This window comes from Olsenella phocaeensis, assembly GCF_900120385.1.
GTDB classification, from domain to species: Bacteria; Actinomycetota; Coriobacteriia; order Coriobacteriales; family Atopobiaceae; genus Olsenella_I; species Olsenella_I phocaeensis.
In genome coordinates this window covers 1287902-1333561 of sequence record NZ_LT635494.1, presented here as the reverse complement: position 1 = coordinate 1333561, position 45660 = coordinate 1287902, and the positions used below count along the sequence as shown (strand labels likewise).

Annotated in this window: 44 protein-coding genes and 3 tRNA genes; 32 read left to right on the top strand and 15 right to left on the bottom strand. The window is 67.1% G+C overall.

The window, feature by feature from the left end; translation table 11 throughout:
- From BQ7388_RS06425 to BQ7388_RS06410, 3 genes are all read left to right on the top strand, one after another.
- The coding region (locus tag BQ7388_RS06425) for a hypothetical protein (RefSeq protein WP_407668482.1) at nt 1–305 on the top strand (305 nt) is incomplete at its 5' end.
- 116 nt (nt 306–421) lie between these two features.
- Complete coding sequence (locus BQ7388_RS06420) at nt 422–1333, top strand: CPBP family intramembrane glutamic endopeptidase (RefSeq protein WP_083558296.1); 912 nt, start codon at nt 422–424, stop codon at nt 1331–1333.
- Between the two features lie 274 nt (nt 1334–1607).
- Nucleotides 1608–2120, top strand: a complete 513-nt coding sequence (locus BQ7388_RS06410) for a hypothetical protein (RefSeq protein WP_200781442.1) — start codon at nt 1608–1610, stop codon at nt 2118–2120.
- Here the strand turns inward: BQ7388_RS06410 and BQ7388_RS06405 are convergent.
- The 4 genes from BQ7388_RS06405 to BQ7388_RS06390 form a co-directional block, all read right to left on the bottom strand.
- Entirely contained in the window at nt 2104–2634 is a 531-nt protein-coding gene (locus BQ7388_RS06405; RefSeq protein ID WP_456319930.1) for an amino acid ABC transporter ATP-binding protein, read from the bottom strand. The two genes, BQ7388_RS06410 and BQ7388_RS06405, sit on opposite strands and share 17 nt — an antisense overlap.
- A gap of 52 nt (nt 2635–2686) precedes the next feature.
- A complete protein-coding gene (locus tag BQ7388_RS06400; protein WP_009278922.1) occupies nt 2687–3325 on the bottom strand; it encodes an amino acid ABC transporter permease in 639 nt (212 codons plus the stop codon).
- A gap of 68 nt (nt 3326–3393) precedes the next feature.
- Nucleotides 3394–4281 (bottom strand): transporter substrate-binding domain-containing protein, encoded by an 888-nt coding sequence (locus tag BQ7388_RS06395; RefSeq protein ID WP_129583173.1) that lies wholly within the window; start codon nt 4279–4281, stop codon nt 3394–3396.
- Between the two features lie 117 nt (nt 4282–4398).
- Complete coding sequence (locus tag BQ7388_RS06390; protein WP_159430803.1) at nt 4399–5244, bottom strand: class B sortase; 846 nt, start codon at nt 5242–5244, stop codon at nt 4399–4401.
- A 103-nt stretch (nt 5245–5347) separates the two neighbouring features.
- Between BQ7388_RS06390 and BQ7388_RS06385 the strand changes: the two genes are divergently transcribed.
- Both BQ7388_RS06385 and BQ7388_RS06380 read left to right on the top strand, forming a co-directional pair.
- A tRNA-His gene (locus BQ7388_RS06385) sits at nt 5348–5423 on the top strand.
- Between the two features lie 15 nt (nt 5424–5438).
- Nucleotides 5439–5514 (top strand) — tRNA-Lys (locus tag BQ7388_RS06380).
- A gap of 456 nt (nt 5515–5970) precedes the next feature.
- Here BQ7388_RS06380 and BQ7388_RS06370 read toward each other — a convergent pair.
- Nucleotides 5971–7944 (bottom strand): InlB B-repeat-containing protein, encoded by a 1974-nt coding sequence (locus BQ7388_RS06370; protein WP_129583171.1) that lies wholly within the window; start codon nt 7942–7944, stop codon nt 5971–5973.
- A gap of 305 nt (nt 7945–8249) precedes the next feature.
- Between BQ7388_RS06370 and BQ7388_RS06365 the strand changes: the two genes are divergently transcribed.
- Nucleotides 8250–8792 carry a glutathione peroxidase gene (locus BQ7388_RS06365; RefSeq protein ID WP_072500045.1) on the top strand — a complete coding sequence of 181 codons (543 nt, stop codon included), beginning with the start codon at nt 8250–8252 and terminating at the stop codon, nt 8790–8792.
- Nucleotides 8793–9408: 616 nt separating this feature from the next.
- Here the strand turns inward: BQ7388_RS06365 and BQ7388_RS06355 are convergent.
- Entirely contained in the window at nt 9409–9999 is a 591-nt protein-coding gene (locus BQ7388_RS06355) for a hypothetical protein (protein WP_072500043.1), read from the bottom strand.
- 973 nt (nt 10000–10972) lie between these two features.
- On the bottom strand, nt 10973–13018 hold the full coding sequence (locus tag BQ7388_RS06345) for a DEAD/DEAH box helicase (protein ID WP_456319929.1): 2046 nt from the start codon (nt 13016–13018) through the stop codon (nt 10973–10975).
- Nucleotides 13019–13280: 262 nt separating this feature from the next.
- Here BQ7388_RS06345 and BQ7388_RS06340 point away from each other — a divergent pair, with 262 nt between their 5' ends.
- From BQ7388_RS06340 to ptsP, 5 genes are all read left to right on the top strand, one after another.
- Entirely contained in the window at nt 13281–13928 is a 648-nt protein-coding gene (locus tag BQ7388_RS06340) for an NUDIX hydrolase (RefSeq protein WP_009278930.1), read from the top strand.
- 39 nt (nt 13929–13967) lie between these two features.
- Nucleotides 13968–14939, top strand: coding sequence for a type I phosphomannose isomerase catalytic subunit (locus tag BQ7388_RS06335; RefSeq protein ID WP_062530869.1), 972 nt, complete (start codon nt 13968–13970; stop codon nt 14937–14939).
- A gap of 75 nt (nt 14940–15014) precedes the next feature.
- Nucleotides 15015–15091, top strand: a tRNA-Arg gene (locus tag BQ7388_RS06330).
- 179 nt (nt 15092–15270) lie between these two features.
- A complete protein-coding gene (gene pfkB / locus BQ7388_RS06325) occupies nt 15271–16197 on the top strand; it encodes a 1-phosphofructokinase (RefSeq protein WP_062530871.1) in 927 nt (308 codons plus the stop codon).
- An 82-nt stretch (nt 16198–16279) separates the two neighbouring features.
- Complete coding sequence (gene ptsP, locus BQ7388_RS06320; protein ID WP_072500041.1) at nt 16280–17983, top strand: phosphoenolpyruvate--protein phosphotransferase; 1704 nt, start codon at nt 16280–16282, stop codon at nt 17981–17983.
- Nucleotides 17984–18132: 149 nt separating this feature from the next.
- On the opposite strand, the gene BQ7388_RS06315 is transcribed toward ptsP, so the two are convergent.
- A complete protein-coding gene (locus tag BQ7388_RS06315) occupies nt 18133–18858 on the bottom strand; it encodes a Crp/Fnr family transcriptional regulator (RefSeq protein WP_083558295.1) in 726 nt (241 codons plus the stop codon).
- A 112-nt stretch (nt 18859–18970) separates the two neighbouring features.
- On the opposite strand from BQ7388_RS06315, the gene hcp reads away from it, so the two are divergent.
- Nucleotides 18971–20584: a hydroxylamine reductase gene (gene hcp / locus BQ7388_RS06310; protein ID WP_072500040.1), complete on the top strand. Its 1614-nt coding sequence runs from the start codon at nt 18971–18973 to the stop codon at nt 20582–20584.
- Nucleotides 20585–20722: 138 nt separating this feature from the next.
- On the opposite strand, the gene BQ7388_RS06305 is transcribed toward hcp, so the two are convergent.
- From BQ7388_RS06305 to BQ7388_RS06275, 7 genes are all read right to left on the bottom strand, one after another.
- Nucleotides 20723–21205 carry an RrF2 family transcriptional regulator gene (locus tag BQ7388_RS06305; RefSeq protein ID WP_369750392.1) on the bottom strand — a complete coding sequence of 161 codons (483 nt, stop codon included), beginning with the start codon at nt 21203–21205 and terminating at the stop codon, nt 20723–20725.
- 116 nt (nt 21206–21321) lie between these two features.
- On the bottom strand, nt 21322–21822 hold the full coding sequence (sufU, locus tag BQ7388_RS06300; protein WP_072500039.1) for a Fe-S cluster assembly sulfur transfer protein SufU: 501 nt from the start codon (nt 21820–21822) through the stop codon (nt 21322–21324).
- Nucleotides 21815–23083, bottom strand: a complete 1269-nt coding sequence (locus BQ7388_RS06295; RefSeq protein WP_072500038.1) for an aminotransferase class V-fold PLP-dependent enzyme — start codon at nt 23081–23083, stop codon at nt 21815–21817. The genes sufU and BQ7388_RS06295 overlap by 8 nt, the downstream gene beginning before the upstream one ends.
- Nucleotides 23080–24201 carry a SufB/SufD family protein gene (locus tag BQ7388_RS06290; RefSeq protein ID WP_072500037.1) on the bottom strand — a complete coding sequence of 374 codons (1122 nt, stop codon included), beginning with the start codon at nt 24199–24201 and terminating at the stop codon, nt 23080–23082. Before BQ7388_RS06290 ends, BQ7388_RS06295 begins: the two co-directional genes overlap by 4 nt.
- The gene (gene sufB / locus BQ7388_RS06285) at nt 24201–25619 is read right to left on the bottom strand and encodes a Fe-S cluster assembly protein SufB (protein WP_072500477.1); all 1419 of its coding nucleotides are present in this window, start codon (nt 25617–25619) and stop codon (nt 24201–24203) included. Before sufB ends, BQ7388_RS06290 begins: the two co-directional genes overlap by 1 nt.
- A 28-nt stretch (nt 25620–25647) precedes the next feature.
- The gene (sufC, locus tag BQ7388_RS06280) at nt 25648–26409 is read right to left on the bottom strand and encodes a Fe-S cluster assembly ATPase SufC (RefSeq protein WP_072500036.1); all 762 of its coding nucleotides are present in this window, start codon (nt 26407–26409) and stop codon (nt 25648–25650) included.
- Nucleotides 26410–26818: 409 nt separating this feature from the next.
- The gene (locus tag BQ7388_RS06275; RefSeq protein ID WP_072500035.1) at nt 26819–27655 is read right to left on the bottom strand and encodes a Cof-type HAD-IIB family hydrolase; all 837 of its coding nucleotides are present in this window, start codon (nt 27653–27655) and stop codon (nt 26819–26821) included.
- A gap of 285 nt (nt 27656–27940) precedes the next feature.
- On the opposite strand from BQ7388_RS06275, the gene BQ7388_RS06270 reads away from it, so the two are divergent.
- The 20 genes from BQ7388_RS06270 to BQ7388_RS06165 all read left to right on the top strand — a co-directional run bounded on the left by BQ7388_RS06270 (nt 27941) and on the right by BQ7388_RS06165 (nt 45521).
- Nucleotides 27941–28372 (top strand): PTS sugar transporter subunit IIA, encoded by a 432-nt coding sequence (locus BQ7388_RS06270; RefSeq protein WP_072500034.1) that lies wholly within the window; start codon nt 27941–27943, stop codon nt 28370–28372.
- 28 nt (nt 28373–28400) lie between these two features.
- Nucleotides 28401–28898, top strand: a complete 498-nt coding sequence (locus BQ7388_RS06265; RefSeq protein ID WP_009278944.1) for a PTS sugar transporter subunit IIB — start codon at nt 28401–28403, stop codon at nt 28896–28898.
- Between the two features lie 38 nt (nt 28899–28936).
- The gene (locus BQ7388_RS06260) at nt 28937–29800 is read left to right on the top strand and encodes a PTS mannose/fructose/sorbose/N-acetylgalactosamine transporter subunit IIC (RefSeq protein ID WP_062530887.1); all 864 of its coding nucleotides are present in this window, start codon (nt 28937–28939) and stop codon (nt 29798–29800) included.
- A gap of 2 nt (nt 29801–29802) precedes the next feature.
- Nucleotides 29803–30654 (top strand): PTS system mannose/fructose/sorbose family transporter subunit IID, encoded by an 852-nt coding sequence (locus BQ7388_RS06255; protein WP_062530889.1) that lies wholly within the window; start codon nt 29803–29805, stop codon nt 30652–30654.
- A 22-nt stretch (nt 30655–30676) separates the two neighbouring features.
- Complete coding sequence (locus BQ7388_RS06250) at nt 30677–31039, top strand: hypothetical protein (protein ID WP_062530890.1); 363 nt, start codon at nt 30677–30679, stop codon at nt 31037–31039.
- A gap of 119 nt (nt 31040–31158) precedes the next feature.
- Nucleotides 31159–32124: a bile acid:sodium symporter family protein gene (locus BQ7388_RS06245; protein ID WP_072500033.1), complete on the top strand. Its 966-nt coding sequence runs from the start codon at nt 31159–31161 to the stop codon at nt 32122–32124.
- A gap of 145 nt (nt 32125–32269) precedes the next feature.
- On the top strand, nt 32270–32791 hold the full coding sequence (locus tag BQ7388_RS06240) for a DUF454 family protein (RefSeq protein WP_159430801.1): 522 nt from the start codon (nt 32270–32272) through the stop codon (nt 32789–32791).
- Between the two features lie 39 nt (nt 32792–32830).
- Entirely contained in the window at nt 32831–33199 is a 369-nt protein-coding gene (locus BQ7388_RS06235) for an arsenate reductase family protein (protein WP_072500032.1), read from the top strand.
- A gap of 148 nt (nt 33200–33347) precedes the next feature.
- Nucleotides 33348–34109 (top strand): alkaline shock response membrane anchor protein AmaP, encoded by a 762-nt coding sequence (amaP, locus tag BQ7388_RS11970; protein ID WP_072500031.1) that lies wholly within the window; start codon nt 33348–33350, stop codon nt 34107–34109.
- A gap of 3 nt (nt 34110–34112) precedes the next feature.
- Nucleotides 34113–34481, top strand: a complete 369-nt coding sequence (locus tag BQ7388_RS12975; RefSeq protein ID WP_009278952.1) for a DUF2273 domain-containing protein — start codon at nt 34113–34115, stop codon at nt 34479–34481.
- A 48-nt stretch (nt 34482–34529) separates the two neighbouring features.
- Nucleotides 34530–35132 carry an Asp23/Gls24 family envelope stress response protein gene (locus tag BQ7388_RS06220; RefSeq protein WP_407668481.1) on the top strand — a complete coding sequence of 201 codons (603 nt, stop codon included), beginning with the start codon at nt 34530–34532 and terminating at the stop codon, nt 35130–35132.
- On the top strand, nt 35132–36484 hold the full coding sequence (locus BQ7388_RS06215; protein ID WP_072500030.1) for a MurT ligase domain-containing protein: 1353 nt from the start codon (nt 35132–35134) through the stop codon (nt 36482–36484). Before BQ7388_RS06220 ends, BQ7388_RS06215 begins: the two co-directional genes overlap by 1 nt.
- A complete protein-coding gene (locus BQ7388_RS06210) occupies nt 36481–37230 on the top strand; it encodes a type 1 glutamine amidotransferase (protein WP_062530903.1) in 750 nt (249 codons plus the stop codon). The genes BQ7388_RS06215 and BQ7388_RS06210 overlap by 4 nt, the downstream gene beginning before the upstream one ends.
- Nucleotides 37231–38345: 1115 nt before the next feature.
- Entirely contained in the window at nt 38346–39884 is a 1539-nt protein-coding gene (locus BQ7388_RS06195; protein WP_062530910.1) for an aldehyde dehydrogenase family protein, read from the top strand.
- Between the two features lie 2 nt (nt 39885–39886).
- Nucleotides 39887–42433 (top strand): choline trimethylamine-lyase, encoded by a 2547-nt coding sequence (gene cutC / locus BQ7388_RS06190; RefSeq protein WP_062530912.1) that lies wholly within the window; start codon nt 39887–39889, stop codon nt 42431–42433.
- Between the two features lie 66 nt (nt 42434–42499).
- A complete protein-coding gene (gene cutD / locus BQ7388_RS06185; RefSeq protein ID WP_072500029.1) occupies nt 42500–43444 on the top strand; it encodes a choline TMA-lyase-activating enzyme in 945 nt (314 codons plus the stop codon).
- A gap of 56 nt (nt 43445–43500) precedes the next feature.
- Nucleotides 43501–44115: a hypothetical protein gene (locus BQ7388_RS06180; RefSeq protein ID WP_072500028.1), complete on the top strand. Its 615-nt coding sequence runs from the start codon at nt 43501–43503 to the stop codon at nt 44113–44115.
- Nucleotides 44116–44118: 3 nt separating this feature from the next.
- Entirely contained in the window at nt 44119–44967 is an 849-nt protein-coding gene (gene eutJ, locus BQ7388_RS06175) for an ethanolamine utilization protein EutJ (RefSeq protein ID WP_072500027.1), read from the top strand.
- Nucleotides 44960–45265 carry a BMC domain-containing protein gene (locus tag BQ7388_RS06170; protein WP_062530919.1) on the top strand — a complete coding sequence of 102 codons (306 nt, stop codon included), beginning with the start codon at nt 44960–44962 and terminating at the stop codon, nt 45263–45265. The genes eutJ and BQ7388_RS06170 overlap by 8 nt, the downstream gene beginning before the upstream one ends.
- Nucleotides 45252–45521: a EutN/CcmL family microcompartment protein gene (locus BQ7388_RS06165; RefSeq protein WP_062530921.1), complete on the top strand. Its 270-nt coding sequence runs from the start codon at nt 45252–45254 to the stop codon at nt 45519–45521. Before BQ7388_RS06170 ends, BQ7388_RS06165 begins: the two co-directional genes overlap by 14 nt.
- The last annotated feature ends 139 nt before the right edge of the window (nt 45522–45660 follow it).

The following is a 45660-nucleotide window of genomic DNA, read 5'->3' as shown; positions in this document are numbered from 1 at the left end:
GCATCTTCTTCCAGAACATGATCGACATCATGGGCAGGCTGGACAAGACCAGCACGAAGCTCTTCCCCGGCCATAGGCTCGTCTCGGTCGAGGACGGTCGGGCGCGCTTCCAGAAGGTCGACGGGAGCGAGGTCGTGGCCGAGTTCGACCGCCTGGTCCTCTCGCTTGGGATCAAGGGCGTGCCAGTGCCGGAGTGGCTCGAGGGCCGCGGCTGCGAGCTGAGGGTGGCGGGTGACGCCCTGGGCATCGGGCGCATACAGGAGGCGGTGCGCACGGGCTACGACGCAGCCCGCTCCATCGCATAGCGTCCAGGGGAGAGTCGCGCCACGATCCCGGGCGGCTGGCCCGGGCCTGTGGTGGGCGATCTTGGGGTCCGTCCGAGCCTCGCGCTCGCGGCGGGCCCCTTGCATGTGGCGCCGTCATGCCTGATTGTTGGTCTCACACGTTGCGGATCGGAGGCGCGATGGGTCAGGCTGGGAGGGTACGGAAGGTGGCGAGCGGGCGGAGGGCGGCCCTCGCGCTCTTCCTGTTCGTGATGGCCTTCTTCGTCGAGGCGGCGCTTGGGGAGTCGCTCTCCGACGCGCTGGGCATCGACTACGACCTTGCCTACGTCGCGGCGGGCTCCATTGCCGCGACGGGCTTCGTCGCGCTCCTCGGGGGCTGGGAGATGCTCAGGCCCGACGTGGCGAGCATCAGGCGCATGCTGAGGCTGGGCTGGTGGCTCCTCCTGGTCGGCGCGGCGATGGGCGTCCTGGACCTCCACGACTTCGTCTCCTCGGGGATGGCGCCCGAGCCCGGGTGGGTGGGGCGCCTCGCGGGCGTGGCCCTGCTCTGCCTCCTCATCGGCATAGAGGAGGAGGCGATGTTCCGCGGTCTGCTGCTGCACGGCCTCCTCGCGCGAAGCGGACGCACGCGCACGGGCGTCGTCCTCGCCTGCGTCGTCTCCTCGCTGCTCTTCGGCTTGGCTCACGTGTCCGAACTCGACGCGTCGGACCCCGTCCAGCTGCTCCAGGCGGCCCTCAAGGTCACGCAGACGGGGACCTATGGCTTCGTGCTCGCGGCCGCCACGCTCTCGGGCCGTCCTGACGAGTCGGACAGCCTCTTCGGCCCCGCGCTCTTCCATGGGCTTGACGACTTTCTGGCCATGTTCGTCTCCATCGGCCTGATGGGGGAGTCGAGTGAGGTCAGCTACGTGGCAACGNGGCCGGCGCTGCGCGCGACCTCGTCGAAGCTGCGGTGCTGGAGCGCCGCCACGGAGCGGATCAGGTCGTCGTCGCCGAGCTTGCGCGAGAGCGAGGTGGGCGGAAGGTCGCGCAGGAGCTCGATGCCATAGCTGTCGCAGGTCGTGCGGTTGCGGTCCGCCAGGTTCCTCACGAGGTCGAAGGAGAAGGGCTCCGCCCCCGGCGCGCTCGTCCTCCATGCGTCCATGAGGAGCTGGATGGCCTCCTCGTTCTTCTGGCGCTCGGCGTTGAGCGCCTCAGCATCGGTGAGGAAGCCGGGGAAGACGAAGGCGTTTGCGTGCTCTAGGGCCTGGCTGAGGTTCATGTGCCACCACTTCGCTCGCGATTGGGACTGACCCCCCAGTGTACACTGTGGCGGGCGCACCAATGTGGCGGGCGCACCAAGGTTGCCACCATCGAACAGGAGGAGGACGCATGACAGACGCTGAGGTATCCGGCGAGCTCGTCGACTTCGTCGCGAGCAGCCCGAGCATGTTCCACAGCGCTCGCACCATCGCGAGGTACCTGGACGAGGCGGGGTTCGCCTTCCTGCCCGAGGGTTCGCGCTGGGAGCTCGAGCCGGGAGGGAGCTATTACACGACGCGAAACAACTCCAGCGTCGTGGCGTTTCGCGTGGGGGAGGAGCTCGACGGCTATCACTTTCAGCTGGCCGCGTCGCACTCCGACTCTCCCAGCTTCAAGGTGAAGAGCGTGCCCGAGCTCGAGGGTCCCGGCCCCTACCTCCGCCTCAACGTCGAAGGCTACGGTGGGATGATCGACTACAGCTGGCTCGACCGCCCCCTCTCGCTCGCCGGCCGCGTCATGGTGCAGGAGGGAGACTCCGTGCGCAGCGAGCTCTTCGCGCCGGACCGCGACCTGCTGCTCATCCCCAGCGNATGATCTGGGGGTTCATGCAGAGCGTGCGGGCGATGGCGACGCGCTGCTGCTGGCCGCCCGAGAGCTGGCAGGGGACCTTGTCCGCCTGCTCTGCGATGTCGAGCCTGCCCAGGAGCCTGCGGGCCTGCGCCTCCACCTCGTCGCGCGGCCTGCCCTGCACCACGACGGGCGCGTCGACGACGTTCTGGAGCACCGTGCGGTGGGGGAAGAGGTTGAAGTTCTGGAAGACGATGCCGAAGCGCATGCGTGCCTGGCGCATCGCCTGGCGGTCGTAGGAGCTGCCGGAGCCGCCCTCATCCCCGTCCTTCGCCACGAGCACGTTGCCGTAGGAGAGCTCACCTTGGTCGAAGGTGTCCAGCAGCGTGAGGCACCTGAGGAGCGTGGACTTGCCCGCGCCGGAGGGCCCGATGATTGAGACCACCTCGCCCTTGTTGATGAGCAGGCTGATGCCCCTCAGGACCTCCCTGTCGCCAAAGGACTTCCTTCCTCCGCGCAGGTAGACCGCCGGCAGTCCCATGAAGGTGGCGAAGCTCTGGTCCGGGGTGGGGATTTCCTTGGGATTGCTCGGACTAATCATGATAGTAGGCCAGCTTCTTCTCGACGCGGCGGAGCACGAACTCGATGACCAGGCAGGTCAGCCAGTAGACGAGGGCGGCGATGGCGAAGGGCAGCATGGTGCGCTGCGATGCCACCAGGGCGCGGCCGGTGGTGAACATCTCCGCCACGCCGATGGAGAAGGCGAGGGAGGTGTCCTTCACCAGGGTCACCACCTCGTTGCCCATGGCGGGGAGGATGCGCTTCACGACCTGGGGCAGGATGATGCGCGCGAATGCCTGCGAGCGGGAGTAGCCCAGGACCTCGGCGGCCTCATACTGCCCGCGGGGCATGCTCTGTATGCCCGAGCGGTAGATCTCCGCGAAGTAGGCGGCGTAGTTGACCACGAAGGCGAGCATGACCGCCACGAACATGTAGCCAGGGCCGGTCTGCCGGCCAAAGACGTAGTAGGGGGCAAAGAAGACCGCGAACATCTGCAGCATGAGCGGGGTGCCGCGCATGACGGAGATGAAGAGCTGGCAGAGGAGAGAGAGGGGCTTGAAGCGCGAGAGCCTGCCCAGGGCAACGGGGATGCCCAGGGGTATGGCCCCGACGAGCGTCAGGGCGAAGATCTGCAGCGAGGTCACATAGCCCTGCAGCAGCATTCCTGTCATGGTCGAGACGTCCAACTGCTTCCCATCTCTCTCTTGGTCGGTCCTACGCGGTCGGTGGCTCGTCCCGCCTAGGCCTTGGGGAGGACCCACAGGTCGTACGATACCCCCTGGTCGGCATACTTCTCGCAGAGCTCCTTGACCTTGCCCTCGGCGTCAAGCGCCTGGAGGTCCCTCTGGACCTGGTCCGCAAGTGCCTGGCCGGCGTCGGTCTTTGCGAATCCCACGCCGAAGTGCTCGGAGTTGAGCGCCTCGTCCAGGATCTTGAAGCTGCCCTGCCTGCCCGCGATGTTGAAGCTCGCGACGGGGTAGTCCACCGCGATGGCGTCCACGGCGCCGCTCTCGAGCATCATGAAGGCGGTGTTGTAGTCGCCGATGGTCTGGAGCTGGGCGAAGCTCGCCGCGAGCTCCGCCTGCGCGCCGTCGGCGTTCAGCAGGTCGTAGGCTGCGGAGTCGGACTGGGTGACCACGTTCTTACCGGCGAGGTCGGCGAGGGCGGCGATCTGGGAGTCGGCGCGCGTCACCACGACCTGGCGGTTCTCCATGTAGGGGTCGGTGAAGGCATAGTCGCCCTCGCGACCCTCGATCGTGAAGCCGTTCCAGATGCAGCTGATCTGTCCGCTGTTGAGGAGACCGTCCTTGGCGTCCCAGGCGATGGGGCTGGGCTTGAAGGTCCAGCCCTCCCTCTGGCAGACGGCCTGGGCGAGGTCGAGGTCGAAGCCCGTGTAGGCGCCGTCGTCGCCAACGTATCCGTAGGGCGGGAACTCCTGGTCGAAGCCCACGACGAGGGTGCCGTCGAAGCCTTCGACGCCGCTTCCGGACGCCGGGGCCGCCGCAGGGGAGCCGGCGGAGTCCGCGTTGGAGCATGCTGCGAGCGAGGCCGCCGCCGGCGCTGCCAGAGCCGCCGTCGCCATCTTGAGGAACTGCCTGCGACCCATCGTCACGTCGTGTGCCTTCATGTTCTCCTCCGCCCCGCCTGCCCTATGGTCAGGCATCAAATTGGCTAAGCACTTTAGTAGGGTGGAGTAAGTCTAGGACGCGAGGCGGACGCGTTCAAGCTCGGAAACCAGCTGTACTCATTCTCCCTCCGCTCCACAGACGGGCGAGGGGCGCACTCGGCCTGGCTCGCAATAGACGACCAGGGTTCGCCAGGGTTGCCCAGACCAGAGGGAGCTGCAGGTGACGAGCGTCACGGCCCGCGTCGGCGCCTGGCAGAGGACTGCGGCGTCAGGGCTCTTGGCGGAGGAGGAGCGGCAGATCCCGCACAGGAAGTCGGGGAGTGACGAGTCGTCGCCGAAGTCGAAGCGTTGGACGTCCGGCCAGTCGCTGGGCACGCGCAGGGCGCAGAGGGCCCTGAGCCTTGACTCGCCCCGCCCGTCGGCCCAGATGAGGTCACGGCCCGCCAGCTCCTCGAAGTTTCGTGGGACGTGGGCGTCATGAAGGCAAGAGAACATGAGCGTCGTCCCGGCGAAGTGGTGGCCGTAGACGACGAGATGCTCCGACGTCGGCCCACAGCGCGCATCGACGAAGGGGCAGCCCAGCCGGGCGGGGTGCCCCCAGGGGTCATGGTCGAGGTAGAAGAGCGGGTCCCTCACGTCTGCCTGGGCAACGGGATAGTCGATAGGCGTCCCCTCGATGCGGAGCCATGCGCGCACGCCGTTCGGGAGGTGGCCCTGCGAGCCGCTTTCCGGGTTGCCTTGGTTGGCGGGCGGGCGCAGTCCCTGGGCCAGGACCTGGTAGCGTGCCTGTTCGATCAGGCCGAGGGCCGCTGGGATAAGAAAGGCAAGGAGCAGGGAGCCGCCCACGAGGAGGAGGGACGTGGCGGCGAGCCGGCGTGGCGTGCCACGATGTCCGCGACGCCGGGCCGGGATTCGCACGCAGGCCCTTCCGCCTGCGGCTTTGGGCGGTCTGACCCTTGCCATGTGAAGCCCCCGACACATTCGAGAGAAGTTTTTCAAATTGACCCTTGCATCCTGCAGCGAGTTTGGGCATGATAATCAAGCGCGTTACGAGGTGGGGCAAATGGTGGGTGTAGCTCAGTTGGCAGAGCGACGGACCGTGGCTCCGTAGGTCGAGGGTTCGAGCCCCTCTACCCACCCCATTCACAAACGCATGCGGGTCGTTAGCTCAGTTGGTAGAGCAGGGGACTCTTAATCCCAAGGTCGAGGGTTCGACCCCCTCACGACCCACCACGAGAAGTCGCGGGCCATCAGCTCCAGCAGCTGGTGGCCCGCTTTCTTGTCTCTAGGGCAGCTTCCTCCCAAAGTCATCCGTACGGATGCGTGGGGGACGCCCGCCTGACTTGCTCATTGCACGCTGCCGTCCTCCCTTGAGGAGGGCGTGTCCCCCGGCCGCGAGAAGCGCGCCTCCCACCAACAGGCCGAGGGCCTCGACGCCCACTCCGGTCTGGGGCATCGACCTGGACCCACCTCCGCCGGAAGACGAGTCCTGCCCTTGCGGTGCCTGGCCTTGCTTGGGCTCTTGCAGGGTCACATAGAGCCCGGTCCTCCCCCTCGAGACGATTCCCTCCTGCGCCCAGGCGGCTCGCGCCACGAGCCCCAGGGGCGCCAGGGCGAGCGCGATCGCCAAGACGATCCTTGCCAGCCGGAATGTGCCCGCCGTCCTGGTGCGGCCACGGTCATCATCTCTCATCTCGAACTCACCCCCCTGGTCCTGAGGTCACCCGGGGCGACGGTCCAGTTGATGCCGCCCACCTGCCTCTCCCTCACGAGGAGGGTGGCGTCGCTCACGCGCCCCCGAAGCCCGTTGAGCGCGAGGCTCCGCTCCCTCTCGACGTTCCACTCCAAGGGGTTCTTCGGCGCCGAGGGACGCGCGTAGTCTCCGAGCCTGACGGCGCTTCCCCCCTCGGGGGTCATCTCGAGCTCCACCTCACCATCGCGTGGGTCAGAGGAGACGATCCTCACGCCGCCTCCCGAGTGGACGGAGATCTGGCTCACGTGCACTCCCATGTCGCTCTGGTTCGCGATCGCGACGACGCCGTCTGCGGGCCCATGGACGCTTCCGTCCTGCTTGGCCTCGTAATGGATCGCGACGGGGATCCTGACCTTGACGCGCTTGGGCTTCCACTGGGCGTAGAGCGTGACCTTCTCGCCTTCCTTGGACGATAGGTTGCGCACGCTTTGGCCGAGCTCGTACGACTTGCCCCTCCCGTCGGGTGCGGCGTTCCAGCCGACGAGGTCGAACACCTCGCGCTCGAAGCCGCCGTCGGGGATGCGGACGTCCTCGTCGAATGTCGCCGCGAGGTCCCTCACCGACCCGTCGGCATCCTCGGCGTTGGGGTCGAAATGGATGGAGTAGCGAATCGCCTTCCACTGCGCCCGTACCGTCGCGTCTCCCTCGCCAAAGCGATAGCTCTCCCCGTCGACCCTGCCATCGCCTTCGAGCTTCCACCCCTGGAACTGGTAGCCTTGCCTCTGCGGTCGCTCGAGCGTGGTGCTGCTGCCGTATTCCTGCGTCAGGGTGGTGGGAGAGCCGCTCTTGCGCCAGGTCCCGCCCATGGGGTCCACGGTCAGGCGCTGGGACGACTTCTGCCAGACGGCATGGAGGCGCACCGTGCCCCCGTCCTTCTCGGACAGGTTCTTGACCTGCTGCCCCTCACCGTAGTCTGGCTTGGATGCCTTTGGGTCGCGGGCCCACCCCTTGAACACGTGGCCCGCGCGCTTGAACCCGCTCCTTGGCAGCGTGCTGGGCTCGTCGTAGCTTGCCTGCACGTTGGGCGTCCCACCCGAGGTGGCGCCGTTTCCCTCGAATGCGATGGTGTAGCGGTTCTTCCTGTAGCGGGCAGTCACGGTCACGTCAGCGGTGACGGGCTTGTAGTCGCCGTCCCACCTGAGGAAGGTCCTGCCACGCACCGTGGGCGGCGCGGGCGTGCTCGCGTTGGAGTGGTAGATGACCTTCTTCTTCTGGATGACCTTGCCGTCCTCGCCATTCACGAAGGTCACGGTATTTTCTTGGACGTCCAGGTAGATTACTATGCCGTCTGCGTATATGCCCTTATGCGAGACGTCTCCCTCGCTCACGGTCTTGCTCTGCTCCGCGCTCTCCAGCGGATGCATGCGGTACTTTACGCTGTAGTGCTTCAGCGCCTCCCCCTCGAGCCTTACGGCGAAGCCTATCGCGGAGCGCCCGCCCACGTTGTCCTGACCCGCCGTCTGGCCGTTCTTCGCCCAGGCGGAGTGGGACCCGTCCGAGTAGAGCAGCCTGTAGCTCACGGAACCGGCGGAGTCCGTGCCTCCGACCCATCTGACCTGCAGGCCGCTGAGGACTCCGTGGTCGATCCTCCCTCCCAGGACCCTTCCCGCGTCTGCCGGGACGTCGGTGTGGGAGTTGTCCGTCTTCGCGGTTGACCAGCCCGTCCAGCCGCCCTTGCGGTCGTTGGGGTTGCAGAAGTAGCCCCTGAAGCTGAGCTTGGGGTACACGTACTTGCTGTCTGTGGGCGCATACGCCGAGCTGACCCTCGCCATGCCCGCGACGAGTTCCTGGTAGCTGACGCCGATGGGTGCCAGCCCGTCATCCGAGGGCATCCCAGTCGCCTCGTCTTGGGCGGGGGCGGGGTCCTCCCGGCCGGCTGTGCCCTCAGTGGCCTCTTCCGGCTTTCCCATCNTCGCCCGCGCGGAGGGCGGGCAGACGCCGCCGCCGGTGCCGGACGGGGTGTGCCGGACGCAGCCCACGACATTGCCCGCGGCGTCACCTGTCGAGGGTGTGCCCGTCTTGCCCCAGGACAGTGACACGAACGGGGCGGGAGGGGACGCTCTGGAGGGCCGGCCGTCCAGACCGTGGTAGGACGCCTCGCCGACGTGCGATCGTGACGTCTGTGAGCAACCTCGCGCTCCATGCCTTGCTTTTCCTATATTAATAGCGTACAACTTAATTGTGCTCAATTTAACTACGTCAGGAGGGATCCATCATGGGCTTCTACGACTACAGCGTCACCGACCCGCAGGGCAACGAGGTCAAGATGTCCGACTTCAAGGGAAAGGTCGTGATGGTGGTCAACACCGCCACCGGCTGCGGCTTCACGCCCCACTACGAGCCGATCGAGAAGATGTACGAGGACTATCGTGACCAGGGCTTCGAGGTGCTTGACATCCCCTGCAACCAGTTCAAGGGCCAGACTCCCGGCACCGACGAGGAGATCCACGAGTTCTGCACCCTCAACTACGGCACGCAGTTCCCCCAGATGCACAAGTCCGACGTCAACGGCGAGAACGAGCTGCCCCTCTACACCTGGCTCAAGGGCCAGAGGGGCTTCGAGGGCTTTGGGCATGGCCCCAAGGCGCTGACCATGTCCGCCCTGCTCAAGACCATTGACCCCGACTACAAGAACAACTCCGACATCAAGTGGAACTTCACCAAGTTCATCATCGACCGCGCGGGTAACGTTGTCGCCCGCTTCGAGCCCACGGCAGATATGAGAGCCGTCGAGGAGTGCGTCAAGTCCCAGCTCTAGGGCTTGTTGGCGCGTTACGACGCCCCGCCTCGCGTGGTGCGCACACAAGGAGAGAGAGGCCCCCGGCTTCGTGGCTGGGGGCCTCTCTCCTTGTTGGACATGCCTTGCGCTGTCATGAGGCTAGGGTGCCGGCGGGGCACCAAAGACGCGGGCGGCGGCGTCTGGGAGTTGCCCTGTCCTAGTCCACGGAGCTGGAGAGGAAGTGCCTCGTGCGCTCGTCGCGGGGGTTGCTCATGACCTGCTCGGGAGTGCCCTCCTCCACGATCTGCCCGTCGATGAGGAAGGCCACGCGGTCAGAGACCTCGCGGGCGAAGCCCATCTCGTGCGTCACGATGCCCACGGCCATGCCATCTCCCGCAAGCTCGCGGATGAGCGCGTGCATGTCCTCGGTGAGCCGGGGGTCGAGCGCGGAGGTCGCCTCGTCGAANGGCGCGGCGTCCGCCCGCGCCTCCTCGGCCAGTGCCGCCAGGGGAGAGGAGAGCGCCAGCGCCACCCCCAGCCCGGCCATGACGGCCATCCGCGCGCAGCTCCTGCAAGTGTTGCCCATGTCCCGCATATTCCCGCCTTCCTCCGTAGTCCCTGTTGCCGCATCCGGGCGGACGCCCGCCCTGGTCGCCTATTCCTGGGGACGGCAGATGATGTCCACCTCCGCCGCGCACGACGCCCCGAAGCTGTTGTGTCCGAGCAGCCTGCCCTCGTTCGAGAGGAGCGACACGCCTCGCTCGTAGCCCTGGAACTCGACCACGGCATGATGTGTGCCCGCCTCGAGGGGGTGGCTCAGGTCGACGGTCTGCAGCTGCTCGCCAGGCGAGAGGGCGCCGGACTCGAAGAGCAGGTCGTCGGGCCTCTCCCTCTCGAAGATTCGTATGCGCTGGTCGCAGTGGTTGGTCGAGGGGTTCTCGAGGCGTACCTCCACCGAGGTCTGTCCCTCCTCGAGCTCCATCGCCGCGGCACAGCTTATGTCCATGGAATAGGCGTCCGCCTCCGCCTGCCGGTCGAGGTCCCGCGCCCCGTCGCCCTCCCTTGCCAGGGCGTCGTAGGAGCCCAGGTTGAGCCGTGGGTCCTTCCAGCCGGCCTCGAGCAACCGTGGGGCCTGGAGCGCTGCCGCCGCGAACGCCAGGCCGAGGACGACGAGCGCCAGTACCCTCGTCCCTCGTGGATTCCGGGCCGACATGCCCCTGCGTCCCCGTGCCTTCCGCCTCTTCACCTAGTCCCTCCTCGTCCGTCGCCGAGGGAAGTGCTTCCCTGGCATGGCGGCCGCCCCGAGGGGCGCGTGAGACAATCGTCCGACGGGAGGGCATCGGTGGGCCCGGGCTTTTAGATCGAGCTGGCAGCAAGCTGGCGCATAGCTCGCGCCAGTCTGCGGTGCCGCAGGTGGGAGGACGTGCATGGACGCACGCAGGCGGCCANTCGTGTCGGTGTCGGGGGGTGTCTCTGGCGCCGCGCCGTCCCTCGCGGGCGGTGGGGGCTCGGCCGCCGCTGCGGATGTCTCCCCGTCGCACGTGTCCGCCCCGTCCGCGGGAGGGTCCACGTCCTTCTCTCCGTCCCCTTCCCTCTCCGAGGCCTCGTCGCACCCGTCGGCGCCGCGCCCAAGACCGTCGCGCTCTGGCTCTCTGCCATCTGGCTGTCCCTGCCCTGGCGCCTCCCTTTCCTCGGTGTCGTCGAGCTCCGCCAGCGCCTCCTCGGGCCATTGGGCAAAGAGCGTCACCACGCCGTCCCTGGCATGGGGGAGCAGGTCCTCCAACTCTCCCTCGTCCACCTCGCCGTTGCCGTTCGCATCGTCCCAGAGGCTGGTCCCACGTAGCGGCGTCCCTCGTCTGACGAGCCTCCCCGTGCCCTCCTTGTCCAGGGCCCAGCCCAGCGGCTCATGGGGGCCAAGGCTGATGCCCGACGGGTCGAGCAGGGAGGCCCTCCCCGCGGCAAGGGGCTGGTCGGGGCTGCTTCCCCGTGCGAGCTCGGAGTTCTTGTCAAAGCTGAGCGTCAGTTCGTCCGTCGACTGTCGTCCCAGCGCCCCCGCCGCTGCCGGGATGCTCGCGAGGCCCATCGACGCCGAGATGACGCACGATATGGCGAGCCTCGCCGGACGTCTGCATGACCCGTAGGCCCAATGGGACTTCGTGCACGGTGGTCTTCTCATCTGCCTCTCCTCTCCCTCCATTGGCCCTCCCGCGTCACGCGCCTCACGCCTGTGCCTCGGATGGCTCGGCGTTGGTTCCCGGCCTCACGGTCCAGTGGATCTCTCCGACCTGGGTGTCCTTCGCGGGGTCGATTCCTCCGAAGCCCGAGATGCGGCCGGTCAGGCCGTTGAGGTAGAGCTTGTTGGCGTCGTCTGCGATGCGCTCCTCGCCCGAGGGCTTGGTTGACCTCGCGATGTTCCACTTGCCCGCCCGAAGGTCGCGCTCCCCTTTGTAGTCGCCCAGGTCGATGGAGTCGCCGTTCGAGTTGGTGAGGCTGAGCCAGATCGAGTCGGCCTTGCCCTCGCGCTCCGCCTGCTCCTCCTGCTCCTTCGTGACGATGGCCGCGCCGTTGCCGTCGCTCACGGACGCGCTCGCGACGTGGACGGGCATCGTGGAGTTGTTGGAGAACTTGATGACGTTGTCCTTGGGGCCGCTCAGCGTCCCCGCGGAGTCGGCCACGTAATGGATGGCGACCGGGATGGTCACGCGAATCTGGTCCAACAGCCCGTCGGGGTCGTCCGGGTCCTTGCCCTCGGGAGTCGTCAGGGCGCTGGCGTCTNCGCCCGCCTCGCCACGGTCGGGAGAGAGGTTGAAGCCACTCTCCGCCGCCTTCGCCCTTCGACGGGACTGGGGGCGCGGCCTCTGGGTCGTGGCCGGCTTGGCTCCGCCGTCCTTCCGTGACGGGCGGCCGGACCCCTTGGCGCGGACCTGCCGGGAAGTGGCCTGCCCCGCCTTGTTGGTGCCTGGCCTGGGATGTTCGGTGGCCATGCCTGCCGCGGCCGGGCCTTCCGCCGCGGCCTTCCGCGCCCTGCGGGCGTCCGCCATCTTCTTGCGCGCCTTCTTTCCGGGGAGCTTCTCGTGCGGGTCGCGGCCGGGGTCCATCCTAACCGGGTCCCTGCCTAGGTCGAGTCCCTCGGCGCGCGGGAACGGGGGGATCACCCTGCCCATGAGCCCCTCAGCGTCGCGCAGGTCGAGGTAGTCGTCCTCGGTCACGAAGCTCAGCGCCCAGCCGCTCTCTCCCGCGCGGCCCGTGCGGCCGATGCGGTGGATGTAGTCCTCGGCGTCGCCCGGCACGTCGAAGTTGACCACGTACGAGACGTCGGGAATGTCGATGCCTCGGGCCAGCACGTCGGTCGCGACCAGGACGTCAACCTGCCCGTCACGGAAGTTTGCCAGCGCCCGCTCCCTCTGGTTCTGCGAGCGGTTGCCGTGGATGGGCGCACAGAGCACGCCCGCCTTCCTGAGCTTGCGGCAGATGCCGTCGGCGCGGTGCTTGCCGCGACAGAACACGATCACCCGCCGCGAGCCCTCGCGCCGGAGCAGCTCGGCGAGGACGGCGCTCTTCGCCTCGGGGGACACGGAGAGCACGTACTGGTCGACGGTCTCGGCCGCGGTGCCCTTGCGGGCGACCTCCACGCGGACGGGGTGCCTTACCAGCGACTTGGTGTTGGAGAGGACGTCGTCGTCCAGGGTGGCGGAGAAGAGGAGCGTCTGGCGCTGGCTCGGGGTCGCGGCGACGATGCGGCGCATGTCGGGGAGGAAGCCCATGTCGAGCATGCGGTCGGCCTCGTCCAGGACGAGGACGCGCACGGACGAGAGGTCCGCCTCGCGTTGGTTCATGAGGTCCTGGAGGCGGCCCGGCGTCGCGACGAGCAGGTCGCAGCCCCTCCTCAGGGCCTGCCTCTGGGGCTCGTAGCCGACCCCTCCCACCAGCACGACGGTCCTGTGCCCGGTGTGGCGGCAGATGAGCTCCGCCGCGTCCTCGATCTGCTGTGCCAGCTCCCTGGTTGGGGTCACCACCAGCATGAGGGGTCCCTCCCCCTTGCCCGCGTGCCCCAGCCCGTCGAGGGTCGGCAGCAGGAACGCTGCCGTCTTGCCCGTTCCCGTCTGGGCGGCCGCCATCACGTCCTTGCCGGCGATGACCTGGGGTATCGCCAGACTCTGCACCGGCGTCGGCTCGTCGTAGCCCAGCTCCTCCACGGCCGCGAGGGCCCTCTTCGAGAGCCCAAGCCCCCCGAAGCCGTCCGAGTCCTCCCGGACGGCCGTCATGCCACGGCCGGACCGGCCGCCGTTCCGATTGCTCATGCGCTTCCCATCTGCTTGCTTCCGCGACCCTGCGCGGCGATCTTCCAAGGCGAGGGGGCCAGGCTGCAGGCACGGCACCTACTCGCGACTACATGGTACGCATGGGCGCCGACCTGCGCGTCGCCGACCGCCCCGCTCTTCCAAATAAGCGCAACTCGGTATCATCGGGGTCGAACGGTCGTCTGCGTCGCCCGTCGGCGGGCGCGTCCCAGGGAAGGTGGTGCGCATGGATAAGCCGGAGGCGGCTGGCTTGGCGGGGGCTGGCGCAGGGGCCCGGGCCCGTCCGGACGAGGGTCCCCTCGCCCGCATCCGCAGGCTCCTGGAGCCCGACCCCCGCCTGTGCGAGCGCGTCTGCTCGACGAGCGCGGAGTGGGAGGGGAGGGTCTTCTCCGTGGAGCTGCTCGACGTGGCCCTGCCGGACGGCAGCCACGGCAGGCGCGAGCTGGTGCGTCACCACGGCGGCGCCGGCGTCGGGGCCATCCGCGAGGACGGCTGCATCTGCCTGGTGAGGCAGTTCCGGGTGGCTCTGGGCAGGGTCTCGCTCGAGATACCGGCGGGAAGGCTCGAACCGGGCGAGGACGGCCCCCGCTGCGCCGCGCGCGAGCTCGGCGAGGAGACGGGCCTCGTGGCCGGGAGGCTCGAGCCCGTGGCCCGCTCGCTGGGCTCGCCCGGCTTCACGGACGAGGCGACGCAGGTCTTCCTGGCATACGAGCTGAGCGCCGGCAGCTCCCATCCCGACGAGGGGGAGCTCGTGGACGTCGCCTGGGTCCCCTTGGACGAGGTCCTCGCGGGGATACGGGCGGGTCTCATCGACGACGGGAAGACCATCGTCGCCGCCCAGGCGGCGGCCCTGCGGGCACACGGGCTCGCCTGATACCATCGAGGAAACGCCGCACCATCGAAAGGAAGGCCCATGAGCACAGCCAAGGACCCGTCTTGCTCCCCCGAGCGCGACCTCATCTTCGTCGAGCCCGTCTTCCACGGGAAGATCTGGGGGGGCAGGAGACTCCAGGAGGAGTTTGGCTACCAGATCCCCGACGGCCCGGTGGGGGAGTGCTGGGCGATCTCGGCGCATCCGGCGGGAGACTGTCGCGTCGCGTCGGGCGCCTTCGAGGGCAAGAGGCTCTCGGAACTCTGGGACGGGCATCGCGAGCTCTTCGGTGGCGCCACGGGTGATCGCTTCCCCCTCCTGGTCAAGATCCTTGACGCGGAGGGCGACCTCTCCATCCAGGTCCATCCGGACGACGCCTACGCTGCGGAGCACGAGGGCGGCTCCCTGGGCAAGTGCGAGTGCTGGTACGTGCTGCACGCGGACCCCGGTGCGACCATCGTGGTGGGGCAGCGGGCGAGGAGCCGCGAGGAGTTCGCCCGCAAGGTGGAGGAGGGCGACTGGGACGGGCTCCTCAACGAGGTCCCCGTCCACACGGGGGACTTCTTCCAGATTGACCCGGGCACCGTGCATGCCATCAAGGCGGGGACCATGGTGCTCGAGACCCAGCAGTCGAGCGACGTCACCTACCGCGTGTGGGACTACGACCGCCTGCAGGCGGACGGCAGCAAGAGGGAGCTGCACCTCGCCCAGAGTCTGGACGTCATCGACTACGACGCCGAGCCCATCTCATCCGGCCACGTCGACGCGAGGGAGGCCGACGGGGTGACGGAGCTCGTGAGCTGCGAGCGCTATGCCGTGGAGCGGGTCAGGGTCGCGGGTGAGAGGACCCTCCCTCCCTTCCGGGACTTCGCCTGCGCGAGCGTGGTGGACGGAACGGGCAGCGCGGGCGGGCATGCGGTGGGGAAGGGCGACCACTTCGTCGTCCCGAGCGGCCACGGCGGGCTCGCCCTTGCGGGGAGGATGGAGCTAGTCGTTTCGTACGTGCCCAGGTAGGCCGCCTCGGGTCCTCGCCTCCGGCTCGCGGGACCGAGCCGCCCCTCCGTGGTACCATGGTCGTGCCCTTTGCGTGCGCCCTTAGCTCAGCTGGACAGAGCATCGGTCTTCTAAACCGCGGGTCAGGCGTTCGAATCGCCTAGGGCGCACCACGATCCAGACGCGCGGGCCCACCCGGCAAGTTCCGGGCGGGCCCGCGACCTTTCCCAAGACGTGTCGCACGCTGCGAGCCCGACCCCGAATTGGAGCACGTTGGACGGTATTTCTCCTCCAGACACGGCCAATTAAGGCATAATGACCTTACATGATCAGTGGCCGAGAGGAGCACACGTTGATTTATACCGTCACGCTGAATCCGGCGATCGATTACGTAATGCACCCCCTTACGCTCGACATGGGCTTCACCAACCGCTCGTCGAGCGAGGAGCTCTACTGCGGGGGAAACGGAATCAACATCTCCACCATGCTCAACGAGCTCAAGGTCCCCAACGTCGCGCTGGGAATCGCTGCGGGCTTCACGGGCGACTACCTCATCAAGGAGCTGCAGAAGGGTGGCATCTCGTCCAACTTCGTAAGGCTCGAGCACGGCTTCACCCGTATCAACGTGAAGCTCAAGGGCATCGTCATGACCATCGTCAACGGCATGGGCCCCAAGATCTCGGAGAAGAAGGTGGACGAGCTCCTCGAGCGCATCGACTACATCGGCTCGGGGGACACGGTCGTGCTGACGGGCTCCATCCCCAAGTCGCTCCCCGAGGACATGTACGACGTCATCATGAAGCGCCTCGAGGGCCGTGGCATCCGCTTCGTCGTCGACGCGCCCGGGACCCTGCTGCTCGAGGCCCTCAACGCCAAGCCCTTCCTCATCAAGCCCAACAACCACGAGGTGGGTCGCATCTTCGACGCCCGCCCCGAGACCCCGGAGGAGTGCATCCCCTTCGCCAAGGAGCTCCACGAGCGCGGCGCCCAGAACGTCATCGTCTCGTGCGGCGGCCACGGTTCCCTGCTCTATGACGAGAACGACGAGGTCCACACGGTTCCCACCGCCAAGATCCGCCTGGTCAACGCCACTGGTGCCGGCGACTCGATGGTGGCGGGCTTCGTTGCGCAGGTCCAGGGCGGCGCCGACTATGAGACTGCCCTGCGCTTCGCATCCGCCTGCGGCACGGCCACCGCGGCGAGCAAGGCCATCGCGAAGCGTGCCACCGTCGACCGCGTCTACGAGCAGCTGAACAAGATCATCGCCGCACAGGCCTAGGGCCGGTGCCGTTCCATAGAACCACCTTCCTGGCAGCCAACGCGAAACCACATTATTGGGATCGAATCGTTTGGAGGACCCTATGTTCGAAGGCGTCAACGCATCAGACGGCTATGGAATCGGCGTGGCACAGGTCGCGGTTGCCCCAGACCTCAGCTTCACACCCAAGGTGCCCGAGGACGCGGGCGAGGAGAAGGCGCGCTACGACGCCGCGCTCGAGAAGTTCGTCGCGCAGACCAACGCCCAGATCGAGCGCATGAGGAAGAGCGTCGGCGACGAGGCGGCCCTCATCATGGGTGCCCACATCGAGTTCGCCGAGGACGAGGGCATCAAGGAGAAGGTCAACGGCTCCATCGACTCCGGCATGTGCGCGGAGCAGGCCGTGAGCGAGGCTTACGACATGTACTACAACATGTTCTCGAACATGGAGGACGAGCTCTTCCGCGAGCGTGCGGCTGACGTCGCCGACGTCAAGACCGGCCTCTTGGCCGACCTCCTGGGCAAGGAGGTCGTCGACCTCTCCACCCTGCCCGAGCATTCCATCGTCGTCGTCCACGAGCTCACCCCCTCGATGACGGCCGACATCGACAAGGAGAACGTCGCCGGCATCGTGACCGAGACCGGAGGTCGTACCTCTCACTCCGCCATCATCGCCCGCGCGCTCGAGATTCCCGCGGTGCTCTCCGTCGTAGGCGCCACCACCAACATCAAGACGGGTGACATGGTCGTCGTGGACGGCAGCAAGGGCAGGGTCGTCGCCCAGCCCACGGCAGGCGAGCTCGAGAAGTACCGCGCCAAGGCCAAGGCGTATGCGGACGAGAAGGCCGCGCTCGAGGCCTATCGCGGCAAGGACACCGTGACCGGCGACGGTGACAAGGTCCTGCTCGTCGCCAACATCGGCAATCCCGAGGACGCCAACAACGCCGCCGAGCACGACTGCGAGGGCATCGGCCTCTTCCGCTCGGAGTTCCTCTTCATGGACGCCTCCGAGCTGCCCAGCGAGGACGAGCAGTTCGCTGCCTACCAGAAGGTCGCCCTGCGCATGAAGGACCAACCGGTCATCATCCGCACCCTCGACGTGGGCGGCGACAAGGAGATCCCCTACCTGAACCTCCAGAAGGAGGAGAACCCCTTCATGGGCTTCAGGGCCATCCGCTACTGCCTCAACAACCCCGAGCAGTACAAGGTCCAGCTCCTCGCCCTCCTGCGCGCCTCCGCCTTCGGCGACATCAAGATCATGCTGCCGCTGGTGACCTCCCTCGAGGAGATTCGCCAGGCCAAGGCCCTCATTGAGGAGTGCAAGAGGGAGCTCGACGCCCGCGGCGTCGCCTACAACAAGGACATCGAGGTCGGCACGATGATCGAGACCCCCGCGGCCTCCCTCGTCGCCGACGACCTCGCCGCCGAGTGCGACTTCTTCTCCATCGGCACCAACGACCTCATCGGCTACACCATGTGCGCCGACCGCGGCAACGACCGCGTCGCCTACCTCTATGAGGTCTATCAGCCTGCGGTGCTCCGCTCGCTCAAGCGCATCATCACCGAGGGCAACAAGGCGGGCATCATGGTGGGCATGTGCGGCGAGGCCGCGGCAGACCCGCTGCTCATCCCCGTGCTCATCTCCTTCGGCCTGGGTGAGTACTCCGTCTCCGCCCCCTCGATCCTGCGCACCCGCCGCATCATCAGCGAGTGGACCAAGGAGGAGGCGGACGCCCTTGCGGAGAAGGTCCTGAGCCTCAAGACCGCGGCCGAGGTCAAGGCCGTCCTGCAGGCGGCCGCCAAGTAGCCCTTGGCACGTCATGGGTCTCGAAGGGGGAGGGTCGCTGCCTTGGCGCCCTCCCCCTCCCTTTTGTGAAGCCTCGCCCGTCTTGGCAGGGCCGACCGGCGCCAGGCCTGCTGGAACCCGGGCCATGGTGCCCTCGTGCTGGCTTCCGCCTACAGGAGCGTGAACTGGTTCCTTTCGCTTTGCAGGACGCCCTCGTCGCGGAGGCGCGAGATCTCGCTCGAGAGGGCGCTCCGGTTGACCGAGAGGTAGTCCGCGAGCTGCTGGCGGGTGTAGGGGATGGCGAAGCTGGGACTGCCCTGGCGTGCCGACTCGTCGGAGAGGAAGGCAAGGAGCTTGTCGCGCGTGCTGCGCTGGCTGAGGTAGCGGAGCTTGCTTCCCAGCATGAGGTTCTTGGAGGCCATCTGCCCTACCAGGTTGGAGAGGAGGCGCAGATGGAAGGGGCAGGCGGACGAGCAGGTCCGCAGCATGCGGCGGACGTCCAGCCTGAGGAGCCGGACGTCCCTCACCACCACGACGGATACCGGGAGCTTGGCGTCCGGGGAGCAGGCATAGGCCTCGCCGAAGGACTCTCCCGGTCCGAAGCTGCCCTGGATGTTGCGATTGCCGAGCCAGTCCTCGCGGATCACGTGCACCTCGCCCGACTCGACCACCCACACGTGGGCGTCCCGCTCTCCCACGCGCAGGACGTACTCGCCCTCCTCGAACGAGACCGTCCTCGCCCCGAGGCAGGGGAGCATGCGGGCGACCTCGAGCGCGTCCATGCCGGAGAAGAGCTGGGTCCTGCGTGCGGCCTCGACCTGGGGGAGAAGCTCCTTGGGCACGAGCGAGAGGCCCGTCGGGACCTTGGCCGTCTCCTTCTCTCTCGATTTTGTCATATTTCTTCCCTTTATGTTGTAAAAGCAACGGAAACGTTTGAATCATAGCAATACCCTTCTTCTCGAAGGACGGGGACGGCAGCCAAAGGGCCGTCAGGCAAGGAGGAGAAGAATGGTTCAAACCACGCTTACGCCCGAGAAGGTACAGGAGATGTTCTGCTTCCAGTGCGAGCAGACCGCGCGTGGGGTCGCCTGCAGCTCCAGGCAGGGCGTCTGCGGCAAGTCGGCGGAGGTCGCCCGACTCGAGGACGAGCTCACGGGCGCCATGGTGGCCCTCTCCCAGGCGGTGATGTCTGGCGCCACGCCCAACGCGCTCACGGACGATGTCGTCGTGCAGGGGCTCTTCACGACCATCACCAACGTCAACTTCGACGCTGACTCCGTTCGTGCCATGATCGCGCGCGTCCATGCCGCGAAGGACGGCATCGCGCCCGGCGATGACACGCCTGACTACGACCTGAACCTCGTGTGGCACGCCGAGGACGTCGACCTGCGCTCCCTGAAGTCGCTCGTACTCTTTGGCATCCGTGGCATCGCGGCGTATGCCTACCATGCCGCCGCTCTCGGCCGCCGCAGCCAGGCGGTGAGCGCCTTCTTCTACAAGGCCCTGGCGGGAATCGCCGGTCTGGATGACGCGGACGCCCTGCTGGCGCTGGTCGACGAGGCCGGCGCCGTCAACCTGGAGTGCATGGCGCTCCTGGACGAGGCCAACACCTCGAGCTACGGGGCCCCGGTTCCCACCGAGGTTCCGCTGACCGTCGAGCCCGGCCCCTTCGTCGTCGTGACGGGCCACGACCTCTACGACCTCAAGGAGCTCCTCGAACAGACCGAGGGCACGGGCGTCAACGTGTACACCCACGGCGAGATGCTCCCCGCTCACGCATATCCCGAGCTCAAGCGCTATCCCCAGCTCAAGGGCAACTTTGGCACCGCCTGGCAGAACCAGCAGAGGGAGTTCGACGCCATTCCCGCTCCCGTGCTCTGGACCACGAACTGCCTGATGCCCCCTCGCGGCTCCTATGGCGACCGGGTGTGGACCACGGGGGTCGTGGAGTATCCCGGCTGCGCCCACGTGGAGGCTGACGAGAGGGGCCACAAGGACTTCTCGGCACTCATCGCACAGGCAAAGGAGCTGGGCGGCTATGCCGAACCCCAGGAGCTCACGGGCATCAACGGCGGCCATCGCGTGACCGTGGGCTTTGGCCACGCCAGCGTGCTGGGCGTCGCCGACAAGGTGGTCGACGCCGTCAAGGCTGGTCAGATCAGCCACTTCTTCCTGGTGGGCGGTTGCGATGGCGCCAAGCCCGGCCGCAACTACTACACCGACTTCGTCAAGGCGACGCCCGAGGACTCCGTGGTCCTGACCCTGGCCTGTGGCAAGTTCCGCTTCAACGACCTCGACCTGGGCACCGTGGCCGGCCTTCCGCGCATCCTGGACATGGGCCAGTGCAACGACGCGTACTCAGCGATCCAGGTCGCGGTGGCGCTCGCGAAGGCCTTCGACTGCGGGGTCAACGAGCTGCCCCTCTCCTTCGTGCTCTCCTGGTATGAGCAGAAGGCGGTCTGCATCCTCCTGACGCTGCTGCACCTGGGCATCAAGGACATCCTGCTGGGGCCCTCCCTGCCCGCCTTCATCTCGCCCAACGTACTGGACGTCCTGGTGAGGAACTACGGGATCGCCCCCACCACCAACGTCGAGGACGACCTGGCGAAGTGCCTGGCCTAGGGCTCGGGACGGAGCCATGCCAAAGGGACGCCCGCACCCCCCCGAGGGGATGCGGGCGTCATTCTGCCGGGAAGGTCGAGCCGTCCGGAGCCGGCTGTCGCGACAACGCCAGGGGGTGCGCTCCCTGGCTCAGGGTGACTAGTCGCAGCTCACGCGTCCCTGACTCTGTTGTGGTCCTCGGCTCTCGCGCGGGTTCCAGTCAGTGAGGCCTGCGATCTCCTGCCTGTCGCGGACGATGTCCGCCAGGGTCTTGCTGTCCAGGTACTCGGCGGTGACCTTCCCGAGGTCCCGCCACACGGTGACGGTGGGACAGGTGTCGATGATGGGGCAGATCTCGCCGTTCGTGCAGTCGAGGCAGGCCACAGGCGCGAGCGAGCCCTCTGCCGCACGAAGGATCTGGCCGAGGGTGTACTCCTCGGGTCGCTTGCTCAGGCGGTATCCACCGCCCTTGCCGCGAAGGCTCTGCACGTAGCCCACCTTGTGCATGCGTGACACCACCTGCTCGAGGTACTTGCGCGAGATGTTCTGCCTGCGGGAGACGTCGCCCAGCGACACCCACCCGTCGTGCATGGCAAGGTCCGCCATGGCTCGCAGGGCGTACTTGCCCCTGGTGGAGAACATGCCAGCCATCCGTGCCTACCCCCTCTCGCCCCTGCCGCCTACCGTGGTCGTCCTATGTGCATGTGGGTGCGCGGGATGGGGACGTGGTGGTCCTCTCCCCAGGCGCCTGCCCTCGTCTAGTCGTTCGCCCCGTCGTGCTCGTGCGTGTGGAAGGGAACGTCCACGCTGGCCTCCTCGCTCCCGGCCTCGAGCATCTCCTCGAGCGTGCGCCAGGCGAGCTCGGCGCACTTGACGCGTGCGGGCATGTGCGAGATGTCCCTGAGCGAGGCGGCCTCGTCCAGCTGCGCGAGCGTGTCGGCGTCGGTCTCCTCGCCGCGCACCATGCGACCGAACAGCTTGCAGAGCCCGATGGCCTCCTGGGGGGTCTTGTCCACCACGAGGTCGCTCATCATGTCCGCGGAGGCCTGGCTGATGGCGCAGCCGTGGCCCTGGTAGGCCGCCTCCTCTATCGTGCCGTCGTCCCCCAGGCGGACGTAGAAGGTGAGCTCGTCGCCGCAGGAGGGGTTCACGCCCTCGTGGGTGAGGGTGGCGTCCTCCAGCGGGTACTTGTAGTCGGGATGGGACACGTGGTCCATGAACTGCGCGTTGTAGAGGGACGCGACGTTCGCGTTAGCCATTGAAGACCTGCCAAACCGTCTTGAGGCCGTCGACCAGGCGGTCGATGTCCTGCTTGTCGTTATAGAACGCCACGCTCGCGCGGCAGGTGCTGCCCATGGCCACGTCGAGGTAGGAGAGGAGGGGCTGGGCGCAGTGGTGCCCGGCCCTGATGCAGACGCCCGACCCGTCCAGGATGGAGGCCACGTCGTGTGGGTGGACGCCACGTACGTTGAATGCGACGGCACCGACGTGGCGGAAGCCGTCCTCGGGGCCTATGACGTCGACGAAGTCGAGGGCTGCCAGGCTCTCGGTCAGGTAGGCGGAGAGGAGCCTCTCTCGCGCCTCCAGGGCGGCGAAGCCCTTGGACTCGAGGTAGCCCAGGCCCGCGTCGAAGGCGTAGCTGCCCGCCGCGTCCTGCGTGCCCGCCTCGAACTTCTGTGGGACGGGCGCCCAGACCGCGTCCGTCTCGCTCACGGAGTCGATCATCTCGCCTCCCGTGAGGAAGGGGGGCATCTGGTCGAGGAGGGCGGCCTTGCCCCAGAGGACCCCGATGCCCATGGGGCCACCCATCTTGTGGGCGCTGAAGGCCAGGAGGTCGCAACCCAGCTCGCGGACGTCCACCTTGAGGTGCGGGACGCTCTGCGCCCCGTCGACCACCATGTGGGCGCCCATCTGGTGGGCGCGCGCGGAGATGGCGGGAATGTCGTTCTGCACGCCCAGTACGTTGGAGACCTGCGTCACCGAGACGATCTTCGCCTTGGGGCCGACCTTCGCCTCGAGCTCCTCCTGAGTGATGCGGAAGTCGTCGTCGAGCCTCAGGTAGACGAGGCGGGCGCCCGTCTGGGCGCAGACCTGCTGCCAGGGGATGATGTTGGAGTGGTGCTCCATGATCGAGACGACGACCTCGTCGCCCTCGTGCAGGACGCTCCTGCCCAGGGTCTGGGCGACGAGGTTGAGCGACTCCGAGGCGTTGCGGGTGAAGACCACCTCGCTGCCCTGGGGCCTTCCCTCGTCGTCCACCGCGCCGATGAAGCGGGCTATGTGGTCGCGCGCGCCCTCGATGGCCTGGGTCGCCTCGACCGACAGGCCGTAGAGCCCGCGCAGCGGGTTGGCGTTCATCTCCTCGTAGAAGCGCCTCTGTGCGTCGAGCACGGCTGCCGGCCGCTGGGAGGTGGCGGCGCTGTCGAGGAAGCAGATCTCGGGATGCTTGGCGAGCAGGGGGAAGTCATCCTTGTAGGGGTTCTCCGCGATGCTCGCGAGCTGGGATGCGTCGAGGCTCATGCGGACACCTCCCTGGCGTCGGTGGTGGCAGGCGAGAGGCCCAGGCCCTCGGCCACGTCGCGGGCGGCCTCGGGCCCGAGCAGCTGTTCCGCACGGGCGAGTGCGGCCTCGCGGGAGCTCGCCTCGGGCGCGTGGATGGCGGCGTCGTCGAAGATGGCGCGCACGAAGAGGTCGTTGACCTCCTCCTCGCTGAGGCCGCGGTCGGTGAGGTAGCCGAGCTGCTCGGCGCTGACGGAGCCGATGGAGGCGCCGTGGTTGCCCTGGACGTCGTCCTCGTCGCAGAGGATGACGGGAAGGGTCTTGTTCACGACCTCGTCGCCGCCCATGAGGACGGTCTCGGTCTCGTTGCCGCGGGCGCCCTTGGCGCCGTGCGTGAGGTCGATGGTCTCGCGCATGGCCTTGTGGGCCCTCTCGCCCAGGAAGCCCGAGGTGACGATGTCACTGCGGCTGTTGCGGCCGAGCTGGCGCACGACGTGGTTCACGTCGAGCTCGTCGGCGTCGCGCACGACGTAGCGGCAGTCGAGCTGCAGGCGCGACGACGTGCCCCCGAGCTTGGTGGCAAAGCCCATGGCCAGGCTCTTGCCCCCCAGCGCGTACTGGCGCGCCTCGATGCGGGCGCCCTCGGCGGCCTCGATGCCCACCCCCTCGAGGTGGGTGCTCCCACTGCCGGGAGCGACGACCTCAACGAGGTGGAGCCTGGAGCCCGCCTCGGCGATGACGCGGAGGAGGGAGGCGGAGTGGCCGCCCTGGCCGCGGACCGAGACCACGACGGTGGCCTCGGAGCCCTCGCGCAGCATCACGCCGGTGTCCTCGACGGCAAAACCGCTGGCGTCGACGTCCACGACGATAGGTTCCGCGCGACGCGTCCCCTGGGGGACCTCCACGTAGCGGGCGTCTCCCGCCACGGACTCGACCCAACTCACGGCCTCGTCGCCGATGCCGCACTCGAGCTGGGAGAAGATTCTAGGCAGGCGCGCGAGCACCTCTCCCTTGCGGGCGGGGGAGGGGAGCCTGAGGCTGCACCCGTTGATCCTGAGGTGGTTCCAGGTCTGCGCGGGCGGTTGGTTCACGTGCTCGACGGCCGCGTACGACGGCGCCTCGGCAATCGTCTCTGCCATTAGCCGATCGCCCCTTCCATCTCGAGCTTGATCAGGTTGTTCATCTCGACGGCGTACTCCAGCGGGAGCTCCTTCGAGACGGGGTTGGCGAACCCGTTGACCACCATGGTGCGGGCCTCGGACTCCGAGCAGCCGCGGCTCATGAGGTAGAGCACGGTGTCGTCCGAGATGCGGCCGATGGTCGCCTCGTGCCCCACCTGGGCCGTGCGGTTGCGCACGTCCATGGCGGGGATGGTGTCAGAGCGGCTGATGTCGTCCAGCATGAGCGAGGAGCAGGACACCGACGCGTTGGCCCTGTCGGCGTGGCGGCCGATCACCAGGGAGCTCCTGAAGGTGTTGATGCCGCCGTCCTTGGAAATGGACTTGGTGTCGACGGACGTCGTGCAGTCGGCGCCGTTGATGATCACCTTGCAGCCCGTGTCCAGGTCCTGCGTGGCACCGGCGAAGGTGATGCCGGTGAACTCGCAGCTCGAGCGGTCGCCCTGCAGGATGGTGGTGGGGTAGAGGTAGCTCACGTGGCTGCCGAAGGAGCCCGAGACCCACTCCATGCGCGCGTCGGAGCCGATGGTGGCGCGCTTGGTGTTGAGGTTGTACATGTTCTTGGACCAGTTCTCTATGGTGGAGTAGCGCAGGCGCGCGCCGTCCTTCACGTAGAGCTCCACGGCACCGGCGTGGAGGTTGGCCTCGTAGTACTTGGGCGCGGAGCATCCCTCGATGAAGTGCAGGTCTGCTCCGGGCTCGACCACGATGAGCGTGTGCTCGAACTGGCCGGCGCCGGAGGCGTTCAGGCGGAAGTAGCTCTGCAGGGGGTAGTCGAGCGTGACGCCCTCGGGGACGTACACGAAGGAGCCGCCCGACCACACGGCGTAGTGCAGTGCCGCGAACTTGTGGTCGCGCATGGGGATGAGCCTGCCGAAGTACTCGTGGACGACCGCCTCCCACTTGGGGTCCTGCAGCGCGTCCTCGATCGTGGTGTAGACCACCCCCTGCTTTGCGACCTCCTCGCGCATGTTGTGGTAGACGATCTCGGAGTCGTACTGGGCGCCGACGCCGGCCAGGCTCTCGCGCTCGGCCTCGGGGATGCCCAGTCGCTCGAAGGTGTCCTTGATGTCCTTGGGCACGTCGTCCCAGTCGCGGGCCTGCTTGGTCTGGGGGCTCACGTAGGTCGAGATGTGGTCCATGTCCAGGCCCGACACGTCCGGGCCCCAGTTGTCGGCCATCTTGCGCTCGTGGAAGACCTCGAGGGCCTCGAGGCGCATGTCGAGCATCCAGGCGGGCTCGCCCTTCTTTGCGCTGATGGCGCGCACGATCTCGGGCGTGAGGCCGTCGTCGTAGCGCTCGTAGCCCTCCTCGCTCTTCACGAAGTCGTAGAGGGAGCGGTCGACGTCGGAGACCTTGGAGCGGCCCCTCTCGTCCACCTCGCCCGCGTTCTGCCTCTCGCTCACCTTAGGCCTCGGCAATCTGCTCGGACTCGAAGCGGGCGAAGCCGTCGGAGTCGATCTCGTCGATGAGGGAGGCGGGGCCCTCGGCCACCAGGCGACCCTTGACCATCACGTGCGTGCGGTCGACGTCGAGCCTCTCGAGGATGCGGGTGTTGTGCGTGATCATGAGGAGCGCGCCGCCGCACTCGCTGCGGTAGGCCTCGATGCCGCGCGACACGATGGAGAGCGCGTCCACGTCCAGGCCGGAGTCCGTCTCGTCCAGGATGGCGAGCTTGGGGCGCAGGAGGAGGAGCTGCAGCATCTCGACCTTCTTCTTCTCTCCGCCCGAGAAGCCCACGTTGAGCTCGCGGGTGAGGAAGGCGTCGTCCATGTCGAGCTGCTCCGAGATCTGCGCCACGCGCTCGCGGAACCTGCGGGCGGTCATCTTGAGCTCGGGCCTCATCTGGCAGATGGTGCGCAGGAAGCTGTAGAGGGGCACGCCGGGCACCTCGACGGGCGCCTGGTATGAGAGGAAGATGCCCGCGAGGGAGCGCTTGTCGGGCAAGAGGGAGGTGACGTCCTTCCCGTCGAAGGCGATGCTGCCGGAGCTCACGCGGTAGCTGGGGTCGCCCATGATGACGTGGCCCAGCGTCGACTTGCCGGCGCCGTTGGGCCCCATGAGGACGTGGGTCTGGCCCGTGCCGACCTCGAGGTCGATGTCATGAAGGATGGGCTTGTCCTCGGTCCCGGCCGAGAGCCCGGAGATGCTGAGCAGCTGACTGGACATGGTGCCTCTCTCTGGGTGCGCGCACGCGCTGTCGTGGGCGGGACGAGCGGCCCCCGCCGCGCCGTCCCGATCCAAATCCTACTTACAGGGGGGTATTTTACCCCGTTGTGCGACATGCGGGCGCCTTGTTCGTGAAAAATCGCATGCCGCGTCGCCTCGTCGCGTCGCAGCTCGAGTCACCTTGGGCGGCATGGAGCGAACGGATGGTGTCATGCCCCGAAAAACTGCGCATTGGATTTCTTTCAGCTGATTGCGACCTGGGCAAACGCCGAACGTCTCCATAATTCGGTGCAACCGTGCGCAGTTTTTTGCGAACGCGGCGCATGGATGCCCCAGAAAGGTCCATGAGCCGGCCGCTACCGATGTCGGTCCCCGCCGGTAATATGTGGGGCTCTTTGGTGCTGGGCCCTTAGCTCCGGGCCGCGGGCTCCACCAGCTCGCGCACGACCTCGGCGATGACGCCGTCGTCGTTGGTCGAGCGGGCGTGGTAGTCGGCCTCGAGCTCGATGCCGTCGCTGGCGTTGGCTACGGCCACGCCCACCCCGGCGGCACGAATCATGGCCAGGTCGTTCAGGGAGTCCCCGCAGCCTATGGTCTGCTCTGTGCTCACGCCGAGCAGCTCCGCCAGCCTCCTGAGGCCGGCCCCCTTGTCCACGCCCTCGGGGTTGAACTCGAGGTAGCGGTGGCTCGAGAAGGTGGGCAGGGTCCCCTCCCAGAGCTCGCGCGGCATCTGGTCGAGGATGCGGTGCAGCTCGGACAGGCCGTCGGGGAGGCAGTAGAGGATCTTCGCCAGGGGCACGTCGCGCAGGAAGTCGATCGACCCCTCCCGCAGCTCCTCGTGGCCCATGTGGCCCTCGAGATAGTCCCGCTCGTCCTGCTGCAGGCGATAGGTCCACACCTTCCCGCCCAGCTCGTAGACGTGGAAGCTTAGCCCCGCCTGCTCGAGGCCGTACTCGAAGAGGGCGCGCACGCGCTCGAAGGGGAGGGAGTGCGACGAGAGCGGCGCGTCGTCCCCCACGCGGGTGATGCAGCCCCCGTTGTACGAGATGACGTAGGAGCCCTCGAGGAGGTCCGAGGGAAGCGCATGCAGGGACTCCATGATCGAGCCGTAGGCGCGCCCGGAGGAGGGGACGAAGAGGCAGCCCAGCTCGCGCAGGCGGCGCACGGCGTCGACGTTCGCCGCGGGGATGGTGTGGTCGCTCGCGAGGAAGGTGTCATCCATGTCGCTGGCAACGATCTTGTACATGCGTCCCTCCTTGTTCGGCACTGCATGGATTGTATCCCACGCCACTCACCGCGGCGGAAGGGGAGAGTCCCCCCTCGCCATTCCCGGACCTTTTCGGCCGGTGCCCGCATGCTGTTCCGAGCATTAGCAAAAACGCAAACTTATGGAGGCTCTTTGGCAGAATTGTGTATACTTGGTGAGATTGTATTGGCATGTCTGCACTAGGTCACCGGCTTGGTCGACCCACTGCGAGCCAGCAGTCCCAGCCGCACCCCGTAGCGCGGACGACGCGAAGGGAGAGGTCCTATGAGGTATCTGCTCATGGTAAGCCACGGAACGATGGCGCCTGGGGTGAAGAGCGTCATCGACATGCTGCTGGGGCCGCGCGAGGACGTGCTCGCCCACAGCATGGAGGACGGCGTCGGCGCAGATGCCTACGTCGAGGGCGTGCGGCAGACGATCGCCCCCATCAGGCCGGAGGACTCGGTCGTGGTCCTGGGAGACATCATGGGCGGCTCGCCCCTCACCAACGCCCTCAACACCCTCACCGAGGCCGGGCTCCTCGGCAACACCGTGGCCTTTGGCGGGCTCAACCTCGCCATGGCGATAGCCGCCCTCATGGGCTTCGACGACGGACTCGACGATGCCGCGCTCAAGGCGAGCATCCTGAACGACGGTAAGGAGGCGGTCAGGGAGATTCAGCTGCAGGTCGAGGACGAGGACGAGGACGACCTGTAGGCAATGCAGGCAGACAAGAGGAGTGGAAATGATTTCGTTCGTTCGCATTGACGACCGCATGATCCACGGTCAGACGGTCACGCGCTGGGCCCTCGAGCGGCCCTGCGACGGCATCATCGCCGTCAACGACGTGGCCGCGAGCAACTCCGTGCTCAAGGCCGCCTACAAGGGCGCCGCGCCAGACAAGAAGATCTTCGTCTGGACGATGGAGCACTTCCTCGAGAAGAAGGACACGGTCCTCTCCTCGGCGTCGCGCTACTTCCTCATCACGAAGAACCCCCTCGACATGAAGAGGATCCTCGTCGACGAGAAGTTCGTCCCCTCCGACGTCAAGAGCGTCGTCGTCGGACCCTGCAACGACCGTCCCGGCACCACCAAGCTGGGCAACAACCAGTCCATCACCGCCGAGGAGGCCCAGGCCTTCGAGGACATGGCCAAGGCTGGCTACGAGGTCAAGTTCGCCCTGCTTCCCGACGTGTCCATTGGTGACTGGCCCAAGTTCCGCGGCCAGTTCGACGTCCACTAGCGCTGGCGCGAACCACTACTGGGAAGGTGGGTTTGACTATGACGATCAGCATCTTCCAAGCCGTCTTGCTTGGAATCTTCGCGTGCCTCGCATCCCTTCCGGGCATGGGTGGCACGACCATCGGCAACTACACCCTGGGCCGTCCCCTCGTGGGTGGCCTCGTCGTGGGCATCATCCTGGGCAACCTGCAGCTCGGCATCATCGTCGGCGCCGCCATCCAGGTCGTCTACATCGCGCTCGTGACCCCCGGCGGGACCGTCTCGGCCGACGTGCGCGCCGTGACCTACATCGGCATCCCGCTGGCCATGCTCTCAATCTCGGCGCAGGGCCTCGACCCCTCGTCCGACGCCGCCACCGGCCTCGCCGCCGCCCTGGGCGCCGCAGTCGGCACCCTGGGAACCGTCCTCTTCTATGGCACCGCGACCCTCAACCTCGTGTGGCAGGGCATCGGCTGGAAGGCCGTCGAGGGTGGCAGGTGGGACAACATCAAGAAGACCATCCCCATGGTCGAGACGGTGCTCCCCTGGGTCTCCCACATCCTGTTCTCCTTCATCCCCACCGTGGTCATCTGCATGGCAGGCCCCACGATGGTCGACCTCATGAAGGAGTACCTCCCCATGGATGGCCTCGCGATGAAGACCCTCTTCACCGTGGGCTCGCTGCTCCCCGCAGTCGGCGTCGGCATCCTCTGCAAGCAGGTCATCACCAAGCCGCTTGACTGGGTCACCTTCGCTGTGGGCTTCCTGCTCGCCGCGGTCATGGGCTGCAACCTCATCGCGTCCGCCATCATCGCCGTCTTCTTCGCACTTATCAACTTCGAGATCCAGTCCGTCAAGACCAACCGCCCGGCTCTGGCTGCCCAGGCGGCGTCGGTCGACGACGACGATGAGGAGGACATCTAATCATGGCAGAGCTCAAGAAGACCTCCGAGTCCGCGCGCAAGGCGTCGTTCCTCCACTGGATCTACGGCAACCTGACCTGCTTCTCGCAGGAGCACATGCAGACCTTCGGCTACCTGTGGGCCATGCTTCCCATCGTCGACGAGCTGTACGAGAGCGACGACGAGAAGGTCGAGGCGCTGCGCACCTACACCACCTTCTTCAACACCGAGCCCCAGATCGGCACCATGGTTGTCGGCCTGACCGTCGGCCTCGAGGAGGCGCGCGCCAACGGCGAGCCCATGGACGCCGAGACCATCAACGGCATCCGCGCCGGACTGATGGGCCCGCTCGCGGGCCTCGGCGACTCCATCATCGTCGGCACCTTCATCCCCATCCTGCTGGGCATCGCCCTGGGCCTCTCCACCGGCGGCAACCCCCTGGGCCCGATCTTCTACATCGTCGCCTGGAACGTGCTCATGTACTTCGGCATGAAGTTCGCCTACAACCAGGGCTACTCCCTGGGCGGCTCGGCGGTCGAGGCCCTCGTCGGTCCCCAGTCCGCGGCCCTGCGCAGCTCCATCGTCATGGTGGGCACCATGGTCATCGGCGCCGTCGCGGCGACGTGGATCAACATCTCGACCTCCTTCGCGGTCGAGTTCGGCGCGGACTCCTCCTTCGCGCTTCAGAACACGCTTGACGGCATCATGCCCAAGGCCCTGAACTTCTTCTTCGTCTGGCTGTGCTGGTGGCTCATGACCAAGAAGAAGATCTCGCCGACCATCGTCATGCTGATCCTGGTCATCGTCGCACTCGTGGGCTGCATCACGATCCCTGGCATCAACACCTCCATCTTCAACCCCGGCCTCTCCTACTAGGCGCGGGCGGCTGGGAGCGCAGATGGCGAAGGCGGACGGCAGGCAGTCACGGAGGGGTGGGCGCGCTCCCGCGCGCGACGCCCTGCTCAGGGAGGCGGAGCTGCAGACCCAGGCGATCATGCGCCTGGAGACCTGGAAGCGCCTTGCCTACTCTGGCCTGGCGGTTGGTGCCATCCTCGTGGGATGGGGCTTCTACGGGGCCGGAGACAGGCGGGCGGGCGTGGCGGGAATAGCCCTCCTCGTCCTTTCCGTGCCTGCGTCAGTGGTGCTCCACCTGGGCATCCGCAACGCCAAGCGCAACGTGGACCGCATGATAGAGGCCTACGAGTCGGAGCACGGCAAGGTCCCCATCGACCCCAAGAGCTCCAGCAGGCGCTACGCGTAGCCCAGACCGATGCTTGGCAGACGGGGCGGCCCGTGACCGGAAGGTTGCGGGCTGCCCCTCTCTTCGCGGTGCGCGCCGACGCTTGGCGTAGGATGTTCCTCCGTGGAGAGGGGCGTCGCATGGCTAGGTGGCAGGCCTTTGGCAGGTTCATCGCAGGGCATATGATCTACATCGTGCCCTTCTGCCTTGCGGGAGGCATCTTCCTGCCGGGAGTGTTCTCCCGCCTCAACCCCGTGGTGCCGGCGCTGTTCGCGCTCATGACCTTCCAAGGCTCCCTCACGAGCGGCTTCGACGACCTCCTCGCCTGCCTGAGGAGGCCGCTTCCCCTCATCGTCGCCCTCCTGGTGACCTCGGTCGCCATGCCGGCGGTCGCCTGCGCGCTCGGCCAGGCGATCTTTCGGGACCCCCAGACCACCTGCGGCCTCGTGCTCGAGTACAGCGTCCCCATCGGGGTCGTCTCCATCATGTGGGTCGGCCTCTTCGAGGGGGACGTGACGCTCGGCCTGGCGACGCTCATGGCCTCCACGCTCCTCTCGCCGCTCAGCATCCCGCTCACGCTCTCCGTTCTGGTGGGCGCGACCGTGAGTATGGACCCGCTGGCCATGATGCAGGAGATGCTCCTCATGATCGCGCTGCCCGCCCTGGCCGGGATGGCCGTCAACCAGCTGAGCCACGGCTGGGGAGGCGAGGTCCTCTCGCCCGCGCTTTCCCCTGCCTGCAGGGTGATCCTCGTCCTCATCATCGCGGCGAACTCCACGGGAATATCCGACTACATGCTGCACCTGAGCCCGTGCCTGCTGGGGATCATGCTCTTCGTCGGCTGCTTCGCCAGCGCGGGGTTCGTCATCGGGCTCCTGCTGGGGAAGCTGATGGGGCTGGGGAGGCCCCAGGCGGTGACGCTCACCTTCGACTGCGGGCTGCGCAACATCAGCGCCGGTGCCGTCATCGCAGAGCGCTTCTTTGGCCCGGCCGTCATGTTTCCCGTCATGATGGGGACGCTGTTCCAGCAGTTCCTCGCCGCCGCCTTCGGTTCCCTCCTCGGGCGTCGCTTCGGTGGCGAGGGGGAGCCCTCCCCGGAGGCGTAGCCACGCCCGCGGGAATGCGTGGGAACTTCACACCTCTCCGCCACCGCTTGGATAGGATGGGGGAGTTCGCGCCCAAGGGGGCGCCCTCTGTGACGGGCGGTGGTGAATGAAGGCACGAGGCAAGAGGAAGCTCGGTGGCGTCAGTATGCGCGTCGAGGCACGACGCGCGCGCAAGAGGAGCGGTAACCGCTACCCCTTCCTCGACCTGGACTTCGACGAGGACGAGCCCCCCACCCCTGCCGAGCGGGCGCTCTATCTGCTTGCCACCGTGGCGTGCGTGGTCCTTGCCGTCATAGGGGCGATCTTCCCGGTGCTGCCCGCCATCCCCTTCTGGGTGCTCGCCGCGATATCGCTCTCGCACGCCTTCCCGTCCTTCGGGCGCTTCCTCAGGTCGACCAGGATCTACCGCTGGCTCATCGAGAAGCTCAACGAGCCCCAGGAAAAGGCGAGGCGTCCCGTCATGGCGCACCGTCGCAAGGACGTCGTAATGACGAGAATCTCGGTGGGGATGGCGCTGCTCCTGGCCTCCTCGCTCGTCCTGCCCATCGCGCGCTACGTCCGCTGGGGGCTTCGCATCGTCGTGTCGCTCGCATGGGTCGTCAGCTGGTGCTACCTCTACCTGTACGTGCGCGACCCCGAGGCTACGATCAAGGGCGGCGGGCGCTAGCGTCACGCCACCACGGGCCAACGTCCAAGGGAGGGACCCATGTCCAAGCGTGACCTGCTGGTCCTTTGCCACCCGCGCTGCTCGACCTGCAAGAGGGCCCTGGGGTGGCTCGACGACCACGGCATCCCGTACGAGCTCAGGGACATCGTGCGGGACAACCCCAGCGCGGAGGAGCTTGCCGCCTGGCATCGCCTGAGCGGCCTTCCCATCCGCAGGATCTTCAACACCAGCGGCACGCTCTACCGCGAGCAGGGCGTGAGGGCTCGGCTCAACGCCGGAATGACGGACGAGGAGTGCTACGGGCTTCTCGCCACGAGCGGCATGCTGGTGCGGAGGCCCCTCGTGGTGGGCGACGGCTTCGCGCTCGTCGGCTTTCGCGAGCGGGAGTGGGAGGGCCGCCTCCTCTAGGGATGCCTGGCACGGCCCGTGCCCGCCTTTTGTCGTGCGGGGTGCGTGGCGCGCCGACTCCATGTCCGCCCCGCCTCGTCCCTGCGCTATCCTCTGAGCTGACGTCTGCGCCACGGCAGGGTGGCGCCCGAGGGAGGGGTGTTGGCTCATGGGCATCATGAAGCGCTTGTGCCTGTTCGTGTTCTCGCTGGCCGGGCTACTCGCCCTGGCCGCGCTGGTGCTGCCCTGGTGGGGTCCCTGGACTCGCGAGGCGACGGCCCTCATGGGTGTCGACGTCTACTACTACGTCGTGGAGGGCATGGCCGCGGTCCTTGCCGGCGGTCTCCTCCTCTTCCTGCTTCGCTCCATCTTCGCCCAGCACCGTCGTCCGACGGTCGAGGTCGCGCGCGAGGGATCCGACCACGTGAGCGTGACCCGCGACGCGATCGCCTCCCAGGCAACCCACGTCATCGAGGAGGGGGACCTCCTCAGGGCCAAGAGGGTCGACGTGCGGATCGGCAGGCGCGGGAAGGTCAGCGTGGCCGCGCGCGTCCAGCCCGTGCACACGGTTGACGTGGCACAGGCCGGGTCCGACCTCCACGAGAGGCTCGCGTCCGGGCTGCGCGTCGTCTGCGGGGACAACGTCGACTCTATAGACTTGGAGTTCCTCGACGCGAGCGAGTACCAGAGCGAGCCCGAGCTCGCGGATGCCCGGGCCATCGCAGCCGAGCCGTCCCTCGAGCCGCCGGCGGAGCCCGAGCCGATGGGTGCCGTCACGGTGGCCAAGACGGACCTTGGGCAGGACGCCCTGGCGCATCGGTCTGCCGACCCCACGCCCGCCGACTCGGGCGACACGTCAGAGATCACGGTTCCCATGGGCCGCGCGGCCCATGGGAACGAGGACGCACCGTCCGTCCCGAGGGAGGGGTAGCCCATGGCAGAGAAGAGGCCACGGCTCGCAATAGAGGATGCGAGCGACGAGGAGCCGCAGGTGAAAGGTACTCCCAATGGGGAGGAGGGAGACCTCTCGCCCGAGGTGCGCACAGGCCAGGGCCCCAATGAGGAGACCTCCGCGCGCGAGCTCAGAAGTTCGCTGCGACGGATGGCAAGGGGGCACGAGCGAGCGGTCGTGGGAGGGCTCGCCGGCCTCTGCGTCGCGGTCCTCGTCTTTGCCCTGGGGCTGTGGAGGGCCCTCTTCGTCGCGCTCTGCGTGGCCGTCGGAGTGGTGGTCGGGCAGAGCCTCGATGGCGACACCCGGGCGCTCGACGCCATCAAGCGCGTCCTGAGGGGCAACCAGGGCTAACGTGACGAACCCCCATTGACCAGCACAGGCATCCGAGAGGAGACAGCCATGTCCGAACCCAAGACCCAGAAGCCCGACGCCATCGCCGAGGAGGTCGTTGACCTGGCGGGGGGAACCCCCGCAGGCGAGGCCGACGAGGCGTCCGCGCCCGTGGAGCCGATTGCCACCGAGGTCGTCCCCGCAGACGAGGGGCCGGCCGAGGGCCAGGCCGTACAGCTGGCGGGGGAGGACGAGGACCTCGACTCGGAGGACTCCCTCACCTTCTCGAACGGCGTGATCGAGAAGATCGTCGCCATCTCGATGCGCGACGTGCCCGGTGTCATTGGGATGAAGGGCGGGTGGCTCAACCGCATCCAGGACGTGCTGGGCGCCAGCGACGCGCGCAAGGGGGTGACCGTCGAGGTCACGCCGGACTCGGCCGTGCGCGTGAACATCTCGGTGCTGATCGAGTACGGCGCCTACGCGCCCCAGGTGTTCGAGGACGTCAAGCGCACCGTGGTCAAGCAGGTGACGGGCATGACGGGACTGGAGGTCGCGGGGGTCAACCTGCGCATCGAGGACGTTCTCACGCCCGAGGAGTATGCCGCCAGCAAGTCCGAGGAGTCCCGCCAGGACGCCGTTGCCGAGGCGACGGAAGAGGACGGGCGCTAGTGTCGGTCAGAAGCGCCCTTGCCACGGGCGCGGGCAGGCTCGCCCACTGGGGCCTCTCGAGCGTGCTCCACCGCAACGCCTCCCAGCTTCCAGGGAGGCTCGCCCTGGCCATAGACCCCCAGCTCATGGGGGAGCTTGCCCGCAAGGCCAGGCGCGCCTCCGTCGTCGTCTGCGGGACCAACGGCAAGACCACGACCAACAACGTGATCGCCGCGGCGCTCGAGGGGGCGGGCAACGTGGTGCTCTGCAACCGCGTCGGCGCCAACATGGCGCCCGGCGTCGTCTCGGCCCTCCTGCCCGGCAGGGAGGCCGACTTCGCGGTCATGGAGGCCGACGAGCTCTCGACCGTGCACATCCTCCCCCAGCTGAGGCCTGACTACCTCGTCCTCCTCAACCTGTTCCGGGACCAGCTCGACCGCGCGGGAGAGATAGACCGCGTCCAGGACACCATCGTCCGGGCCCTGCTCGGGTCCTCGGGCACCACCCTGGTCGTGAACGGGGACGACCCCCTGTGCGTGAGCGTTGCCATGAGGGCCGCAGCGGGCGGCACGAGGGTCCTCTCGTTTGGCATAGGGGAGGACCTTGGACTTCGCCAGGACAGGGTGCCCGAGGCGCGCTTCTGCCAGGTGTGCGGCGCGGAGCTCGAGTACCTCTACCGCAGCTATGCCCAGCTTGGTGCGTTCCGTTGTCCCAACGGCGACTTCGCGCGGCCGACGCTCGACTTCGTGGCCACCGGCGTCGAGGTCGGGCGCGAGGGGGTGTCGTTCGACGTCTCTGGTCCGGGCGTTGCCCCGGGCTCCCGCGTCAGCGCGGGCTTCGGTGGCACCTACATGGTCTACAACCTCCTGGCCGCCTTCGCCGCGACGAGCCTTCTTGGCGTGGACGTCGCCGACTTCCAGAGGACCCTCGACGGCTACCATCCCGAGAACGGCCGCCTCCAGCGCTTCGAGGTGGGCGGCAGGGAGGTCGTCCTCAACCTGGCGAAGAATCCTGCCGGGCTCAACCAGAACCTGAGCCTGCTCGAGCAGGACGAGCGCGAGAAGGCCCTCTTCGTCCTGGTGAACGACAACGCCAACGACGGGACGGACGTCTCGTGGATCTGGGACGTCGACTTCGAACGGATGGTGGAGGGCGGACGCGCGCCACTCGTCTTCGCCGGTGGCACGCGGGCGAACGACGTGCAGGTCCGCATGAAGTACGCGGGAATCGACGCCCAGGTCTGCGAGAGCGTCTCGGAGGTGGTGGGCAGGCTCTCTGGGGTGCCGACCGACCGCCCTCTCTACGTGCTGGCAAACTACTCAGCGCTCTTCCCTGCCAAGGAGGAGCTGGAAAGGCAGGGTGGGCGCCGATGAGCCATGCGCATGGCGTGCGCATCGCGCACCTCTTCCCCGAGCTCCTCAACCTCTATGGAGACTCGGGCAACATGCTCGTGCTGCGACGCCGCCTTGCCTGGCGCGGCCTTGGCTGCGGCATCACCGAGGTGCACATGGGCGACAGGCCGAGCCTCGTCGACTTCGACATGGTGTTCATAGGAGGGGGAACCGACCGCGAACAGCGCATCGTGTGCGAGCGCCTGCTCGACCAGCGTGCGGAGCTCGAGTCGTTCATCGAGGACGGCGGGGTCCTCGCGGCGGTCTGCGGTGGCTACCAGCTCCTCGGCCACAGCTACGAGATGGGGGGCGAGAAGGTCGAGGGTCTCTCGCTCGTCGACCTCGAGACGACCCGCGCCACCCCCCGGCTCATCGGCAACGTGGCGGTGCGCAGCCGCATCAGCCCCCAGCCCATCGTGGGCTACGAGAACCATGGGGGCAGGACCCACCTGGGACCCGGCGTCGAACCCCTGGGCGAGGTGGTGAGCGGCTTCGGCAACGATGGGAAGAGCGGCTTCGAAGGCTGCCTCTACAAGAACGTCGTGGGCACCTACGTGCATGGGCCGCTGCTGCCCAAGAACCCCGGGGTTGCCGACCACCTCCTCCTGCGCGCCCTGGAGCGCAGGTACGGCACGGCGGAGCTGGAGCCGCTCGACGACTCGGAGGAGCTCGCCGCCAATCAGGTGATGCTCGATCGCATGCTGGCCCACGCGACACCAAGGATGTGACCGACGGGCCGCAGGCGGATAGACGCTTGCGACACGAGGCGACGCGCCGCCGGAATCGGAATGGCGGGACGCACGCGCGGGGAGGCACGCAGGCACGTACCGACAGGACGTCCGTCGTCCCAGACGTCTGGACGGCGGCCGTCCTGCGGCTCGCGCCGTTGGTGCGTGGGGGCCTCGCATCCCGCTCGACGCATGCATTGCAGTGTAATTCGATGCAGTTTTTTCGATGGCGTGCGTGGTGACCGCAAGGGACTATCCAAGATTTCTCCCAAAGTCTGACACGATGGGAAAGCTGCTTGAGACGACAGGGCGAACCTGCGTCTACCAGCACGGACGTGATCCATGAGCGTGTGCCGGGGAAATTACGAGCAAGACTGCAGCATATACGCAACAGCCGCCCGTCGTGCACAAAAAAATGCTTGTGAGCGACGAGCATTTTTAAGGCGAGGAAAAGAAAGGTAGGAAACCCTGCCGCTTGCCAATGAATTTACGCCGCTCACCCCCTTGGCCCGTTCCGTTTGAACGTGCCGCGCAAGAGCCCTTGACCTTCCCCAAGGGGCAATCCCTAAAACGAGTCCCAATTACCGCCGAACGCATTGGTGCGGCGGCTCCTTGCCACGTGCGCAAGGAGCGGTATGTGACGAATCGATTCTGGAAGGGTGGGGGGAATGGCTGAGGGATCCACGACGGTCGCCAGCGACTCGCTGGCAGCAGAGAAGAAGAGGCAGCTCGACCAGAACTTCTTCAAGAAGGGAATCCTGGTCGCTCTGTTCTCGGGTCTTCTGTATGGCTTCTACACGGCCTTCATCACGGCCGCACAGAACACGGGAGCATGGGTGGGGTGGGCGACCACCGTCACCGCGGGAAGCTTCCTCGCCGTGTTCATCCTCCCCGCCATCGCCTCCACGCTCAACGACAGCATCAGCGCGGTCTGGGCGCTCATCATCACCGCTGCCCAGGGCAAGCTCGCCGACTTCGGTCGCACGCTCAAGACCAAGCCGNCCTGGGGGCGGAGGTCTACAGCTCCGTCGTGATCGCCCGCCCCCACCCCAGCCCCAAGAAGATCACCGACAAGTACACCGTCGAGAAGCTCCTGCCCTACTAATGGGGTGCCCATGTCTCTCATCGACAACGACCTTCTCTCCATCCAGGAGGCGCGCATCCTCCTGGAGCGTGCCGCGGACTCCGCGGAGGTCCTCGAGGGGCTCCCGGGCACGCTGGTCGACGACTTCCTCCAGCACCTGCGGGAGGGACTGCTCCCCAAGGCGGGGGAGTACGCGGAGGAAGCCTTCGCAGAGAGCGACTACTGCTCTCCCGAGGACGAGGCGGGCCTCACGAAGTGGGTCCTCACCGACCTTCTGGGGGAGGTCAGCGCCCAGACGCCCGTGCAGAGGATCGTCCGCTCCAGCAACGGCTCGGCGGAGGTCTGCCTTCCCAAGGGCGTCGTCGTCTCGCTGCTCCCCGACTGGCTCTCGGTACCCACCATGCTGAGCCAGCTCGTCATGGCGGTGCGCTCCAAGAGCCCCGTCGTGTTCTCGGCGAGCGCGCGCGTGCACGAGACCTGCGCGATGGTCATGGGAGACGTGCTCAAGATCGCCGAGTTCTGCCACTATCCCGCCGAGGCGCTCGGGTACCTGAGCATCTTCTGCCCCGAGGGCGAGGAGTGGGTCTGCTCCCAGCCCTGCGTGCGCGTGGTCATCGACTCGCGCGAGGACGGCTCGGACCCCCGGCGCTTCGACGCCGCAGGCAAGGACGTCTACTTCGCGACGCTGGGCAACAACCCCGTGTTCGTGGAGTCCACGGCAGACCTGAGCGCCTGCGCGGACGAGGTGGTGCTGGGCAAGTCGTACTGCTACGGCATGCTCCCTGGAGCCGAGCAGAGCGTCGTGGTGGAGCGCGCCGTCGACACACGCTTCCAGGAAGAGCTGCGCCGTCGCGGCTGCCACTTCCTGAGCGACGAGGAGGCGGAGCGGCTCGTCTCGTCCCTCTTCATGCCCGACGGCCGCCCCTACCGCGAGCTCATCGGCAAGAGCGCCTTCGACCTCGCCCGTCGGGCTGACGTCGAGGTCCCCGAGTCCACCAAGGTCCTGGTCGTGGAGAGGCCCTACGTGAGCGAGGGGAGCCTCTTCTCGAGGGCGAAGTTCGGGCCCGTGCTCTCGTACTTCGTCGAGGACGACTGGCGCCACGCCTGCGAGAAGTGCATAGAGCTGATCCTGGGCAGCGGGAGCGGGAACGCCCTCGCCATCTTCTCGAAGGACCCAGAGGTCATTCGCCAGTTCATCCTCAAGAAGCCCGTCGGCAGGGTCCTCGTGAACGTGAGCACCGCGCTGGGATGCATCGGCTGCCACAGCGACCTTCCCAAGACGCTCACGGTGACGGGCTGGAACAGTGCCACCACGTCCAGGCTCGGCGTCACCTACGAGGACTTCGTACGAAGGCGCCAGGTGGGCATATCGGGCGGGGAGGCCGAGCGGGCCCTTCTCGACAAGGCGGGGTCATGCGACCACACGCCCGTCGTCATCAAGGTTCGCCTTCCCGACCCCGACGGGCCGGGCGGAACGCGGCGGGAGGTCGCCGCAGGGTCAGGCAAGGAGCCGCAGGACTGGTTCTCTGGCGTGGTGCAAGCAATGAAGAACGATTTCGTGGAGGAGTGAGAATGGACATCAAGGAGTTCGCGAAGGAGCTTTCCGAGGCGACCAAGGACATGTCTGACGAGCAGCGCGCCACCGTTCGCCGCATGTTCGAGAAGGTGGCCGACCAGCTCGAGGTGCCGCTGTCCGAGGGGCACGCGGCCACTGCCGGCTCGCACGATCCCTACGACGTGCCCGACGGCCCCACCGACCGCCAGCTTCGCCTGAAGGACAACTTCCTCAAGCAGGTCCCCACCATCACCATGCACCGCGCCCGCGCGGTCACCGAGACCATGAAGGCCAACCCGGGCATGCCCAAGATCGAGCTGCGCGCCAAGGCCTTCCGCCGCTGCTGCGAGACCGCCCCTCTGGTCATCCAGGACGACGAGCTCGTGGTGGGAGCTCCCTGCGGCGCGCCGCGAGCGGGCGCGTTCTCGCCCGACCTCGCCTGGCGCTGGCTGCGCGACGAGCTCGACACCATCGGTGACCGCCCCCAGGACCCCTTCTACATCTCGGAGGAGGACAAGCAGTATTGCCGCGAGGTCCTCTTCCCCTTCTGGGAGGGCAAGTCCCAGGACGAGGTCTGCGAGGACCAGTACCGCGAGGCGGGGGTGTGGGAGCTCTCCGGCGAGTCCTTCGTCTCTGACTGCTCCTACCACGCCATGAGCGGCGGCGGCGACTCCAACCCCGGCTATGACGTCATCCTCATGAAGAAGGGCATGATCGACATCCAGAACGAGGCGAAGGAGCATCTCGCCCATCTGGACTACGCCAACCCCGACGACCTCGACAAGATCTACTTCTACAAGTCGGTCATCGACACCACCGAGGGCGTCATGACTTACGCCAAGCGCATGAGCGACTACGCCCACGAGCTTGCCTCCGCCTGCCACGACGCCAAGCGCAAGGCCGAGCTCGAGCAGATCTCGACGATCCTCTCGCACGTTCCCGCCCACAAGCCCAGCACCTTCTGGGAGGCGGTGCAGTCCGTCTTCGTCATCGAGAGCCTGCTTCCGGTCGAGGAGAACCAGACCGGCATGTCACTCGGCCGCGTCGACCAGTACATGTATCCCTTCTACAAGGCTGACATCGAGGCGGGACGCCTCACCCCGTACCAGGCCTTCGACATCGCCGGCTGCATGCTCATCAAGATGAGCGAGATGATGTGGGTCACCTCTCGCGGGCAGTCCGAGTTCTTCGCCGGCTACCAGCCCTTCGTCAACATGACGCTGGGCGGAGTCACCCGCCAGGGGCACGACGCCACCAACGAGCTCACCTACGTCCTCATGGACGCCGTGCGCCACGTGAAGGTCTACCAGCCCTCCATCGCCTGCCGCATCCACAACAAGTCGCCCGAGAAGTACATGCGCAAGATCGTCGACATCGTGCGCTCCGGCATGGGCTTCCCCGCCTGTCACTTCGACGACACCCACATCAAGATGATGCTCGCCAAGGGCGTCTCGGTCGAGGACGCGCGCGACTACTGTATGATGGGCTGCGTCGAGCCGCAGAAGTCCGGCCGCCTCTACCAGTGGACCTCCACCTCCTACACCCAGTGGCCCATCTGCATCGAGCTCACGCTCAACCACGGCGTCCCCCTGTGGTACGGCAAGCAGGTCACGCCAGACCTCGGCGACCCCTCGCAGTACAAGACCTTCGAGGAGTTCGACGAGGCGGTCAAGAAGACCATCTACTACGTGACCAAGTGGACCGACGTCGCCACAGTCATCTCGCAGCGCGTCGCGCGCGACGTGGCTCCCAAGCCCCTCATGTCCATCATGTACGAGGGCTGTATGGAGAGCGGCAAGGACGTCTCGTCCGGTGGCGCCATGTACAACTACGGCCCCGGCGTCGTGTGGACGGGCCTTGCGACCTATGCCGACTCCATGGCGGCAATCAAGAAGCTCGTGTTCGACGACCACAAGTACACCCTCGGCGAGCTCTTCGAGGGGCTCAAGGCAGACTTCGCGGGCTTCGAGCAGATGAGGCAGGACTGCCTGGACGCCCCCAAGTACGGCAACGACGACGACTACGCCGACAGCATCGCGGCCGACATCATCGACTACACCGAGCGCATCCACCTCGACTTCAAGACGCTGTACTCGCACATGTCCACGGGCACCCTCTCCATCTCCAACAACACGCCCTTCGGCGAGATGACCGGCGCCACCGCGAACGGCCGCAACGCATGGACCCCGCTGTCCGACGGCATCAGCCCCACCCAGGGCGCCGACCACAAGGGCCCCACCGCCATCATCAAGTCCGTCTCCAAGCTCTCCAACGACTCCATGAACATCGGCATGGTGCACAACTTCAAACTCATGAGCGGACTACTCGACACTCCCGAGGGCGAGAACGGTCTCATCACGCTGCTGCGCACCGCCTCCATGTTCGGAAACGGAGAGATGCAGTTCAACTACCTGGACAACAAGACGCTCATCGACGCCCAGCAGCATCCCGAGAAGCACCGCGACCTCGTGGTCCGCGTCGCGGGGTACTCCGCCTTCTTCAACGAGCTCTGCAAGGACGTCCAGGACGAGATCATCAGCCGCACGATGCTCACCAGGTTCTAGGAGCCAAGGTTCGCCAATCAGGCCAGCCGCACGCCGCGGCACGTCAGGGAGAAGGGAGAGACCGCAATGAGCCATGAGCAGGGAAGCGTGGAGCGCAAGGCACGCGTCTTCAACCTTCAGAAGTACAACATGTACGACGGGCCCGGCGTGCGGTCCATGGCCTTCCTCAAGGGTTGTCCCCTGCGCTGCAAGTGGTGTTCGAACCCAGAGAGCCAGCTGCGCGCGCACGAGGTCATGTTCAAGAGCGCCAACTGCGCCAACTGCGGCGCCTGCGTCGCCGTCTGCCCCGTCGGAGTGCACAAGATGGTCGACGGATCGCACGTCGTCGACCACGGGGTGCAGTGCATCGGCTGCCGCCAGTGCGAGCGTGCCTGCATGTACAGCGCCCTGCAGGTCATGGGCGACGACAGGTCGGTGGACGAGATCGTGGAGTTCTTCGACGAGGACAAGGACTTCTACAGGATGTCGGGCGGCGGCATCACCCTCTCGGGCGGAGAGGTGCTCGCCCAGAGCGAGGCCACGCTCGCCATCCTCATGGCCTCCAAGGCCCGCGGCTACCACACCGCCATCGAGACCTGCGGATACGCGCCTACGGAGACCATCCTCAAGGTCGCCCGCTATGTTGACCTCTTCCTCTTCGACATCAAGCAGATGGACCCGGTCAAGCACAAGTTCTGGACGGGCGTCAACAACGAGCAGATCCTCTCGAACGTGAGGGAGCTCCTCGAGAACGGCTTCAACGTCCGCGTGCGCATGCCCCTGCTCAAGGGGGTGAACGACTCCAAGGAGGAGGTCGACGCGGTGATCGCCTTCTTCAAGCCCTATCGCTACCAGAAGAACTTCGACGGCGTCGACCTCCTCCCGTACCACAAGCTGGGCGTTGGGAAGTACGCGTCGCTCGGCCGCGACTACGAGATCAAGGACGACCCGTCGCTCACGGACGAGGACCTCAACCGCGTGGAGTCTTGGATCGAGGACGCCGACTTCAAGGTGAACCTCGTGAGGCACTAGCCCAAAGGAACGTATGCCCCGGAGTCTGGGGCCGAAGGCACAGGGAGGAGGAAGAAATGCACTACGTGACCGAGGACGAGCTCCGCAAGGCGTTTGCCGCCGCCCCCTTCGGGCGCTATGAGCTGCCCGAGGGCTCTCGCCTCACTCCGGGAGCACGGCAGTTCCTGATCGACTTCAGGATCGCCTTCGGGCCGGAGGCGTCGCCGCGCGCCGAGGCTGGCTCCGTCGGGGCTCCGAGGGGCACAGAGGACGGCTGCGAGCTTGGCGCGCTCGTGCACGACGCGAACCTCCTGGGGGCGGGGCTGCGACTCCTCGCCCGCAGGTCCCTGGGGGTCGACAACTCCGTGGCCCGCGAGGCGGAGTCCCTGGGACGACGCTGGCAGGTGGCGGGGTCGCCCCAGGACCTGGTCCTCGGCGGGGAAGGGGATGCGACCGCCCCGGAGCTGCCGCCCCAGGCCCCGGCTCCCCCCTTCGACGCCGGCGTGCATCCCGTCTACTTCGAGATGTCGTGCGCGCATGCCCAGCTGGGCCGCTTCGCCCACGCGTGGGGGCGGGCCCAGGAGGGGGCGGGGCCGCAGGAGGCACGGGTCATAGCCGCCTGGCTGAGGGAGCTGTCAGGGATGTGCGAGACGCTGCGGGCGTCCGTGGAGCGAGCGGGAAGGGAGGTGTAGCCAATGTCAGACTTCGATGCGGCAAACAGGAGGCTGGAGGAGCTGCTCTCCTGCGTGGACGAGCCCAGGGCCCCTCGGGCCGGCAAGCGCCTCTACTGTGGGCTTGACCTGGGAACCGCCTTCATCGTGCTCGTCGTCCTGGACGAGGACGGCGGCCCCGTCGACTGCAAGTACCAGTTCGCCGGCGTGGTGCGTGACGGCATGGTGGTCGACTACGTCGGCGCCTGCGACATAGCGCGGGGCCTCAAGGAGCAGGTCGAGTCCGAGCTGGGAGTTGAGCTGGGGGAGTGCGCGGTGGCCATCCCTCCCCAGACCGAGTCGCTGGACGGAGGCGTCGTGCGAAACGTCGCAGAGAGCTGCGGCCTCGAGTGCACGGCCGTCTTCGACGAGCCCACGGCGGCAAACCTCCTCCTGGGCGTGCAGAACGGCGCCGTCGTCGACATCGGAGGCGGGACCACGGGCATCTCGGTCTTCAGGGATGGGGAGGTCGTGAGGTGCGTTGACGAGTCCACGGGAGGAACCCACTTCTCCCTCGTGCTCGCGGGCGCCAAGGGCATGAGCTTCGATGACGCGGAGCTGTACAAGAGGGCTCCCGAGCACCACGCGGAGGTCCTTCCCATCGTTGCTCCCACCATCGACAAGGTGACCACCATCATCCAGCGCGCCTGCGAGGACTACGACGTTCCCGAGGTCGTCCTGGTGGGTGGCACCGCCGAGCTCTCCGGCATCGAGGGGCGTGTGGCGAGCCGCCTGGGCATGGAGGTCCACAAGCCCAGCCACCCCATGTTCGTCACCCCCATGGGCATCGCGCTCGGCTGCGCGCTCAAGGCAAGGGAGCGCCGGGATGCTTGACGTGAGGGTCATCAGGGCCCCCGCCGAGGGGACCATGCAGATCATCCGCCAGAGGAGCGGCGCCCGCTGGGGCGAGGACTTCCGTCCGGCGGCGGTGGGGCTGGTGCAGGGCAAGCTCATCGAGATGGTGGTCGCGAGTGACATCGCCGAGAAGACGGCGGGGGTGACCGTGACCGACGTGAGGGGCTCCTGCCCGCAGAACATGGTGATGCTCGCCATCGCGGGCGAGACGGCGGAGGTCATGGAATGCCTGGAGAAGATCCGCGGCGGAGGTGACGGCACCCATGATCGTCGGTAGGCTCGTCGGCTCGATTTGGGCCACCCGCAAGTACGACGAACTCAGCGGCATGAAGCTCATGCGCGTCGAGGTGCTTGCGGGAGGGGAGGTGGGCTCCCAGCTCATCTGCGTGGACACGATCAGCGCAGGGGTGGGGGATAGGGTCATAGTCACCACCGGTGCGGCCGCCTACCACTTCGTGAGGGACGAGTTCCAGAGGAACGCGCCGGTCGACGCGGTAATCGTAGGGATCATCGACGAAGACGTGAGTCTTTAGGGAAGGGAGGAAAGGATGAAGAGGCTGATCAGCGCTCGGGAGGTCGTGGCTGCGGCGGAGCGCCACGAGAACCTCGTCGTGGACGAGAACACCATCGTGACCGCCCAGGCGCGCGACGTCGCAAGGGAGAGGGGCGAGA

What these genes read in the sequence shown, in the direction of transcription:
- sufC (WP_072500036.1), bottom strand. Translation starts at nt 26,409, where the DNA reads ATGTCCAGTCAGCTGCTCAGCATCTCCGGGCTCTCGGCCGGGACCGAG.
- BQ7388_RS06170 (WP_062530919.1), top strand. Translation starts at nt 44,960, where the DNA reads ATGCTTGACGTGAGGGTCATCAGGGCCCCCGCCGAGGGGACCATGCAG.
- sufU (WP_072500039.1), bottom strand. Translation starts at nt 21,822, where the DNA reads ATGGCTAACGCGAACGTCGCGTCCCTCTACAACGCGCAGTTCATGGAC.
- BQ7388_RS06275 (WP_072500035.1), bottom strand. Translation starts at nt 27,655, where the DNA reads ATGTACAAGATCGTTGCCAGCGACATGGATGACACCTTCCTCGCGAGC.
- BQ7388_RS06295 (WP_072500038.1), bottom strand. Translation starts at nt 23,083, where the DNA reads ATGAGCCTCGACGCATCCCAGCTCGCGAGCATCGCGGAGAACCCCTAC.
- BQ7388_RS06365 (WP_072500045.1), top strand. Translation starts at nt 8,250, where the DNA reads ATGGGCTTCTACGACTACAGCGTCACCGACCCGCAGGGCAACGAGGTC.
- hcp (WP_072500040.1), top strand. Translation starts at nt 18,971, where the DNA reads ATGGTTCAAACCACGCTTACGCCCGAGAAGGTACAGGAGATGTTCTGC.
- BQ7388_RS06370 (WP_129583171.1), bottom strand. Translation starts at nt 7,944, where the DNA reads ATGGGAAAGCCGGAAGAGGCCACTGAGGGCACAGCCGGCCGGGAGGAC.
- BQ7388_RS06260 (WP_062530887.1), top strand. Translation starts at nt 28,937, where the DNA reads ATGACGATCAGCATCTTCCAAGCCGTCTTGCTTGGAATCTTCGCGTGC.
- BQ7388_RS06270 (WP_072500034.1), top strand. Translation starts at nt 27,941, where the DNA reads ATGAGGTATCTGCTCATGGTAAGCCACGGAACGATGGCGCCTGGGGTG.
- BQ7388_RS06395 (WP_129583173.1), bottom strand. Translation starts at nt 4,281, where the DNA reads ATGAAGGCACACGACGTGACGATGGGTCGCAGGCAGTTCCTCAAGATG.
- BQ7388_RS06250 (WP_062530890.1), top strand. Translation starts at nt 30,677, where the DNA reads ATGGCGAAGGCGGACGGCAGGCAGTCACGGAGGGGTGGGCGCGCTCCC.
- BQ7388_RS06400 (WP_009278922.1), bottom strand. Translation starts at nt 3,325, where the DNA reads ATGACAGGAATGCTGCTGCAGGGCTATGTGACCTCGCTGCAGATCTTC.
- BQ7388_RS06180 (WP_072500028.1), top strand. Translation starts at nt 43,501, where the DNA reads ATGCACTACGTGACCGAGGACGAGCTCCGCAAGGCGTTTGCCGCCGCC.
- ptsP (WP_072500041.1), top strand. Translation starts at nt 16,280, where the DNA reads ATGTTCGAAGGCGTCAACGCATCAGACGGCTATGGAATCGGCGTGGCA.
- BQ7388_RS06335 (WP_062530869.1), top strand. Translation starts at nt 13,968, where the DNA reads ATGAGCACAGCCAAGGACCCGTCTTGCTCCCCCGAGCGCGACCTCATC.
- BQ7388_RS06240 (WP_159430801.1), top strand. Translation starts at nt 32,270, where the DNA reads ATGCGCGTCGAGGCACGACGCGCGCGCAAGAGGAGCGGTAACCGCTAC.
- BQ7388_RS06290 (WP_072500037.1), bottom strand. Translation starts at nt 24,201, where the DNA reads ATGGCAGAGACGATTGCCGAGGCGCCGTCGTACGCGGCCGTCGAGCAC.
- BQ7388_RS06305 (WP_369750392.1), bottom strand. Translation starts at nt 21,205, where the DNA reads ATGTTCTCCACCAGGGGCAAGTACGCCCTGCGAGCCATGGCGGACCTT.
- BQ7388_RS06265 (WP_009278944.1), top strand. Translation starts at nt 28,401, where the DNA reads ATGATTTCGTTCGTTCGCATTGACGACCGCATGATCCACGGTCAGACG.
- BQ7388_RS06235 (WP_072500032.1), top strand. Translation starts at nt 32,831, where the DNA reads ATGTCCAAGCGTGACCTGCTGGTCCTTTGCCACCCGCGCTGCTCGACC.
- BQ7388_RS06165 (WP_062530921.1), top strand. Translation starts at nt 45,252, where the DNA reads ATGATCGTCGGTAGGCTCGTCGGCTCGATTTGGGCCACCCGCAAGTAC.
- BQ7388_RS06220 (WP_407668481.1), top strand. Translation starts at nt 34,530, where the DNA reads ATGTCCGAACCCAAGACCCAGAAGCCCGACGCCATCGCCGAGGAGGTC.
- BQ7388_RS06255 (WP_062530889.1), top strand. Translation starts at nt 29,803, where the DNA reads ATGGCAGAGCTCAAGAAGACCTCCGAGTCCGCGCGCAAGGCGTCGTTC.
- BQ7388_RS06195 (WP_062530910.1), top strand. Translation starts at nt 38,346, where the DNA reads ATGTCTCTCATCGACAACGACCTTCTCTCCATCCAGGAGGCGCGCATC.
- BQ7388_RS12975 (WP_009278952.1), top strand. Translation starts at nt 34,113, where the DNA reads ATGGCAGAGAAGAGGCCACGGCTCGCAATAGAGGATGCGAGCGACGAG.
- BQ7388_RS06340 (WP_009278930.1), top strand. Translation starts at nt 13,281, where the DNA reads ATGGATAAGCCGGAGGCGGCTGGCTTGGCGGGGGCTGGCGCAGGGGCC.
- amaP (WP_072500031.1), top strand. Translation starts at nt 33,348, where the DNA reads ATGGGCATCATGAAGCGCTTGTGCCTGTTCGTGTTCTCGCTGGCCGGG.
- cutD (WP_072500029.1), top strand. Translation starts at nt 42,500, where the DNA reads ATGAGCCATGAGCAGGGAAGCGTGGAGCGCAAGGCACGCGTCTTCAAC.
- BQ7388_RS06210 (WP_062530903.1), top strand. Translation starts at nt 36,481, where the DNA reads ATGAGCCATGCGCATGGCGTGCGCATCGCGCACCTCTTCCCCGAGCTC.
- BQ7388_RS06245 (WP_072500033.1), top strand. Translation starts at nt 31,159, where the DNA reads ATGGCTAGGTGGCAGGCCTTTGGCAGGTTCATCGCAGGGCATATGATC.
- cutC (WP_062530912.1), top strand. Translation starts at nt 39,887, where the DNA reads ATGGACATCAAGGAGTTCGCGAAGGAGCTTTCCGAGGCGACCAAGGAC.
- eutJ (WP_072500027.1), top strand. Translation starts at nt 44,119, where the DNA reads ATGTCAGACTTCGATGCGGCAAACAGGAGGCTGGAGGAGCTGCTCTCC.
- BQ7388_RS06390 (WP_159430803.1), bottom strand. Translation starts at nt 5,244, where the DNA reads ATGGCAAGGGTCAGACCGCCCAAAGCCGCAGGCGGAAGGGCCTGCGTG.
- BQ7388_RS06315 (WP_083558295.1), bottom strand. Translation starts at nt 18,858, where the DNA reads ATGACAAAATCGAGAGAGAAGGAGACGGCCAAGGTCCCGACGGGCCTC.